This window comes from Methylobacterium sp. HMF5984 (genome assembly GCF_045033435.1).
Classification (GTDB): Bacteria; Pseudomonadota; Alphaproteobacteria; order Rhizobiales; family Beijerinckiaceae; genus Methylobacterium.
In genome coordinates, this window is record NZ_JBJFLN010000001.1 from 2,309,429 (window position 1) to 2,365,096 (window position 55,668).

The window sequence follows — 55,668 nt, forward strand, 5'->3', positions numbered from 1 at the left end:
TGCCAGCCCCGACCGAGCCGAGCGCCACGTCCTCCGAGGCCATTTGGGCCGCCAGGAACCCGAGCTCGCGATAGGGCGGATAGGGCCCCCACGCCTTGTCGCCGCCGTTGAGCAGGTCGAACAGGATCGCGCCGGGCACGATCGGCACCCGCATCCCGCCGACGGGAAAGCCGCGCCCGTTCTCGGCGAGCCACGCCACGACCCCCGCGGCGGCGTCCAGCCCGAAGGCCGAGCCGCCCGACAGCACCAGCGCGTCGATGCCCTCGACGGTGCGCTCGGGGTCGAGCAAATCGGTCTCGCGGGTGCCCGGCCCGCCGCCGCGGACGTCCACCGCCGCCGTGACCGGCCGGTCGAACACCAGCGCGGTGACGCCGCTGGCGACCCGTGCGTCCGCGGCGTGGCCGACCCGGATGCCGGCGATGTCGGTGATGGCGTTCCGCATGGATGGCAGCATGCCACGATCGCGCGCGGGCCGCACGGCTTGAGCGGCGATGCGGGCGGGTGCAGGATCGCGACGATGCCCCAGGACGTCGTCATCCGCCCCGTCGCCCGCGCCGACCACGCGCAGTGGCTCCCGCTCTGGGAGGGCTACAACCTGTTCTACGAGCGCATCGGCCCGGCGGCGATCCCGCCCGCGGTGACGCAGGCGAACTGGGAGCGGTTCTTCGACGCCTACGAGCCGATGCACGCGCTGGTGGCCGAACGCGACGGCCGGCTGATCGGCCTGACGCACTACCTCTACCACCGCACCACCACGGCCACCGCGCCGTTCTGCTACCTGCAGGATCTGTTCACGACGGCCGACGCCCGCGGGCGGGGCGTCGGCCGCGCGCTGATCGAGGCCGTCTACGTTGCGGCGCGCCGCGCCGGATCGCCCCGGGTCTACTGGCAGACGCACGAGACCAACGCGACGGCGATGCGGCTCTACGATCAGGTCGGCGACCGCTCGGGCTTCGTGGTCTACCGCAAGCCGCTCTGAGCCCTTCGTCCACCGCGACCCCGCGCCTGTGGACGCGCGGCGCGCCGGACGCATCGCGAAGGGTGCTCGCGTGTTAACGGGAGGCTCGCGATTTCCCGCGGCGTGCAACCGGAGCGACGATGGCGTTCGGCATCGAGATGGGGCTCGGGCTCGACGGGCAGGGCATCGGCCAGCCGGCCCGCCTCGACCTGGAGGAGCTGCTCGCGACGCGCCTGCTCGTCCAGGGCAATTCCGGCTCGGGCAAGTCGCACCTGCTGCGCCGCCTGCTGGAGCAGAGCGCCGGCCACGTGCAGCAGGTGGTGATCGACCCCGAAGGCGACTTCGTCACTCTCGCCGAGGCGCACGGCCACCTCGTGGTGGACGGAAGCCACGGGGAGGGCGACCTGCAGGCGATCGCCGCGCGGGTGCGCGGGCACCGCGTCTCGGTGGTGCTCGACCTCGAGAGCCTCGACATGGAGGCGCAGATGCGCGCCGCCGCCGCCTTCCTCGGCGGGCTGTTCGAGGCCGAGCGGGCGCATTGGTATCCCTGCCTCGTCGTGGTCGACGAGGCACAGATCTTCGCGCCGGCCGCCGCCGGCGACGTCTCCGACGAGGCCCGCAAGATCGCGCTCGGTGCGATGACCAACCTGATGTGCCGCGGGCGCAAGCGGGGCTTGGCCGGCATCATCGCGACGCAGCGGCTGGCCAAGCTCGCCAAGAACGTCGCGGCCGAGGCCACCAACTTCCTGATGGGGCGCACCTTCCTCGACATCGACATGGCGCGGGCCGCCGACCTGCTCGGCCTCGACCGGCGCGGCGCGGAGCGTTTCCGCGACCTGGCGCGGGGCGAGTTCGTGGCGCTCGGGCCGGCGCTGAGCCGCCGTCCGCTGGCCCTCCGCATCGGTCCGGTCACCACCTCGTCGCGCGCGGCCTCGCCGACCCTGATCCCGCTGCCGCAGGCGGCGGACGCGGACCTGCGCGCCCAGATCCTGGCGCCGGCCGAAGCCGGCTTCGCCTACCCGACGCGGGCGTCGCGGGCGCCGGCGACGCCGCGCGTCAGCCCCGCCGACCTGATGCGGGAGCTCGCTGCCCACCGTCCGGAGCCGGCCGCCGCCCCGCCCGTGCTCGACGAGGCCGAGAACCGGGCCGGCTGCGAGGCGATCCTGCGCGGGCTGGTCGCCGAGCCCGAGGCCGGGCGCCAGTCCGTCGCCGTGGTCTACCAGGACTTCCTGGTCCGCTGCCGGATGCGCGGCCTCGACGGCGAGCGCGTCGGGCTCCAGGCCTTCCGCCGCTCCCTGAGCGTGGCACGGGCCGGGATCGATGCGGCGCCCGCCGCGACCGACGGGGACGAACGCTGGACGCAGGCGCAGGAGGCCGCCGCCGGGATGCCGGAGGAGGTCCAGGGCCTGTTCCTGCTGCTGGCGCGGGCGGCGCTCGCGGGCGAGCCCTGTCCCGGCGATGCTGCGCTGGCCCGGGCCATCGGCAGCCGCTCGCCCGGCCGCGCTCGGCGCCTGCTCGGCTACATGGAAAGCCGCAACGCCATCGTCGGCCGCGTGGACTTCTCGAAGAATCGCATCATCGCCCTGCCGGCGCTCGGCTGCGAGACCGCACCGGGCGACCCGAAGGCGGACGTAGCCGAGCCGGCGGCGGCGGACGCCCCCGATCCCGGGGCTAGCTGGGGGCTGTTCGCGGCGGAGTGAGGGTTTTGCCGCGAACGCGAGACGCTTGGGGTCAGCCTGCGCTGAGCCGCATCAGCTCCGCGATCAGGGTCCTCGACGACTCCGCGACGCTCAGCCCGTCGGTGACCAAGGTCATGTCGGGGTCGAGCGGCGCCTCGTAGGGCGCCGAGATCCCCGTGAAGTTCGGGATCGCGCCGGCCCGCGCCCTGTCGTACAGGCCCTTCGGGTCGCGCGCCTCGCACACCGCCAGTGAGGTGTCGATGAAGACCTCCAGGAACGGGATGTCGCCCGCGATCTGCCGCGCCGTCGCGCGCTCGGCGCGGAACGGCGAGATCAGCGACACGATCACCACCAGTCCCGCCTCCGCCATCAGGCGCGCGGTCTCGGCCGCCCGCCGGATGTTCTCGGCGCGGTCGGCCGCGGTGAACCCGAGGTCCCGGTTGAGGCCGTGGCGCAGGTTGTCGCCGTCGAGCACCATGGCGTGCCGCCCCGCCTCGGTGAGCGAGCGGTCGACGGCGTTGGCGATGCTCGACTTGCCCGCCCCCGACAGCCCGGTGAACCAGGCGATGGCCGGGCGCTGGCTCAGGCTGCGCCAGCGCGTCTCGCGGGGCTGAAGGGTCTGCCAGGTCAGGTTGTCGGCGCGGTGCGACGGGTCGGGCAACGGCACAATCCTCGGGCCAGCTCTCGCATCCCCCCGCCCCCTCGGGGATCCGCTCGCGCGATGCCTAGCCGGAACCGCGTCGGAACGGAACCCGTTGATCACGCTCGCGTGAACGATGGCTCCGCCACCGGGGCGGCCTTGGGGATCGCCCTCGGCCGACCCTCGTCGTCGATCGCGACGAAGGTGAAGGTCGCCGACGTCACCTTCTCGCGCACCTGCGTCCGGAAGCGCCGCGCCCAGGCCTCGACCTCGATCTTCATCGAGGTGCGCCCGACATGCCCGATCCGGGTGTAGACGCAGAGCACGTCGCCGATCCGCACCGGGCGGATGAAGGTCATGGCGTCCAGGGCCACGGTGACCACGCGGCCCTCGGCCCGGTCGACCCCGGCGATGCCGCCGGCCTGGTCCATCTGCGACAGCACCCAGCCGCCGAAGATGTCGCCGTTGGCGTTGGTGTCGGCCGGCATCGCGATGGTGCGCACCGTCAGATCGCCCTGCGGTTCCTCGGCGCTGTCCCGGTCCATGCGGTCCTGTTCCTTGGCGCGAAGCGCACCGACGCGCTCGGGGCGCGGCGCCGATTATGCGCGAACGCCGCGATGTCGAAAGGGGTCAGGGCATCAGGCCGGCGAGTTTCAGGCCGGCCGCCAAGAAGACGGCGGCGGCGCAGACCAGGCATTCGAGCGGGATCGATTGCCAGAGGTCGCGCGCGACCACCTCGCGCGTCGCGATATCGTCCATGGGGCGTTCCTCCCGGGCGGACCGATCTGATGCCGGCCGTCCCGAACGCGAGACCCTACACCGGATCGCGCGCGAACGCAGCCCGTTTGCCCAAGTCATGAAAAAACCCAACGGCCCCAAGGGCCGCCGGGTTCAGACTTCGACGCAGGCTCGCCGTGCGATCAGTAGAAGAACCGACGACGCGGGCCGTAGAAGCGGCGGCCGTAATACGGACGACGGTAGAACGGACGCGGGCCGTAGAAGCGGCGGCCGTAATACGGGCGGCGGTAGAACGGACGCGGCCCGAACCGGCGACGGTAGAAGTACTGGGCCTTCTCGGCGACCGCGGGGGCGGCTTCCGTCTGAAGGGCGAGGCCGGGGCCGACCGGAGCGGCGGACGCGCCCTGCGGGGCGGCGGCCGCGAAGCCCAGGACGAGCAGGGCGGCCAGCAGAAATTTCCTCATCGCGGATCTCAACTCTTTCGTGGATGGGAGACGTACGAGCGGGGCTTGAGCCCGAGCCGTCGAAACGCACGAACCGCGAAAAGCGTTTCGTCGCGAAAGCCGACTTTCGGTTGTGATCAGGCGATCTGCGTCGTCATGTCGACGACCTTCGCGGTCTCGCTCTGACGGACCAGCGCGATGCCGTGCTCGCAATCCTCGCGGCGAACGTAGCCCTCGCCCGAATCGGCGACGACGTTGCCGTTCTGCGCCCGCAGGCGCCAGCGCCAATGGCCCGGCGCATCGCGGTAGATCTCGAATCGCATCGGGGCTGCTCCTGTCTCGATGCCGTCGAGATGGGGCGCGGGACGACCGCCGGCAATGCTCCCGCGCAGGCGGCAGGACACCGGATACGAAAAAGCAGAAGGCCGCCCCGGGCATCCGGGGCGGCATTCTCGATCAGGTCAGGAAGCGAGCTGGCTCAGGAGCGCGGGCTGCGGTCGAGCCAGCCGATGGCACGGCCCTCGCCGCCGCCGTTGCCGCCGCCGCCGCCGCCGCTGCGCGGACGGTTGTTGGCGGGCTGGCGCGGACGATCGCCGGCGGTGCGCTCGGGGCGCGGGCCGTTGCTCGGGCGCTCGCCCTGCGGGCGGGCGTTGCGGGTGTCGGGCTGGCGGCCGCCGTCGGGACGACCCGGGCCGCGGCCGGCCTCGGCGGTGCGGTTGCCGCCGCCGAACGGGCGGCCCTGGCCGGGACGACCGCCGGGCGCCTGGCCCGGCCGGCCACCGGGACGCTGGCCCGGACGGCCGCCGCCGGGGCGCTGGCCGCGGGTGTCGGGACGGCGCTCCTCGGCCTGGGCGATCTCGGCCGCCTCCTGGCGCGAAGGCGGGGTGAAGCCCTCGGGGAAGGGGGCGACGGGGATGCGCTGGCGGGTGATGCGCTCGATGTCGCGCAGGTACGCCTTCTCCTCGTCGTTGCAGAACGAGATCGCGAGCCCGTCCGCGCCGGCGCGCGCGGTGCGGCCGATGCGGTGGACGTAGCTCTCGGGCACGTTCGGCAGGTCGAAGTTGACGACGTGGCTCACCGCCTCGACGTCGATGCCGCGCGCGGCGATGTCGGTCGCCACCAGCACGCGGCACTGCCCGTCCTTGAAGGCGGCCAGCGCGCGCTCGCGCTGCGGCTGGGACTTGTTGCCGTGGATGGCGGAGGCCGCGGTGCCGACCTTCTCGAGGCCGCGCACGACGCGGTCGGCGCCGTGCTTGGTCCGGGTGAATACCAGCACGCGCTCGATCTTCGGATCGCGCAGGATGTGGGCGAGCAGCGCCTGCTTGGCGCCGGTATGGGCGAAGATCACCTGCTGCTCGACGCGCTCGGCGGTGGTGGCCACCGGCGTGACGGCGACCTGGACCGGATCGCGCAGGTACTGGTCGGCAAGGCCGGCGATGTTCTTCGGCATGGTCGCCGAGAAGAACAAGCTCTGGCGCTTGGCCGGCAGCATCTTCACGATGCGCTTGAGCGCATGGATGAAGCCGAGGTCGAGCATCTGGTCGGCCTCGTCGAGGACGAGGATCTCGACGCCTTCCAGCGTCAGCGAGCGGCGGTCGACGAGGTCGATCAGCCGGCCCGGGGTGGCGACGAGGATGTCGACGCCCGGCGCCAGCGCCCGCTCCTGGCGGCCGATGGTGACGCCGCCGAACACGACGGTGTTGGTCAGCGGCAGGTGCCGGCCGTAATCGGAGAAGCTCTCGGCGATCTGGTTGGCGAGCTCGCGGGTCGGCGAGAGCACCAGCACCCGGCAGCCGCGACGCGGCGCATGGCGCTTCTCGAGGCTCAGGCGGTGCAGGATCGGCAGGGCGAAGGCGGCGGTCTTGCCGGTGCCGGTCTGGGCGATGCCGCAGAGGTCGCGGCCTTCCATCGCCGGGCGGATCGCCTGCGACTGGATCGGGGTGGGGGTGTGGTAGCCGGCCTCTTCGAGCGCCTTCAGCACGGGCTGGGCGAGGCCGAAATCGGTGAACTGGGTCAAGGTGTTACTTCTCAGGCAGCCGGATCGCGAGCGCGGGCCCGGCTCGTGTCGAGCGGCGCCGCCAAGTACGGAGAGAGGTGCGATCCGTAGAGCAGGAGGCTGCCCGCGTGATGGGGCGGCCCGGGTGCATGCACGTTATGAAGAGAGGGGCCGGACATTCGGAGAGGCGCGATCCGCGCCGTCCCTCGTATCCGTCACGCAGCCCTCTCAAGCGGACCCGTCTGTCGGCCGCTGACGCTGCCCTCGGGCTATGCGCCTTCGCGGTTGCGAAGTCAACGGCCGGTCAACCGTCGCCGCATTGCGGGATGGACGCGGCGCCACGGCCGGTGCAGCGTCCGCCGATGCCGTCCCGTCTCCCCGCCCGCCCGCTCGCCCGAGCCATCCCGCACCGGAGCGGATCGGTCCCGTTCCGCGGGCACCGGGCCGTCCGGCCGCCCGGCGGTCGCGGATGATCGCCCACCACACCGCGATCTACGTCGGCTCCCGCGGCTTCGCCGCAGCGATCAACCTCGGTTCGGTCGCGGTGTTCACGCGTCTCGCGCCGCCGGAGAGCTACGGCACCTACCTCTACATCCTGTCCTGGTCGCTGGTGCTCTACGGAGCCACCTGCCAATGGCCGAAATTCGCGTTCTTCGCCCTGTACGACGAGGCGAGCGAGGGCGCGCAGGTCGGCACGGTCCTGCGCATCCTGCTGTGCACGCTGGCGCTGGCGGCGATCGGAAGCGCGCTCGCGGTGGCGCTCCACGTCGTGTCGCCGCGGATCGCGGCGGCGATCGTCGCGCTCGCCTTCGGCACGACCCTGTTCGAGGGCGCCACCGAGATCGCGCGCACACGGCTGCAGGCCGTCGCGGTGGCGATGTCGGTCGTCCTGCGCGGAATCCTGATCCTCGGCCTCGGCAGCGCGGTACTGATGGTGTCGGGCGACGCCGTCCATCTCGCGCTGGCCGTGGCGACCGCCTACGCGCTGTCGTCGATCCCGGCCGCCGCGACGGTGGTCCCGCTGATGCCGGGCCGCGGCAGCCGGGCGGAGGCGCTGCGCCTCATCGCCTACGGCTGGCCGCTGGTGCTGTCCTTCGGCATCGCGGCTCTGGCCCAGGTGGTCGACCGGCTGATCATCGTGAAGACCGTCGGACCGGAGCATCTCGGCGCCTACGGCGCGATCGCCGACTTCCTGAAGCAGAGCTTCGTCGTGTTCGGCGAGGCGCTGGCCCTCTCGCTGATCTCGATCGCCAAGCGCGAGGCGCGCGCCGGGGGGATGCCGGCGGCGACCGCGGTGCTGTGCGACGCCGCCCGCGCGATGGCGCTGGTCGCGGCCTTCGGCGCCGCGTTCTACCTCAACTTCGACGGGGTCGTCGTCTCGGTCCTGCTCGGGCCGGACTATCGCGACCAGGCGCGGGCGCTGGCCCCGGTGCTGATCCTGGCCAGCGTGCTGATGATGTTCCGCGCCTACTATTTCGGGCAGATCATCTACTTCACGCAGTCGAGCCGCCTCGAGGCCGTGGCCTCGACGGCGACCCTGGTGACGGTGAGCGTGCTCTCGCTGGCGCTGATCCCGCATCTCGGCGTCGCCGGCGCGGCGATCGCCTTCGCGGCGGGTCAGGCCGCGGCCTGCCTCGTGTTCATCCTCGGGGCGAACCGGCACGGGTCCGGCCTGCCGGCGATGCCGCTTCCGCTGGCCGACATCGCCGGCATCGCGGCGATCGCCGTGGCGACCGGCCTCGTCCCGGCGGCCCTCGCCTGGCTCCCGGGCGGGGAGGGCGCCCCGGCGCAGATCCTGCGCTTCGCCGTGCTGGCCCTCGGCTTCCTCGCCGCCGCGTGGCGCTACGACGTGGTCGGCATCGCCGGCGTGGTGCGGCGGCGCCTGCATCGGGTCGCCGGATGAGGGCGGGTGCGACGGCCAGGATGCCGGGCGGGCTGTACGCCGCCCTGCGCCCGCTCGATCCGGCAGCGCCCGGCGTCGGGGCCTGGCGCGCGCTCGGCGCGAAGGCCTGCGTCGCCAACCCGTTCTACGAGGCCGACTACGCGCTGCCGGCGGCCGGGGCCTTCGGCGACGGCGTTCGGCTCCTGATCGTCGCCGACCGCCCGCCGGACGAGCCCGGCGCGCGATGGCTCGCCCTGTGGCCGTTCCGGATCTCGCGCATCCGCTGGGGCCTGCCGCTGCCGGTCCTGATCGGCTGGACGCACGGTTTCTGCCCCTTGGGCATGCCGCTGCTCGACGCCGCCGAGCCCGACCGCGCCCTCGCCGGGCTGCTCGATGCGCCCAGGGCGCTCGGGCTGCCGCCGCGGCTGCTGCTGCTCAACGCGCCGGCGGATGGCCGCTTCGCAGATCTGCTGGCGGCGCGGACGGGGCGGCGCGATGCCGCCTACTGGGCGCATGCCCGCGGCTCCCTCGACCTCGCCGGCCTGACGCCGGAGGCGCGCACGGGCTATCTCGGCCACGTCAGCGGCAGGAGCCGGCGCAAGCTGCGGCTCGCGCGCGAGCGCCTGGAGGCCGGCGGTGCGGTGGTGCTCGAGACGATCGCCGATCCGGCCGCGCTGATCGATGCGCTCGACGACTACGTCGCCCTCGAGACCGCCGGCTGGAAGGGCCGGGCCGGGACCGCCCTCGGCCAGCGCCCGGCCGAGGCCGCGTTCCTGCGCGGAATGGTCGCCGGGTTCGGCGCCCAGGGCCGGATCCGGATCCTGCGCCTGCGCCGCGATCGCCGCACGCTCGCCGCCGCGATCCTTCCGCGAAGCGGTCACGAGGATTTCGTCCTGAAGATCTCCTACGACGAGGCGGAGGCCGCCGCCGCGCCGGGCGTCCAGCTCGTCCATCGCCTCACCGAGGCCGCGCTGCGGGACGGCGCGATCGCGCGGATCGATTCCTGCGCCGCCCCGGACTACCGCCTCGCCGAGATGTTCTGGACCGGGCGCCGGGCGATCGCGCACCGGTTGGTCGAGGCCTCGCCCGACCCGCTCTTCCCGCTCGCGGCCGCGCTGGAGCGTGGCCGCGAGCGCTATGCCAAGTGGCGGGCCCGTTAGAGCGTTGCGGCGGCGGCGCATTGCCGCCAGGGTCGTGCGGTCCAGTTTGCCACGGCAAGAGACTCGAAGCTCGACCGGGAGGATCCGATTTCCAACGCCCCTGCCGCCCGCGCCGCCGATCCGTCCGAGAAGCCGGATCGCCACGCCCCGAAGCCGCCCGAGCTGATGTCGCCCTGGCGCACGGATGCGCGCGTCGCGCTCCAGGCCGAGGCCCGCGCCTTCGCCCGCGACGTGGTGATGCCGCTCGCCGACGCGCTCGACCCGCAGAAGGCCGAGATGCCGCGCTCGCTCATCGCCGCGATGGCCGAGAAGGGCTGGTTCGGCCTGACGATCCCGGCCGAGCACGGCGGCATGGGGCTCGGGGTGTTCGAGTACTGCCTCGTCTCGGAGGAACTCGCGCGGGCGTGGCTCTCGGTCGGCAGCATCCTGGCGCGGGGGCAGGGGCTCGGCACGCAGGTGCTCGACGACGCCCGCCGCGCCGACCTGCTGGCGCGGTCGGCGCGGGGCGAATGGATCGGCGGCATCGCCCTCTCCGAGCCGGGAGCCGGCTCGGACCTGGCCGGCGTGCAGACGCGGGCGGTGCGCGAGGGCGACCATTGGGTGCTGACCGGGACCAAGCGCTGGGCGGGCTTCGCGCGCGCGGCCGACTTCATCGAGGTTCTGGCCCGGACCCGCGATCCGGAGCCCGGCGAATCGCGCTCGGCCGGGCTCGAGCCGTTCCTGGTGGTCAAGCCGCCGGGCGAGTTCCCCGAGGGCATGACCGGGCACGTCATCGACAAGATCGGCTATCACGGCTTCCTGACGTTCCAGCTCGAGCTCGACGGGGTGCGCGTCCCCGAGAGCGACCGCCTCACCGGCCTCTACGGCGACGGCGGCGCGGACGCGGATTCCGGCGGCTTCGCCTCGGTGCAGCGCGGCCTCAACATCGCCCGCGTCCACACCGCGGCCCGCGCCGTCGGCGTCGCGCGCGCGGCGGTCGAGGACACCCAGGCCTACCTTCAGGAGCGCGTGCAGTTCGGCCACCCGATCGGCGACTTCCAGGCGCTGCGCTTCGCGCTCGCCGACATGGCGGCCGAGGTGGCGCAGGCGCGCGCCTTCTGGTGCCAGGTCGCCCATCTCCTCGACCAGGGCGAGGCGGCCGAGAGCGAGTCCGCCATGGTGAAGCTGCTGGCCACCGAGATGGCGGTGCGCGTCACCAACCAGGCGATGCAGCTCCACGGCGGCAACGGCTACACCACCGAGCGGCGGGTCGAGCGCTATTGGCGCGACGCGCGGCTGACGACGATCTTCGAGGGCACCAGCGAGATCCAGCGCCGCATCATCAGCGACCGGATGCTGCCGAAGGCCTGACGCCCGCACGGCGACCGCCCGCCCCCGCACGCGTGTGCGAGGCGCGACCGTCGGCGAGGCGGCCTGCCGGACGCGCTTGCGGCGGGCGGACGCCCTTTTGTGCGCGGGGACGACAACATCGAACTCGCCGACGCCGACGGCTCCGTCGGCGTCCGGGCGTCCAGGGGTGCGTTCCGGGGCCTCGTCGAGGATCGGCCGCGAGACGTTTCGCAACGATGCGGTGGTGCAGGGGCCCCGGCGCGGTGCCGGCCATCGCGGACCGCGATCGATCGGGCGCGCCTGTCATGAATGCCGGCTCGGGACATTCTCGCCCCTGCAATCGTTTGCGGGACGACGCTCGCGCGTGACCTGAAACCCGCCGCGCGCTGCCGCTCACCCTCAGGGTTGGGCTGCCGGTGCCCGCTCGCCGGCGCGGGCCCGGGCCAGGGTCCGGCCGAGGCGCTGGGCCATCTGGTCGCGCAGGGCCTCGGCGACCTCGATGTCGACGAGCCGCCAGGTCCAGCCGCGCAGGCGCAGGCGCACCCGCAGCTGCTGCGCCCGCGGCGCGTCCGGCGGGATCGCGATCACGGCGGTGCGGAAGCCGCGCATCTCCGAGGCGATCCAGAACGGAAACACCCGCCCGATGCGATCCAGCCTGAGCCCGGACGGCTTCACCCCGTCGGGACGCGGGATGTCGAGGCTCTGCGGCCAGCCGTCGTCGAGCAGGTCGAGCACGGTCTCGGGCGTCACCATCGATTCCGCGAGCGCCAGCGCCACGCCGACCGCCGCCTCGTTGAGGCGCTGGCGATCCTTGGCATCGAGGGTCGGATCGTTATCCGACGCCGAGCGCAGGGCGGCGGTGGTCTGCCGGACCAGCGACAGCCGCAGCGTGCGAAAGTTGGCATGCTGCTGGACGAACGCGACGTCGTGCGCCCTCACCGCCCGCGCGAAGTCGTAGAGCGTCCAGAGCGGCGTCAGGGTGAAGGCGAACCAGCCGAGCACCGCGACGAGGGGAAACACCCACCAGCGCATCGCCCAGCCTATCGCCCGGCCGCCGCGCTCACGCGCCGACCGACCACGCGTGCAGCGGCGCGAAGGCCGCGACGACGCCCTCGTAGACCGGCCGCTTGAACGGCACGATCAGCCCCGGCAGCTCCGCGAACGGCACCCAGCGCCACGCGTCGAACTCGGCCTTGTGGGCACCGCCGCCGGGATGTTCGACGTCGATCGCGTCGTCGTCCCCGAGGAACCCGAAGGCGAACCAGCGCTGCGTCTGCCCGCGGTAGCGGCCGCGCCAGGCCTGCTTTCGCACATCGGGCGGCAAATCGTAGGACAGCCAATCCGGCGCCTCGGCGAGCAGCCGGACCGAGGCCGCGCCGACGTTGGTCTCCTCGTGAAGCTCGCGCAGGGCTGCGGCCTGCGGCGCCTCGCCGTCGTCGATCCCGCCCTGCGGCATCTGCCAGGCGAGGTCGCCCGCGACGTGCTCGGGGCCGGCCTCCGGTTTGCGGCGACCGACGAAGACGAGCCCGGCGCGGTTGATCAGGGTGACCCCGACGCAGGGGCGATAGGGCAGGCTCTCGCCCGGATCGCGGGATTCGGTGTCGCTCTTCATCGGCCGCGACCATAGGGAGGGCCAACCGGCGCGGCAACGTCGGGAAACACGATATCGGCAGCGCCCGATCGCGGCAACCGCCGGGCTCAGTCCGCCTTCGTCACCCGCACCGCCTTCGCGCCGCGGAGCGCGACGCTCGCCGGCACGAGGCGGATGCCGCGGCCCTCGAGCTCGCGGCTCCAGCGCGCGATGCGCTCGATCGTCATCGGCTGGGCGCTGCCCGAGGCGAGGGCGAAGCCGTTGGCGCGGGCCTGCGCTTCGAGCCGGGCGAGCTCGCGATCGATCGCCTCCGGGCGCGGCACCGCGTCGAGGACGATCTCGGCGCGGGCCGCCGGCACCTTGGTCTTGCCGAGCAGGTCCGCGGGCACGCCGCGCGCGTTGGTGCCGTCGTCGAGGAAGCCGAGCCCGCGGGTGGCGATGTCGCGCAGGACCGGCTCGAACGCGACTGCGTCGGCCATGAACTTGGCTCCCATGAAGTTCGTGACGCCGACATAGCCCGAGAACCGGCTCATCACCCAGGCGAGGCGGTCGGCGTTCTCGGATCCCTTGGCGGCGGTGAGCAGGCCCTGCGGGCCGGGATCGCTGTCGGGGTAGTCGAACGGCTCCATCGGCGCTTGGAGCAGGATCTCGTGGCCGAAGGCGCGGGCCCGCGCCGCGCTGCGCTCGGCATCGGCGCCGTAGGGGGAGAAGGCGAGGCTGACGGCGGGCGGCAGCTTGACGATCGCGCTCGCGGTGGCGGCCTGGCCGACGCCGAGGCCGGTGAGCAGGATCGCGATGCGCGGCCCGCTACCGGGCTCCTCGGAGCGTGCGTAGACGTCGAGCGGGCGGATGCGGCCGTCGCCGAGCTTGGGCAGGACGCCGTGGCGGCCACGCTCGGTCAGGCGCGGGTCGGGGGCGGGCGCGAGCTTGGGCGCATCGGCCTGGGGCACGCGGATCACCACCGCCTCGGCCGGCGCGGCCGACCCGCCGGCCCGCACCACGGTGACGCCGGAGGCCGACTCGACCTCGACGGCGCTGCTCTGGAGCTTCGATGCCGGCGCCGGCTCGTTCGCGGCGGCGGCCTCCGGCGACGGGGGACGCCCGGCGGCGGGCATCGTCTCGCGGACGACGATGGCGACCTGGACCCGCGGCTCGCCCGCCTTCGGGTCGCCGAGCAGGAGCACGAGGCCGAGCACCGCCACGCCGAGGCCGCCGAGACCGGCCGCGACGGCGCGTGGAGACCGGCCGAGGGTCGCGAGGCGCGCGCGCAGGCGTGCCAGCGCGGCCTTCGGGCCGGGGGCGGGGACGTCGACCCCGAGGGGACGCGTCAGGATATCGTCGGACGAGTCGGTCACTGGCCCTCGGAACTGGCGGGGCCGCCGGAGAATCGCCGGTCGCGGCAAGGCAGCCCCGCCGTCATTGCCGGCCGCCATGGTTAATTTTTCGTAAGAGCGGCCTTCGGTCCTAGAGCCTGTTCCGTGATCACCGGATCACGGAACAGGCTCGCTCTCGTTGTGTGGTCGCGCTCTCGTCACGCGAGCCGGCATCCGCCGCGCTCGAAACGGCTCGCAACGCACGCACGGGCGCCATGCGAAGAACCCCGCCCGGCACGCGCCGGACGGGGTTCTCGCCGTGTCGTCGATCCCGGACGGGATCAGTTCGGCATCGTCGGTTTCTGGGCGTTCGCGGCGCCCTTCTGGATGCCGTGCAGGAAGTCGACGGCGGCGGTGAGCTGCTTGTCCTTGGCGGGATCCGGCGGGACGTAGGCCGACGAGCCGCCGCGCTCCTCGACGTCCTTCTGCTTGAGGTGGCCCTTCAGGCCGGCCTCGCCCTTGGTCTCGTCCTTGCCCTTGAGCTCGTCCGGGACCTCCTGCAGCACCTCGACGTCGGGCTCGATGCCCTTGGCCTGGATCGAGCGGCCGGACGGCGTGTAGTAGCGCGCCGTGGTGAGGCGCAGCGCGCCCGAGCCGCCGAGCGGGATGATCGACTGCACCGAGCCCTTGCCGAACGAGCGCGTGCCGAGGATGGTCGCGCGCTTGTGATCCTGCAGGGCGCCGGCGACGATCTCGGAGGCCGAGGCCGCGCCGCCGTTGACGAGCACCACCACCGGCTTGCCCTTGGTGATGTCGCCGGCCTTGGCCGAGAAGCGCTGGGTCTCGTCCGGGTTGCGGCCGCGGGTCGAGACGATCTCGCCGCGGTCGAGGAACGCGTCGGAGACCATCACCGCCTGGTCGAGCAGGCCGCCCGGGTTGTTGCGCAGGTCGATCACGTAGCCCTTGATCTTGTCCTGCCCGATGTCGGTCGAGAGCTTGTCCACGGCAGCCTTGAGGCCGTCGTAGGTCTGCTCGTTGAACTGCGTCAGGCGGATGTAGCCGATGTCGGCCCCTTCGACGCGCGAGCGCACGGGCTTGATCTTGATCACGTCGCGGTTGAGCGTGACCTCGATCGGGTCCTTGGCCTCCTTGCGGGTGATCTTGAGCTTCACCGGCGAGTTCACCGGGCCGCGCATCTTGTCGACCGCCTGGTTCAGGGTCAGGCCCTGGACCTGGTCGTCGTCGATCTGAGTGATGATGTCGTTCGAGAGCAGGCCCGCCTTCGAGGCCGGGGTGTCGTCGATCGGGGTCACGACCTTGATCAGGCCGTCCTCCATCGTGACCTCGATGCCGAGCCCGCCGAACTCGCCGCGGGTCGTGGTCTGCATGTCGCGGAACGCCTTGGCGTCCATGTAGCTCGAATGCGGGTCGAGCGAGGTCAGCATGCCGTTGACGGCCGCCTCGATCATCTTCGCCTCGTCCGGCTTCTCGACGTAATCGGTGCGGACCTTCTCGAACACGTCGCCGAACAGGCTGAGCTGGCGGTAGGTCTCGGCGGAGGCCGCCACGGCGCGCGGACCCGACAGGAAGTCCGTCTGCGTCGCGACCATCGACGTGCCTGCTCCCAGGAACGCGCCGAGCATGATGAGGGACGTCTTGCGCATTATCCGCGAACCTTCTCGCTGGGGCTTTTCGCCCACCAAGGCTCCGGATCGATGGAGCCGCCGTCCTTCTTGAATTCCACGTACAGGATCGGATCGCTGCCGTCGCCGCTCATCACCGGCTGGACCGCACTTCCCTCGCCCATGTTACCGACCGGCTCGCCCGCGAGCACGAATTGGCCGACCTCGACCGAGATCTGGTCCATCCCGGCCAGCAGAAGATAGTAGCCATCGCCGGCGTTGATGATCAAGAGTCGTCCGTACGACCGGAACGGCCCGGCGAACTGCACCCAGCCGTCGGCGGGAGAGGACACCACGGCCTTCGCGCGGGTGGCGAGCGAAATGCCGCGCGTCATCCCGCCGTTGCCGTCGGGCTGGTTGAAGCCGCGCAGCAGGCGGCCGCTGACCGGGCGCGGCACGTCCCCCCGGGCGTCGACGAACTTCACCTTCGGGGCGAGCTTGGCGGGGTCGCGGATGCCGGCTGCGGCGAAACGCTCCTGCGTCGCCTTCGCCTCGCGCTGCTCGGCCGCCTTGGCCTCGTCGGCGGAGCGCTTGGCGGTGGCGACCTCGCCCTCGATGCGGTCGAGGAGGTCCTTCAGGCTCCGGGCCTCCTTGGCGAGGTCGGCCGCACGGGTCCGCTCGGCGGCGAGCCCGGTCTCGACCTCCGCCTGCCGGGTCCTCCGCGCGGCGACGAGGGCCGCGAGGCGCTGCTGCTCGCGCGCCCAGCCGGCGAGGTCGTTCTGCAGGCCCTGCCGGTCGGCGGCGATGAGGCCGCGCAGGCGCACGAGCTCGGCGAGGTCGGCGGCCAGCGTGTCCACCTCGCCGCGCATCTCGGGCACGATCGCCCCGAGCAGCATCGAGGTGCGGATCACCGCCAGAACGTCTTCCGGGTTGACCAGCACCGCCGGCGGCGGGCGCCGGCCCATGCGCTGGAGCGCCGCCAGGATCTCGGCGATCACCCCGCGGCGGGCCTCGAGCGAGTGGCGGATGGCGGCCTCGCTGCCCGACAGCGTCTTGAGGCGCTCCTCCAGGCGGCTCATCCGGTCCTCGGTGGCCTGGGACTGCCGGCCGGCATCGAGGAGCGCCGCGTCGAGCTTGGCCCGGTCGCCGCCGATGCTGGCGATCTCGGACTCGAACTGCGCCTTGGCGCCCACGCTCGCGGCGAGCGCATCCTGCACCCGCTTGAGGTTGTCCGCGCGGCGGTCGCGCTCGTCGATGGCGCGCTGGATGCGCTCGGCCTCGGTGACGGGCGCCGCCGCGTCCTGGGCCCGCGGACGGGCCGCGGGCAGGGCGGCGAGGGCCGCGGCGAGGGCGCCCGTGGCGACCAGCCTCGTGAGGACCAGCGTCATGGCGTGCGTTTGCCGGCTCCGTTCATCAGCGCAGGTCTCATCCAGCATTGCGGCGCACGCGAGGCATTCACCCGTCGGGATCGCCGCGATGATACGGGTGGCCCGCCAGGATCGTGAGGGCGCGGTAGAGCTGCTCGAGCGCCAGCACGCGCACGATGCCGTGAGGCAGCGTCGCGGCACCGAAGGACAGGGTGAGGTCGGCCCGGGCCCGGACGGCGGCATCGAGCCCGTCGGCCCCGCCGATGGCGACCACCAGGGCCGGGCGCCCGGCATCGCGCCAGTCGCGGATGCGCTCGGCGACGCGCTCGCTCGGCAGGTCGGCGCGGCCGCGCTCGTCGTAGGCGACGAGGACGCCGCCGGCCGGCACCTGGGCGAGCAGCCCGGACGCCTCCTCGGCGCAGCGGTCGGGGGCACGCCGCGCACGGCTCTCGACCATCTCGGCGATGTCGCAGGCGGGGAAGCCGAGGCCGCGACCGAGCTGGGCCGCGCGCTCGCGGTAGCGCGCGGTCAGGTCCCGCTCGGGCCCGTTCTTGAGGCGCCCGATCGCGGCGACGAGGAGGCGCAACGGGTCGGCGTTCAGTCGGCGGAGACGCCCGAGGGGCGGTCGGAGCCCCACATCTTCTCGAGGTTGTAGAAGCCGCGCACCTCGGGCCTGAAGATGTGGACGAGGATATCGCCGGCATCGATCAGCACCCAGTCGCAGGCCGGCATGCCCTCGACGCGGGCGGTGCCGAAGGACTTAGCCTTCATCTCCTGCGTGATGTGGTCGGCGATCGAGCCGACGTGACGCTGCGACCGTCCGGAGGCGATGATCATCGTGTCGGCGATCGAGGTCTTGCCGGCGAGATCGATGGCGATCGTCTCCTCGGCCTTCATCTCGTCGAGGCACCCGAGCACGAGCGTCCTCAGGTCTTCGACCCTGGCCAGGGCGGCGGTCTCGGAACCCTGGGTTCCCGTGTGGAGCGACTCGGACAGCGTCCTGATTCCTCGGATATCGGCAGTGGCGACGCGCGCCTGCGTTGAACCGACGACTTTGGCCGGTTCCGGGCGGTAATTCAAGGTTCCCCGGTGCCGCTCCGCGCATCGCGGATCTGCGTCGAGGAGAGATGCGAGCGCGGGCCGTGCAGGAACACCCAGGCCGGGGGCGCCATGCCCGGCAGGGCGGAGGCGTCCGATTCCGGGATGCGGGCGGCGGAGAACCGTCGGGCGGCCCGCGCGCCCGGCGCGCTGAGGGTGTGGCCGGGGCGGTCGATCACCGCGACCGGCATCAGGCCCATGATCTCGGCCGAGCCCTTCCAGCGATGGAAGCTCGCCAGCGAATCGGCCCCCATGATCCAGACGAAGCGGATGCCCGGCCGCCGCCGCACCAGCCAGCGCAGGGTGTCGCGGGTGAAGCGGGCGCCGATCGCCGCCTCGAACCCGGTCACCGCGATCCGCGGATCGCCCTTCGCCACCGCGGCGGCCTGCGCGCAGCGCTCGGAGAGCGGCGCGATCGGCCGCCCGCGCTTCAGCGGGTTTCCGGGCGTGACCAGCCACCACACCCGGTCGAGGCGCAGGCGGCGCAGCGCCATGGTGCCGACATGCAGGTGGCCGGCATGCGCCGGGTTGAACGAGCCACCGTACAGGCCGATCCGCATCCCCGGCGACGCGGGCGGCAGCGCGCCCTCACGCAACGGCGCGGATCACGGCAGGCGAGACCGCGCCGCTCACGGGCGCGTCTGGCCGCTGCCGTGGACCCGGTACTTGAAGGTGGTGAGCTGCTCCACGCCGACCGGGCCGCGGGCATGCATGCGGCCGGTGGCGATGCCGATCTCGGCGCCGAAGCCGAACTCGCCGCCATCGGCGAACTGGGTCGAGGCGTTGTGCACCACGATCGCGGAATCGACCTCGGCGAGGAAGCGGACGGCCTCGTCGCCGTCCTCGGTGACGATCGCGTCGGTGTGGTGCGAGCCGTAGGTCTCGATGTGCTCGATCGCCGCCTCGAGCCCGTCGACGACGCGGACCGAGATGATCGCGTCGAGGTACTCGGTGCGCCAGTCGGCCTCGGTCGCCGCCGTGACGCGACCGTCCACCGCCTGCACGTCGGCGTCGCCGCGCACCGCGCAGCCGGCGTCGAGCAGGGCGGCGACGAGGGGGGCGAGATGGGTGCCGGCGCAGGCGCGGTCGACCAGCAGCGTCTCGGTGGCGCCGCAGATGCCGGTGCGCCGCATCTTGCTGTTGAGCAGGATGGTCCGGGCCATGCCGAGGTCGGCGGCGGCCGCGACGTAGACGTGGCAGATGCCGTCGAGGTGGGCGAAGACCGGGACCCGCGCCTCGGCGTGGACGCGCTCGACCAGGCCGCGCCCGCCGCGGGGCACGATCACGTCGATGCAGCCGTCGAGGCCGGCGAGCATCGCGCCGACCGCGGCGCGGTCCTTCGTCGGCACGATCTGGATCGCGTCCGCGGGCAGGCCGGTGGCCTCGAGCCCGGCCCGCATCGCCTCGGCGATGGCCATGGCGCTGCGGTGGCTGTCCGAGCCGGCCCGCAGGATCGCGGCGTTGCCGGCCTTGAGGCAGAGCGCGCCGGCATCGGCGGTGACGTTCGGGCGGCTCTCGAAGATCACGCCGACGACGCCGAGCGGCACGGCGATGCGCTCGATCAGCAGCCCGTTCGGGCGCTCGAAGGCCGCGACCTGGCGCCCGACGGGGTCGGCCAGCGCACCGATCTTCTCGACCGCGTCGGCGATCGCCGCGAGGCGGCCCTCGTCGAGGGTCAGCCGGTCGATCAGCGCCTGGCTCTGCCCGGCGGCCTTCGCGGCGGCGACGTCGCGGGCGTTCTCGCGCAGGATGACGGCGCGGTCGGCGCGCAGGCGCTCGGCAATGGCTCGCAACGCCACGTCCTTGGTCTCGGCCGAGGCCAGCGCCAGCTTGCGGCCGGCGGCGCGGGCGCGCCGGCCGATGCCGTTCATCTGCTCGGCGAGGTCGTCGGCCGACGCGAAGCCGGATCGCATGTTCAGGACTGGCACGGGCATCATCCCAGGTCGGCGGCCTTCCCCGAGCCGCCTACGAAGCTGCGACTTATCTGCATCCTCGGGCAGCACGAAACAAGCGCCGCGGCAAAGATCGGAACGTTTCGAAAGCGCTCGTATCCAGTCATGGACGCTGCGCGATCGGTTCTAGAACATCGCCAAGTCGTCGCGATGCACCATCCAGGCGCGTCCCGGGTAGGTGAGCAGGTCGGCGATCTGCGTGCTCGGGCGCCCCTGGATCAGCGCCGCCTCCGTGCTGTCGTAGCCGACGAGGCCGCGGCCCAGCACCCGCCCGGCGCGGTCGCGGATCAGCACGGCGTCGCCTCGGCCGAAGCTGCCCTCGACGCCGCAGACGCCGACCGGCAGCAGGCTCGCCCCACCGTCGAGCGCGCGCGCCGCGCCGTCGTCGATCACCAGGGTGCCGCGCGGCTCGAGCGACCCGGCGATCCAGGTTTTCCGCGCTGCGGTGGGCGTGGAACCGGACAGGAACCAGGTGCAGCGGCCGCCCGCGACGACGCTGCGGAGCGGGTTCTTCTCGCGCCCGTCGGCGATGATCAGGTGGGTCCCGCCCGACACCGCGATCTTGGCGGCCTCGACCTTGGTCCGCATGCCGCCCCGCGACAGCTCCGAGGCGGGACCGCCGGCCATCGCCTCGATCTCGGGCGTGATCCGCTCGACCACGGCCAGGTGGCGCGCGTCCGGGTCGGCATTCGGGGGGGCGGTGTAGAGGCCGTCGATGTCGGAGAACAGCACCAGCACGTCGGCCCCGATCATCGTGGCGACGCGGGCGGCGAGCCGGTCGTTGTCGCCGTAGCGGATCTCGGAGGTCGCCACCGTGTCGTTCTCGTTGACCACCGGAACCGCGCGCATCTCCAGGAGCTTGAGCACGGTCGCTCGCGCGTTGAGGTAGCGGCGGCGCTCCTCGGTGTCCTGCGGCGTCACCAGGATCTGCCCGGCGACGATGCCGTGGTGGCCCAGCGCCTCGGCCCAGTGCCGCGCCAGCGCGATCTGCCCGACCGAGGCCGCGCCCTGGCTCTCCTCCAGCCGCAGGGCCCCCGGCGCGAAGCCGAGCACGGTGCGCCCGAGCGCGATGCTGCCCGAGGACACCACCAGCACGTCGACCCCGCGGGCATGCAGGTCGGCGATGTCCTCGGCGAGCGCCGCGAGCCAGGCGTGCCGCAGCCGGCCGCGGGCGCGGTCCACCAGCAGGGCCGAGCCGACCTTGATGACGACGCGGCGGAATTGATCGAGGGAGGGGGTCATGACGCCGGGACGTAAGCTGGGACGAGGTCGGTGTGGACGAAGTCGTCACCCTTGAACAGGAGGGGCGCATCGTGGGCTTTGGAGACGGCGTAGGATTGGCAGTCGCCGAAGTTCAACCGCGCCGGATGCCCTTGTCCCTTCCCGAAGCGCTGGAAGGCATCGGATGCCATGCGGTACCTCTGGAACGTGAAGGCGACCGGCTGCACCGTGGTCCGCAGGATCAGGACCTCCAAAAAATCCTCGGCAAAACCCGGCATCAGCGAGCCCAGCACGATCCTGGCCTCGAGCAACGTCGGGGTTCCGATGATCGCCCGATTCTTGGCGACCAGCGTGTCGAAACGCTCGCCTTCAGGGTCTTCCATCGCAATCGCGACGATCGCCGAGGTGTCGAGCGCGATCATACCGGCAGGCCGTACTCGTCGTAGAGGTAATCATGATCGGTGGGGACGTTCGCGATGCGATGTGCCCGCGCCTCGCGGACCAGCGCTCGGATCACGTCCCGTTCGGCACGTTGCGTCGGTGTCAGGTCATCGTTGACCGTCGCGACGCGGCGGTCGAGCTCTTGCAACGCCGTGACCACCGCCTCGTCGACCGTGGTGCCGGCGCGCTCCGCGAGTTCATGCGCAAGAGCGAAGGCTTCGTCGTTTAGGACGATCAGCGCTTCCGTCATCGAAACCTCCGCAGGTTCAACAACCTCGGGCGATGCTAACCGACCCGATCACCCCCGTCATCACGGCTGCCAGGCCGCCTCGGGCACCCGATCGGCCTCGGCGGCGGCATCCATTTCGCCCTGGAGCGCACGCAGCGCCTCCGGCACGCCCTGGCCCGAGGCCGAGGACAGGACGAGCGGCTTGCGCTTGGCGGCGCGCTTCAGGCGGGCGACCTGCTCCTTCAGGGTGTCGGCGTCGATCGCGTCGGCCTTGGAAAGCGCCACGATCTCGGGCTTGCCGGCGAGGTCCTCGCCGTAGGCCTCCAGCTCGTGCCGGACCATCTTGTAGGCCTTGCCGGCATGCTCGCAGGTGGCGTCGACGAGGTGCAGCAGCACCCGGCAGCGCTCGACATGGGCCAGGAACCGGTCGCCGAGTCCGACGCCCTCGTGCGCGCCCTCGATCAGCCCGGGGATGTCGGCGAGCACGAACTCGCGGGCATCCGAGCGCACGACGCCGAGCCCCGGATGCAGGGTGGTGAAGGGATAGTCGGCGATCTTCGGCTTGGCCGAGGTCACGGTGGCCAGGAAGGTCGACTTGCCGGCGTTCGGCAGCCCGACGAGGCCGGCATCCGCGATGAGCTTGAGGCGCAGCCAGATCCACTGCTCGGTGCCTTCCAGACCCGGATTGGCGTGCTTCGGGGCGCGGTTGGTCGAGGTGGTGAAGTAGGCGTTGCCGAAGCCGCCGTTGCCGCCCTTGGCGAGCCGGACCCGCTGGCCGACCTGGGTCATGTCGGCGATCAGGTGCTCGCCGTCGACCGCCAGGATCTGGGTTCCGGCCGGCACCTTCAGCACCACGTCGGCGCCGTTGGCGCCGTGGCGGTTCGAGCCCATGCCGTGCTCGCCCTTCCGCGCCTTGAAGTGCTGCTGGTAGCGATAGTCGATCAGCGTGTTCAGGCCCTCGACGCACTCGACCCAGACGTCGCCGCCGCGCCCGCCGTCGCCGCCGTTGGGGCCGCCGAACTCGATGAACTTCTCGCGCCGGAACGCGACGCATCCCGCGCCCCCGTCGCCGGAACGGACATAGACCTTGGCTTCGTCGAGGAATTTCACGGTGTCGCTCGTCTTCATGTCGGGGCGCGGGCCACCGGCCCGCCCCGTCTCGTTCACGCCGCGGCGATGCGGCCCTGTCCATCGGCGTCGCGCACGCTGCGCAGCTCCGCCGCGAACCCCGTCGCTTCGGCCTTGGGCCGAGACGGCGAGGGATCGATTCCGATCGATCCGTCCGGCGACGTCAAGGGCGCCGGGCCGATCGCTTCGTCAGGCTGCCCGGTCGCAGCCGGAGACCCCGAACCGGGCCGACCACGCGGCGCGGTCGAGCCGGAAGCGATCGGATGTCAGGTCGCAGCCGCGGACGGGGACATAATCCGTCGCCGTTCCCGTGCGGACGAAGCCGACCTTCTCCAGCACCCCGCGCGACGCCGGGTTCTCCACCCGCGCATCCGCCGACAGCACCGAGCCGCCGGCATAGGCGAAGTAGGCGTGAACCATCGCCTCGGCGGCCTCGGTGGCGAGGCCGCGGCCCCAGAAGGGCCGGCCGAGCCAGTAGCCGAGGCGGGCCCCCTCCGTCGCCGCGTCGGCGCGGATAGCGACGAACCCGACGAGGCCGTCCGGGTCGGACCGGAGCGAGACCGCCATCGCCAGGCCCTCGCCGGCGGCGTTGCAGCGCCGCGCCTCCAGCACGAAGGTCTCGGTCTCCATCCGGTCGATCGGGTGGCGGATCCGCGCGGTCATCTCGGCCACCGACCGGTCGCCCGCGAGCCGCACGATCGCGTCCACGTCCTTGGCGCGCGGCCAGCGCAGCCACAGGCTGCGGGTCTCGATCCGGAAGACGTCGTCGCGGGTCAGATCGGGGAACATCGTTCGGGCTCCTCCGCCGCGATCCTCCGTAGCGGAGGACCGTTGCGCTGAGACGACGAAAGGGAGGATGGCGCCCCATCCTCCCCCGCGTCTTCCGTTCGACCCCCCGGCCTCGTGGCCAGGATGCGAGAAACAGATCCGCCGGTTCGGTGTGGGACACCGGCGGGGCCTGCTTCGCCTGTTCGAGGCGCCCGCCGTCTACTCTGCCGCTTGCGCGAGCGGCACCACCGCCACGAAGGCGCGGCCGCGCTTGGTCTGGAACTCCACGCGACCCTCGGTCAGCGCGAACAGGGTGTGATCCTTGCCCATGCCGACATTGGTGCCGGGGTGCCACTTGGTGCCGCGCTGGCGCACGATGATGTTGCCCGGAATTACGGCTTCCGAGCCGAACTTCTTCACGCCGAGGCGCTGGCCGGCCGAGTCGCGGCCGTTGCGGGACGAGCCGCCTGCTTTTTTGTGTGCCATGGTTCAGTCTTTCGAATGACGTGGGATCGGAACGTGCGGATCGCGTGGGGGCGGGGTCGCCCTTACGCGCTCTTCGAACCGGCCGAGAGGCCGGTGATGCGCACGACCGTGTGGTGCTGGCGGTGGCCGCGCTTGCGCCGCGAGTTCTGCCGGCGGCGCTTCTTGAAGGCGATGACCTTCTTGTCGCGACCGTGGGAGACGATCTCGCCGGTGACGCTGAAGCCCGACAGGAGCGGCGCGCCGACCTGGGTCGCGTCGCCGTCGGTGAACAGCAGGACCTCGCCGAAGGTCACGGCGGAACCTTCGTCGCCTTCGAGGCTGGCGATGGTGATGGTGTCGTTCTCGGCAACGCGATACTGCTTGCCGCCCGTCTTGATGACTGCGAACATCGTCTCTCTCGTGGTTCGAACGGCCTCCGGGACGCGCCCTGGACCGACTTCTTATGCATTCGTCGCGATCCGCCCGAAGGGCCGCCGCAACGCGAAACGCACGGCCTTCTGCGAGGAAGCCGCGCGTTGTGCCCGGTGGATAGGGGATCGGCACGCGATCTGTCAAGGATTTGCGGGGGCGAATGCTTGCCCGCATCGGCCTCGAAGAACGCGCGCCGCGAGCGCTTCCGAGCCGAGGTGGCCGACGCCGGGCGGGAGCGGCGCCCCTCGGGCGTCAGCGCATCGCCTGGATGATCGCCGGGCTGATGATCACCACGAACAGCACCGGCAGGAAGAACAGGATCATCGGCACGGTCAGCTTCGGCGGCAGCGAGGCCGCTTTCTTCTCGGCCTCGTTCATGCGCTGGTCGCGGCTCTCCTGCGCGAGCACGCGCAGCGCCTGGCCGATGGGGGTGCCGTAGCGCTCGGCCTGGATCAGCGCCGTGACGACGGCCTTCACCGGCTCGAGGCCGACGCGCATCGCGAGGTTCTCGTAGGCCTGCCGGCGATCGGGCAGGAACGACATCTCGGCGGTCATCAGGGCGAGTTCCTCCGCCAGCACCACCGAGGTGGCGGCGATCTCGGTGCTCACCTTCCGGAAGGCGTGCTCGATTGCCATGCCCGATTCGACGCAGATCAGCGTCAGGTCGAGGGCATCGGGCCAGGCGAGCTTGATCTCGGCCTTGCGCTTGTTCGACTTGTTGACGAGGTAGAGTTCCGGCGCCTTGATGCCTCCGTAGGCGCAGGCGATGACGATGCCGAGGCGCATCAGGTAGGGCTGGTCCAGCGCCTCCAGCACGAACAGGTAGAACAGCGAGCCCAGCGTCGCCGAGATCGGCATGACGAGGCGGAAGAACAGGAACGTCGTCTCGGATTGCTGGCCGCGATAGCCGGCCATCAGGAGCTTGCGCTTGGCCGTGTCGGTGCCGAGCCAGCGGCGCAGGTCGAACCGCTCGACGACCTGCTTCATGTAGGCCTTGGGCTCGATCCGCAGCGTCGCCTTGGTGTTGAGGCGCTCGCGTTCCCGCCGCCGGATGATCTCGCGCTCGTCGCTGACGAGCTTCATCCGCTTGCCGAGGTTGTCGCTCTCGAGGAACGGCTGCGCCACGGCGAAGGCCGTCGCCGCCACGGCGACCGCGGTCAGCGCGATGCCCATGGTGCGCGGGTCGAAGACCTTATCGGCGATGAGGTCGATCATGGCGATGGGCTTCCGCGAAAGGGCCGTCGGGCTTCGGGTGACGACCGGATGTGATCGAGCCCGGCGCGGCGCGATCCGGGCTGCCGGACGGCGCGGGCCGCAGGCGGGCTCAGATGTCGAACGCGATCATCTTCTTGATGGTGAGGATGCCGATGCTCATCCAGATCGCCGAGCCCAGCAGCGCGAGCTTGCCGAAATTGGTGGTCCAGAGGATCGAGATGTAATCCGGGCTGGTGAAGTACGTGATGCCCGCGACGAAGAACGGAAGCGCGGCGATGATGCCGGCGGAGGACTTGGCCTCCATGCTCATCGCCTGGACCTTGCCGGCCATCTTGCGACGCTCGCGCAGCACCCGCGACAGGTTGGAGAGCGCCTCGGAGAGGTTGCCGCCCGATTGCTGCTGGATGTTGATCACGATCGCGAAGAAGTTCACCTCCTGCACCGGGACCCGCTCGTAGAGCCGCGAGACCGCCTCGCCGAGCGACAGGCCCAACGCCTGGGTCTCGATGACGACCCGGAACTCCGAGCGCACCGGCTCCTCGGCCTCGCGGGAGACCATGCGGAAGCAGTCGCTGACGGGGATGCCGGTTCGGATGCCGCGCACCACCACGTCGACGGCGTTGGGCAGCTCCTTCGTGAAGTTCGCGATGCGGCGCTTGCGCAGGTGGCGCAGCAGCAACATCGGCACGCCGAGGCCGCCGACGAAGGTCCCCCCCAGCCCGGCGATCGGGCTCGCGGTGATCATGAGCACCAGCAGGCCGACCACCACCGCGAGGCCCGCGGAGATCATCCAGTAGGTCCGCTCCGACCACGCCAGGCCGGCCCGCGCGATCTTGAGCTCGAGGGTCACCTTGGCGGCGCCCTTGGCCTTGGCCTCGATCTCGCCGAGCGTCTTCGCGACCTGCTCGCGCCGGTTCACGGTGACGCCGCGGATCGCGTTGCCGGCGGCCGAGGCGCTGATCGTCCTGAGGCGCTGCGTCGCCCGCCGCTCGCCCATCAGCAGCGGCATCAGGAAGACGTAGCCGAGGGCGAGCGTGGTCACGAAGACCAGCCCGACGGCGAGCGGGACGTTCGCGGCGGCGTTCACAGCGCACCCGACGCCTCGGCGGCGGCGTCGAGCGCCTCGCCGAGTTGCCGCTCCAGCCCGTAGTAGCGCGCCCGCTCCCAGAATTTCGGCCGGCCGACGCCGGTGGAGCGATGGCGCCCGATCAGCTTGCCATTGGCATCCTCGCCGACGATGTCGAACAGGAAGACGTCCTGGGTGGTGATGACGTCGCCCTCCATCCCGAGCACCTCGGTGATGTGGGTGATGCGGCGCGAGCCGTCGCGCAGGCGGGTGGCCTGCACCACGACGTCGATCGAGCCGCAGATCATCTCGCGCAGCGTCTTGGAGGGCAGGGTGAAGCCGCCCATCGAGATCATCGACTCGATGCGCGACAGGCACTCGCGCGGGGAGTTGGCGTGCAGCGTTCCCATCGAGCCGTCGTGGCCGGTGTTCATCGCCTGCAGCAGGTCGAACGCCTCCGGCCCGCGCACCTCGCCGACGATGATCCGCTCCGGCCGCATGCGCAGGCAATTCTTGACGAGGTCGCGCATGGTGACCTGGCCTTGGCCCTCCATGTTGGGCGGGCGCGTCTCCAGGCGCACCACGTGCGGCTGCTGAAGCTGCAGCTCCGCCGCGTCCTCGCAGGTGATGACGCGCTCGTCGTGCTCGATGAAGGCGGTGAGGCAGTTCAGCAGGGTGGTCTTGCCCGAGCCGGTGCCGCCGGAGATGACGATGTTGCAGCGCGACCGGCCGATGATCTTCAGGATCTCCGCCCCCTCCGGCGAGATCGCGCCGAAGCGCACGAGCTGGTCGAGGGTGAGCTTGTCCTTCTTGAACTTTCGGATGGTCAGGGCTGGGCCGTCGATGGCCAGCGGCGGCGCGATGACGTTGACGCGGGAGCCGTCCGGAAGGCGCGCGTCGCAGATCGGCGAGGCGTCGTCGACCCGGCGCCCGACCTGGCTGACGATGCGCTGGCAGATGTTCATCAGCTGCTGGTTGTCGCGGAAGCGCACGTTGGTGAGCTGGATCTTGCCGTTCACCTCGATGAAGGCGCGGTTGGCGCCGTTGATCATGATGTCGGCGATGTCGTCGCGGGCGAGCAGCGGCTCCAGCGGGCCGTAGCCGAGCACGTCGTTGCAGATGTCGTCGAGCAGCTCCTCCTGCTCGGCGATCGACAGCACGATGTTCTTGAGGCCGATGATCTCCGAGACGATGTCGCGGATTTCCTCGCGCGCCGCATCGGGCTCGAGGCGCGAGAGCTGCGCGAGGTCGATCGCCTCGATCAGCGCGCCGAAGATCATGCTCTTGGTGCGGTAGTAATCCTCCGAGCGCGGGTTGTCCTGCGCCACCACGGCGGGCGACGCATCCATGCGCTTGCCGGCCACGTTCTCCTGCACCAGCACCGGCGCGGTCGCGCGCAGGGCGGCCGGCGGCGGTGCTGCAGCCGGCGCCGCCGCGGTACCCTGCCTCCTACCGAACATGGGACGAATCCTCGGATCGCGTCGGAAAGGACGGGCGCGCAGGCGTCCGCGCGCATCTGGCTGCGAGGCGCGCGTGGGCCGCATCGCCCGCCGGGGAGGGCACGGCGGCCCGCGAGAGCATCGGCATCAGGACGCCTTCCGGCGCGCGAGCTTCGCGAGGAGCGGCTCGAGCAGGTTGGGACGGGCGCGCTTCGCCTCCGGCCGTCCCAGCATCGCCGCGGCGAGGTCGGCGAAGATCTCGGCGGCCTTCGAGCCGGCCTGCACCTCCGCGATCATCTGGCCGTTGTTGGCGGCGGTGCCGAACAGTGCCGGGTCGAACGGGATGCTGGCGACGAGCGGCGATTCCAGCGCCTTGGTGAAATCCGCCGCGCCGATCTCGGGACGCTTGGGCACCCCGACGCCGTTCAGGATCACCCGGGGCCGCGCATCGTTGGGCCGGCCCTGCTGCAGCGCGCCGAGCAGGTTCTTGGCGTTGCGCAGGCTGGCGAGATCGGGGCCGGCGACGATCAGGATCTCGTCGGCCCCGGTCAGCACCCGCTTCGACCAGGCGCACCACTGGTGCGGCACGTCGAGGACGATGCAGGGCACGGCCGCACGCAGGTGGTCGATCAGCGCGTCGAAGGCCGGCTCGGACAGGTCGATGGTGCGGTCGAGGCTCGCCGGCGCCGAGAGCAGGCTGAGCTGGTCGCTGCACTTCGAGAGCAGGCGCTCGACCAGCGCCGAATCGAGGCGCTCGGGCGCGAACACCGCCTCGGCGACGCCCTGGGGCGGATCCTGGTTGAAGTTGAGCGAAGCGGTGCCGAAGGCGATGTCGAGGTCGGCGATCACCGTCTGCGCGCCCTGGCCGCGGGCGATCGACCAGGCGAGGTTGTGGGCGACCGTCGAGGCGCCGATGCCGCCCTTGACGCCGTAGACCGCGATGGTCCGCCCGACCGGCTTGACCCCGGGGGCGGCGAACAGGTCCGAGAGCGAGGCGATCAGCGTCAGCGGCTCGACCGGCGCCATCAGGTAGTCGCTGACGCCGCGCTGGATGAACTGGCGATACAGCGTCACGTCGTTGACGTGCCCGATGACGAGCACCCGGGTGCCGGCGTCGCAGACCTCGGCGAGGGCGTCGAGGCATTCCATCGGCCGGGATTTCGGACCCTGCGTCTCGATGATGATGACGTTGGGGGTCGGCGCGTGGCGGTAGGCTTCGACCGCGGCCGCGCCGCCCCCCATCTGGACCTTGAGGTGGGCCTTCTGCATGCGCCGGTCCGTCCCGGCGCTCTCGATCATCGCAGCGGTCTCCGCGACCTCGCAGAACGCCTGGATCGTGATCCGGGGCACCGGGGCGATCATCCGCTCAGATGTCTCGGGGTGGTCCGCCATGACGAGGCCTTCGGGTTCGGGAGCTTGAGTCTGGGGTCTAGGTCTTAAGTCTTAACGTTTGGGTCTCTGGGTCGGCGGAGCCGGGGCGTGGCGCCGCGCGGCGGCTCACTCGCTGACCGAGGACTTCACGCTCGTCTTGCCATCCTGGCGCCAGGCGGTTGACGGATCCTTGCCCTCGCGAAGCTGGCCGATGTCCTTGACCCGGCGGATCGTGTCGATGCGGCCCTCGGGACGCCCGCGCACCAGGTCGACCGGGTCGGCGACCTGGGCGGCGATCGTCGCCTGGGTGGAGCAGCCGAGGTTCCACGACGGCTGATTACGGAAGTTCGCGATCGGGCTGCTCTCGCCGAGGTCCTGGGGCCACAGCCCGCACTTGTCGGCGACGCGCGCCTCCATGCGGTGGAAGCTGAGGCGGATCGGGCTGGCGAGGCCGGGATCGGCGACCGGGTAGCCGGAGACCACGATCTCGCGGGCCGGCACGCCGCCCTCGGCGCCGAGCCGGCGGATGGCGGCGGCGGTGCGCTCGACGCCGGCGCCGACGGAAGGGGCCACCCCGCGCGGCAGGTCGATCACGAGGCTGCCGCGGCCGTAGCGGCGATATTCCAGCAGGAACGCGTCGATGTCGGCGGCCTGCCGCGGGTCGAGGTGCCCGACCCCGGTGACGAACACGTCGAGGACGCGGCTGCCGTCGGCGAGCACGATCGGATGGCGGGCGCGATAGTCGGCGGGCGCGATCGAGCCGGTGACGGCACGGTCGGAATGGCAGGCGCCGAGCGAGCCGCCGACGGAGGCGGCGAGCATGGCGAGGGCCAGGGTGCGTCGGGCGGGGGAGGGCAGGCCGGGCAACGTCATCGGTTCGGTCCTGGGGCGGGGCGACGCCGGGGCGGAGGAGGGAAGTCGCGCGGGGCGGGGCACCGCGGGGCGAGGATCAGTCGGTGATGAAGCCGACGCGGCCGCGATAGCCGCGCCCGAGCGGAGCGGTGCCGGCGGTGCCGTAGACCCGGTTGATCTGCCCGAGCAGGATGGCCTGGCCGTCGGTGGCGTCGACGAAGGCGTCGTCGGGGCGCGTCACCTGCCGGGGCTCCATCGCCTTGGCGATGTAGGGGGTGACCATGATCATCAGCTCGGTCTCCTGCCGCTGGTAGTCGCGCGAGCGGAACAGGGCACCGAGGATCGGCAGGTTGACGAGGCCGGGCAGGCCGTTGATCGCCGCCTTGCTCTTCTGCTGGATCAGGCCCGCGGTCATCATCGTGGCGCCCGAGGCGAGCTCGACCGTCGTCTCGGACTTGCGCACCGTCAGGCCCGGAACGGCCGAGGTCGTGTTGCCGCTGACGAACGAGTAGGAGTTCTGCGGGTCGATCTCGCTCACCGACGTGCCGACGCGCACGGAGATGCGGTTCTCGGCCATCACCACCGGCGTGAAGTTGAGGGTGACGCCGTAGGGCTTGAAGGAGATGCCGACGACGCAGGTCGGCTGGGTCCCCGCGACGAGGCTCGGCGTGCAGCTCTGGCTCGACGGGACCGGCAGCTCGCCGCCGGCGGTGAAGTTCGCCGACTCGCCCGAGATCGCGGTGAGCGTCGGCTCGGCGAGAACGCGCGAGACGCCGGCCTGCTCGAACGCACGCAGCGTCGCCGTGATGCTCGCGCCGCCGGTGCCGTTGATCGTGCCCGAGAGCAGGTTCCCGGCCGGGAACTGGCCGCCCGAGAGCGAGAGCGGCGTCACGTTGGCGAGGTTGAGCCCCGACCAGCTGCCGCTGAGGTTGATCCCGAACTGCTTGAGGACGGTGCGCGCGACCTCGACCACGGTGACGCGCAGCATCACCTGGTCCTTGTTGCGGATCGTCAGGTTGTTGATCACCGCGCCGCGGGCTCCGGCGCCGCCACCGCCGGCGGCGCCGCCGGACACGCCGACGAAGGCGTTGGCGATGTCGATCGCCTGCTGCGCCTCGGACGAGGAGCCGACCGAGCCGGACAGCAGGATCGAATCGCCGGTGACGCGCACGTCGAAGCGGCCGCCGGGAATGCTCTGGCCCAGGAGCTGGCGCAGCGCCCCGAGCTTGAGGTCGCGCGCCACCGTCACGTCGAGCGCCGCGATCTGGTGGCCTTCCGCGTCGAGGATGAAGATCGAGGTCGCGCCGTCGGCCATGCCGATGACGAAGACCTTGCGGGTCGAGCGCACCACCGCGTTGGCCACCGCCGGGTTGGCCACGAACACCTCCTTGGCGTCGCGCGGCAGGTCGACGATCACGGAGCGGCCCGCGGTCAGCTCGATCTTGCGGGTCGTGCTCGCCTCCGCCTGCCCGACGGACAGGACCGGGGCGGGCCCGAGCACCGCGCGCTCCTGCGCCGCCGACGGAGCAGTGCCGAAGGCCGTCAGCAGGGCGAGCAGGCCGGCGAGCGGGCTCGCCAGAGGATGGGTGAGGGGGCTCGCGGGATGGCCGGCGAGCGTCGGTCCGGAATCCGTCATCGGCTGCACCTCGTCGTGCGGTTCGGGCATCGGGGGGCTCACCGGGTCTGCTGCCGGCTGACGCCGAAGCGCATCACCGTCAGGGCCGCCTCCTGAGGCGCGGCCTCGGCTTCCGGCGGGCGGCCGGAATCGGCCAGGCTGCGCAGGGCGAGGGAGAGGGAGCCGACCTTCTGGGCCAGCGTGATCTTCTCGGCCTGGTTGGGGGTCAGGGCGAGGGTCGCGGTCTCGCCGGTGACGACGTTGGTGCCGTTCTTCTCCTGGATCAGCTGGCCGACCGCGAGCACGCGCACGTCGGTGAGGATGGTCTGGGAGACCTGCACGTCGCTGCCGGTCGCCTTGGAATTGTCCTCGTCGCGGAAGGTGCGAATCACGTCCACCCGGTCGTTGGGCAGGATGAAGCCGCCGGCCGAGTTGGTGCCGCGGCTGTCGGTGACGATCGCGACGGCGCGCATCCCGGAGGGCAGGATCGCGGCCATGAAGCCGCTGTCGGGCCGCACGAGCTTCTGCGGGCGGATCGGCTCGCCGGCCAGGAAGGCCGAGCGGATCGTGGCGCCGGCCGTCTCCTCCAGCGCCTTCGGCACGTCCTTGCGGGTGATGTAGCCGGGGGTCAGCGCGTCGTCGGGCCATTTCTGCCAGCGCAGGTCGGCGACCTGGAGCACCTGACCCATGGGCAGCTCGGCGGCCGCGACCAGCACCTCGGTCGTCGGCGGCGCGGGCGCCTCGACCCTGACGACGGGCGGGGGCGGCGGATCGCCGCCGCTCATCAGGAAAGCCGCTCCTCCGCCCGCGACGAGGGCGATGGCGAGGACGGCAAGACGCGCTGGTTTCATCGTCGGGCCAAAGCATGGAACGGCAGGGTTGCCGCCCGTTGACCGACGTTAGGGCCGAATTCCTCAAATTAGGGTTAAGAAGGCATAACCATCGCGTTTCGTCCGCTGTCCGAGGACGGTCTGACCGGACGGCACGGTGAATGACGCGGTTCCGGCCGCCTAACGCGGTCGTCCGCCCGTCGCGCCGATCTTCATCGTCAGTCGGTGCCGCTGGCAGCTCGGTTCGGGGCTCAGCCGCCGAGGGCGCGGGTCCAGACCAGTGTCTCGGGCAGGATCACCAGCGCGGAGGCCGCGAGCGCGATCCCGTAGGGAATGCCGGTCTTCGCGTCGTGTAGGTGCAGCGCGAAGGGCAGGCGGGCGACGACGGAGGGCAGGGGATGGCTGCGCGCCAGGAGGATCGCCAGCGTCAGCGCCCCACCAAGGATCGAGGCGACGAGCAGGTAGTCGAGAAGCTGGTCGAACCCGATCCAGAGCGCGGTCGAAGCCGCGAGCTTGGCGTCGCCGCCGCCGATCTTGCCCAGCGAGAACAGGGTGAAGGTGACGGCGAGCACCAGCGCGCCGGCCGCGAGATGCATCCCGATCTCGGGAAGGCTGAACAGGCCGGTGGCGGCGACCACGCAGAAGCCGGCGATGAGGGCCAGCGAGATCCGGTTCGGGATCAGCATGGTGAGAAGGTCGCTCGCCGCGGCGTAGGCCATGAAGAACGGGAAGACGATCAGGAGGCCGAAGCTCGCCAGACCGGTGCTAGCCATCACGCTTGCCATGACCGTTGCCATCATCCTTGCGATCGCGGTCGATTCGACCGTCGATGGGGTGTCCAAGTCGCGAGTGTCGGGCGCGGGCGTGAAGAAACCGCAAATTCCGACCGAGGTCGCGCCCGGACGCACGGGCCCGAGATCGCGGACGACGCGAAGCCGATCCCGCAGGGGCGGGATCGGCTTTGGCCCGCGGCGGGGCAGGGCATGCGCGCCCGCGAGGGACGCACCGCACCCCGACTTACGGCCCGTGTCCGCCGTGACGGTCCGTCGGCCCGAGCCCCGATCCCCTGGCCGCCTCCCGTGGGAGGGCCGGGAGACCGGGACGTTGCCGCCGACTGCGCCGTTTCCGATGGACGCCAAGCCTAACCGTTAGCGAGCTGGTTCGAGACGCCGTTGAAGGTATTCTTGAGCTTGGAGCCCATGGTGGTCAGCGCGCCGATGATGACCACGGCGACGAGGGCGGCGATCATGCCGTATTCGATCGCGGTGGCGCCGGACTCGTCCGATGCGAAGTTCTTGAACATGGTCTTCATGGCTGCAATCCTTGGTCGAAACACTTGCGAGGTAACCGTCGAAGATCTGTTGTTTCGATCGGCGGCAGATGGAGGATGCCGAACCCGCCTTGCCATTCGGTTAAGTCAGTCCGCGAAAGCGCTAAATCGAGGCACGACCGCCCGCATGGTGAAGAAAGCGTCAAGTCTTCGGCGCTCCGCCACGGCACCGGCTTAGCGGTTCCTTCACCAATAAGGTGTTGCCTGGAGGCGAACGGGATGCGCGCCTCGGCGCGTCGCACCGCTCTGCAGGCACCACGCCCGCGCGACGCGCCTCCAGCGTATTGATGAGTCTCAGCAGCCGATGCGCCTCACCCAGCCCCACCGCCCGTCCCGTGCCCGCTCGGCCAAGCGCCTGCCGGGCGTCGCCCTCACCGCCGCGCTCGCCTTCGCGACGGCCCCCGCGCTGCGGGCGGAAACCCTGCCCGTCGTCACGGTGATGGTCGACAACGCCAAGGTCATGCGCCTGCCCGAGCGCACGCAGACGGTGATCGTCGGAAACCCGATCATCGCCGACGTCACGCTGCAGAAGAACGGCGTGCTGGTGCTGACCGGCAAGAGCTTCGGCGCAACCAACCTGATCGCCCTCGACGCCGCCGGCGCGATGCTGGCCGAGACAACGATCCGGGTGGAAGCCTCGCAGGCTTCGGTGATCACCATCCAGCGCGGCGCCGAGGAGCGGAACTCGTATTCCTGCACGCCGTACTGCCAGCCTTCGGTGCAGCTCGGCGATTCGACCAAGTATTTCGGCGACGTCAGCGGCCAGGCCGAGACCCGCCGCAACCTCGCCACCGCCGGGTCGACGAGCCCCGGGCGCTGACATTCCTGCCCGACCGCGGGCCGATTTCTAGCCGCGACCGGGCAGCACCGCCTCCAGCGCCGCCAGGACGCGGCACAGGTCGACCTTGTTGACAAAGACGTGCGGGCTGATCCGCAGGCGGCCGAGCCGGGCGCTGACGAATACGTTCCGCCTCCGCAGCTGCGCGACGAGATCCTCGGCGTCGGCACCCGGCACCGTGACGCCCAGGATGTGCGGGCTGCGCAGCGCGCGCGGCGGGACCGCGAGGCCGAGGGCCTGAACGCCTTCGGCGAGGCGGTCGGTCAAGTCCCGGAGCCGGCCTTCGATCGCCGCCACGCCCCAGCCCGCTACGAGTTCCAGGCCCGTGGCCGCCATCGGCAGGCCGACCGGATCGTGGCATTCGCCGCGGTCGTAGCGGCGTGCGCCCACGACCGGCGGGCGGTTCCCGGCATGCTCGGAGAGGGGCCGTCCCTCCCGCCGATGCGGTGCGGCGTAGAGGAAGGCGAGGCTGTAGGGGCCGAGCACCCACTTGTAGGTCGGGAAGGCCAGGAAATCGGGCTTCAACCGAGCCACGTCGATCGGCATCGCGCCGACCGCCTGGGTCGCGTCCACCACCAGGGCGGCGCCGGCCGCGCGGACGGCCGGGGCGAGACGGTCGAGGTCGATGATTGTCCCGTCCGCCCAGTGCAGCGGCGTGACGGTCGCGACCGCGAGCGGCGGCGCACCGGGGCGGGCGATCGCTTCGAGGAGCGCCGCCGTCCAGTCGCCGTCGCCCGGGCGCGGCACCGCCTCGACCACCATGCCGGCCTCCGCGGCGAGGCGGTCGAAGGCCAGGCAGAGCGACGGAAACTCCTCGGCGACGCGCAGGATGCGCCCGCCCGGCACCGGTGCGATCGCCCGCGCCGCGATCGCGATGGCGTCGGCGACCGAGCCGACGACGGCGACGGCGTCCGCCGGAGCGCCGATCAGGGCCGCCGCCGCGCAGCGCGCCCGCTCGGTCCAGGGCGGCACCTCGGAGCGTGGATGGGCCCAGGGCAGGCTCTTCACCCGCATGCCGGCCTCGCCCGCCTCGCGCACGCTGCGCGGAAGCGGCGTCCAGGCGGCGGCATCGAGGTAGGCGACCTCCGCCGGCACCTCGAACAGGTGCCGCTGGCAGGCGAAGGGCGAAGCCATGGGCGCGCTCGTCGACGGGTCGCCGCTCAGGCGGCGCGGCGGCGCTCGGGATAGAGGCCGAGCAGGCCCTCGGCGTCGGCCGGCGCGATGCCGCGCTCGGTGATCAGGCCGGTGACGAGGCGGCCGGGGGTGACGTCGAAGGCCGGGTTGGCGACCGGGCTGCCCGGCGAGACCACCTGGATCGTGGCGAAGCCGCCATCCTCGAGCCGCCCGGTGAGATGGGTGACCTCGCGCGCGTCGCGCTCCTCGATCGGGATCTCGGCGACGCCGTCCTGCAGGGTCCAGTCGATCGTCGAGAACGGGAGCGCCACGTAGAACGGGATGCCGTTGTCGTGGGCGGCGAGGGCCTTCAGGTAGGTGCCGATCTTGTTGCAGACGTCGCCCGACGCGGTGGTGCGGTCCGAGCCGACGATGCAGAGATCGACCTGCCCGTGCTGCATCAGGTGGCCGCCGGCGTTGTCGGCGACGACGGTGTGCGGCACCCCGTGGCCGTTGAGCTCGAACGCGGTCAGCGCCGCGCCCTGGTTGCGGGGCCGGGTCTCGTCGACGATCACGTGGACCGGCACGCCGGCCTCGTGCGCGACGTAGATCGGCGCCAGCGCCGTGCCCCAGTCGACGGTGGCGAGCCAGCCGGCGTTGCAATGGGTCAGGACGTTGACCGTCCGGCCAGTCCGCCGCGCGATCTCGGCGATCAGGCCGACGCCGTGGTTGCCGATGGCGCGGCAGCTCGCCACGTCCTCCTCGGCGATGCGGCCGGCCTCGGCGAAGGCGCGGGCGAATCGCTCGGGCGCCTGGACCTGGCGCAGGTTCCCCGCGACCCGGTCGAGCGCCCAGCGCAGGTTGATCGCCGTCGGGCGGGTCGCGGCCAGCGCCGCCACCGCGTGGTCGAGGCCGGCATTCGAAGCATCCTCGCGCATCGCGAAGGCCAGGCCGTAGGCGGCGGTCACGCCGATCAGCGGCGCGCCGCGCACCACCATGGTGCGGATCGCGCGCGCGGCGTCGTCGAGGCTCGCCAGCCGCTGCAGCTCGAAGGCGAAGGGCAGGCGGGTCTGGTCGATCACCTGGACGCTGACGCCGTCCGCGTCGGGGAAGATAGTCCTGTAGGGTCGGCCGTCGATCTTCATGATGACGGTCTGCCATATCGAAACGCGTTTTGCACCACCGCGCGCGCGTTCCGCGGGATCCCGAAGGTCAGGTCGGGTCGCGCCCGATCGCCGCGCCGGTGAGCATCGCGACGAGGTCGGCCTGGCGGGCGGTGCCGGTCTTGGCGAAGATCGCCTTCAGCTGCGTGCGGATGGTCGCCGACGAGACGCCGTGCACGTCGGCCAGCGTGCCGACCGTGTGCCCGTTCGTCAGCCCGCGGGCGACGCGCGCTTCGGCGGGGGTGAGGTCGAACAATCCCTGCATCAGCTCCGCCGGAAGGGCCCGGCCCTGCCGGAGATCCGCCACGACGAGGATCGTCGCCGCGGCGGCGAACACGTCGCGGGCGGCCCCGCGCACCGGCACGAGGTGGGCGATCATCGCACCGCGATCGGCCCGCGCCGCGATCGGGATGGAGGCGACGGTGTTCGGGTCGCCGGCCTGCACCGGCGCCGCGAGCGCGCGGACGAGGAGGCCGTCCGCGCGCGGGTCCGTCAGGTGGACGCGATCGGACCGATCCTGGGCGACGGAGGGCACGAGGCCGGCGAACAGGCCGTTGGCGGCGATCACCCGGTTCCCCGGTGACAGGACCGCGGCCGGCAGGCCGAGCAGGTCGAGGGCCGAGACGACGCTGCGGGCCTGCGCCAGCCCGAGGCGGGCGGCGATCAGCCCGGCGCGGGCAAGGTGCGCGCGCAGGGGATCGAGGGCGCGCACGGTCTCCGGCGTGAACGGCCCCGCCGCGAAGGCCCGTTCCCAGGAGAAGATCACGGCATCCTCCCCCACCGTCGGGATGGCGACGCCGGTGCACCAGCCGAGGCCGCGGGCCCGCAGGAACCCGTACATCGGGTCCGCGTCCATCTCCGCATGGGTGAACAGGTCGAGGTCGTGGACGAAGCCCGAATGGCCGAGCGCCAGCGCGCGGCCCGGGCGCGGGTTCACCGCCATCAGGCCGGTGGCGATCGCCTCCGGCAGGTGCGTCAGGAGGGCGCCGGTGGCGCGCCACCGGGGGCCGTGCCGCCCCTCGGCGAGGATGATGGCCCCGATGGACCCCGTCGCGGCGGCGATCCGGTCGAGCACCTCCGGCCAGATCTCGGGCACGACGGCGGCTTCGTAGATCAGGTCGACCAGGGCGTCGAACTCGGCGGGGGCAAGCATCGTCGGTCTTCCCAGGCGGCCCGGAAGCCCGGCCGGGGGGAAAGGGAAGCGTTTCCGATCCGGGCCGTCCTCGCAAGGGCAAAGCCCGGGACGTGAAGGATTTTTCAACCTTAAATGCGCGTTAACGTAAGGCGCCTAGCCTCCGGGGCAGAGTCTCCTTTCGCGTCCGGTCCCGCATGCGCTCGCTTCGCCGCTCCGCGTCGCCCTACGATACCTTCGTCGACACGCTGCGCCCGTTCCTGGCGCGGCGGCTGACGGAACTCGGTGGGCTCGTCCTGTTCACGGGCGCGATCGCGCTGACGGTCGCCCTCGCGACGTGGTCGATCGACGACCCGAGCCTCAACCACGCCACCGACCACGTCGCGCACAACGTGCTCGGCCAGCCCGGGGCGGTGGTCTCGGATCTCGCCATGCAGATCCTCGGGCTCGGTGCGCTCGCCTTCGTGCTGCCGCCGGCGCTGTGGGGCGTCCGGCTGATGCGCGAGCGCGACCTGCCGAACGGCGGCATGCGCATCGCCCTGTGGATCATCGGCTTCTGCGCCGCGAGCGCGGTGGCCAGCGCCCTGCCGCCGACCGCCCGCTGGCCGCTGCCGACCGGGCTCGGCGGGGTCGCCGGCGACGCGCTAATGTCGGCCGCGCGCACCATCGTCGGCGCGATCTCGCAGGCCGGCGCGGCCCTCGTCGGCTTCGTCTACGCCGGCGTCGCGATCCTCAGCCTGACGGCCGCGTGCCGGGTCGCCCCCGGCCTCGACGAGGCGGAGGACGACGTGGCCCCCGCGATGGCGCGGGCCGACCGCCCGCGCCGCACCCATCCGGACGCGGCGCAGGATCGTCGATACGACGACCGCGACGAATCCGACGAGCCGGGTCTCGGGATCGTGGGGTTCGGCACCGTGCTCCAGGCGGCGATGCGCGGTCGCGCGGCCCTGGCCGAACGCTGGGAGATGTGGCGGGCGCAACGCGCCGGCCTCGGCGCGCTCAGCTATGCCGGCGCCTCGCCGGCCCTGGCCGCCCGCCGCGCCTTCTCCGACGAGGACCTGCCCTGGGCGAGCCAGCTCCCCAACGGCGGCCGCGCGGCCGAGCCGCGCCGCGAGCCGGTGTTCGAGCCGCGCGCCGACCAGGCCACGGCTCCGGCCGCGCCCCACGCCGCGCCTGCGCCGCAGGGCCGGCGCCCGCTGCCCGTCGTCCACGACGACGAGGATTTTGAGGGCGAGGATTTCAGGGGCGAAGATTTCAGGGGCGAGGACGAGCCGACCCCCGTGCCGGCGGAGGCCGCGGCCTCCCGCGTCTCCGCACCGGTGGCGCCGGTGGCGCCCGCGCGCCGCCCGGCGCCGGCCAGCGGCCGGGACGATTACCGCCATCCCGCGCTCGACCTCCTGGCCGAGCCGCGCGGCCCGTCGCAGGCGAGCCTGGTCTCGGCCGACGCGCTGGAGCAGAACGCGACGCTGCTGGAAGCCACGCTCGGCGATTTCGGCGTGCGCGGCGACATCCTCGCGGTGCGCCCCGGCCCGGTCGTGACCCTCTACGAGCTCGAGCCGGCGCCCGGCACCAAGTCCTCCCGCGTCATCTCGCTCGCCGACGACATCGCCCGCTCGATGTCGGCGGTCTCGGCCCGCGTCGCGGTCGTGCCCGGCCGCAACGCCATCGGCATCGAGCTGCCGAACGCGCGGCGCGAGACCGTGTACCTGCGCGAGCTCCTGGCCTCGGCCGACTTCGTCGAGACCAAGCACAAGCTCGCGCTGTGCTTGGGCAAGAACATCGGCGGCGAGCCGATCATCGCCGATCTCGCCCGCATGCCGCACCTGCTGGTGGCCGGCACCACCGGCTCGGGCAAGTCGGTGGCGATCAACACCATGATCCTCTCGCTCCTCTACCGGATGAAGCCGGAGGAGTGCCGCCTGATCATGGTCGACCCGAAGATGCTGGAGCTGTCGGTCTACGACGGCATCCCGCACCTGCTCTCCCCCGTCGTCACCGACCCGAAGAAGGCGGTCATCGCCCTCAAGTGGGCGGTGCGCGAGATGGAGGAGCGCTACAAGAAGATGTCCAAGGTCGGCGTGCGCAACATCGACGGGTTCAATGCCCGGCTCGAGGAGGCGCGCCTGCGCGGCGAGGTGCTGACCCGCACCGTCCAGACCGGCTTCGACCGGCAGACCGGCGAGGCCGTCTACGAGAACGAGGAGATGGACCTCTCCCCGCTGCCCTACATCGTGATCGTGGTCGACGAGATGGCCGACCTGATGATGGTGGCCGGCAAGGACATCGAGGGGGCGATCCAGCGCCTGGCGCAGATGGCGCGCGCGGCGGGCATCCACCTGATCATGGCGACGCAGCGTCCGTCGGTGGACGTGATCACCGGGACGATCAAGGCGAACTTCCCGACCCGGATCAGCTTCCAGGTGACGAGCAAGATCGACTCGCGCACGATCCTGGGCGAGATGGGCGCCGAGCAGCTCTTGGGCCAGGGCGACATGCTGTTCATGGCCGGCGGCGGGCGCACGACCCGGGTGCACGGGCCGTTCTGCTCGGATTCGGAGGTCGAGAGCGTGGTCGCCCACCTCAAGCGCCAGGGCCGCCCGGCCTACCTCGAGGCGGTCACCGCCGACGACGGGTCGGAGGATGCCCCCAAGGGGGCCGCCCAGGGCGCCGGCAGGGGCGGCGACGAGCTGGAGCTCGACGGCGCCGTGTTCGACCAGGGCTCGTTCGGCGAGGCCGGCGGCGACCTCTACGACCAGGCGGTGCAGGTGGTGCTTCGCGACAAGAAGGCGTCGACCAGCTACATCCAGCGTCGTCTGCAGATCGGCTACAACCGCGCCGCCTCGATCATGGAGCGCATGGAACAGGAAGGCATCGTCGGCGGCGCCAACCATGCCGGCAAGCGCGAGATCCTGGTCGAGGCCGAAGGCTGAGGCATTCGGAAGGCGGGTGCGTCCGGAAGGCTGAGGCGTCCGGCACCCGCCGCCGATCCCGGCCGCGATCGGATCGTCGTGGCGGGCATTCCCGGCCGAGCCGGCACTGTCCACAGCAGAGTGCGACCGATCGCGGCGGAGTCGGCCGGGATCAGGAACCGCACCGTCTGAGGCCGGTTCCTCCGATCCGGGCGCCAATCTGCCTCCGGCATCGGCAACCGTGCCGCATATTTCATCGTAGACGCGGGATCTCATGCTTTCCTACGCGGACAACCGCGGGTTTTCGCTCGCTCCGGACCTGTCATCCCTGCACGCGGCGCCGCTCCGGCTGCCACGGGACGATGCCGACCATCCGCTGGCGGTGGCGTTCCGGGACTTCATCCGGGCGCAGCCCTTCCCGTGCGTCGGCGCGAAGTCGGCGCTGTCGCGGGGGCGGATGAAGATCGTGGTCGCCCGCGACATCACCTCCGGCTGGGACGACACGCGCATCTACCCGGCGCTGCTCGCCTTCATCGCGCGCTACCGCGCCCAGCCCGACCTGTTCCAGAGCTTCGCCATCGTGTTCGAAGGGCCGGGCGACCTGTCCGAGCAGGCCTTCGAGGAGAACCTGTGGGCGCGGGCCCAGTCGCTCTCCGACAAGGACGGCTTCCTCGGCCAGGCCTACGACCGGCGCGTCTCGGCCGACCCGGAGGACGCGCACTTCTCCCTCAGCTTCGGCGGCGAGGCGTTCTTCATCGTCGGCCTGCATCCGGGCGCGAGCCGGCCGGCCAGGCGCTTCACGTCGCCGGTCCTGGTCTTCAACCTGCACGATCAGTTCGAGCGGCTGCGCGCCGAAGGGCGCTACGAGAAGCTGCGCGAGAACATCCTGGCGCGCGACGCGGCGTTCGCCGGCTCGATCAACCCGATGCTGTCTCGGCACGGCGAGATCTCCGAAGCGCGCCAGTACAGCGGCCGCGCGGTCGACGCCGACTGGGCCTGCCCGTTCAGCGGGCGCACGAAGGGCGGCTCCGATGTCTGAGCCGCATCCGTCCTGCGGCCGTCACACCATCGCGCCGCGCTCGGGGACGGCCTTCACCCTCGACAAGGGCCAGTTCCTGGTGGTCACCGACCCGCAGGGCGAGCAGGTCGCCGACATGCTGGCCTTCCGCCGCGACGACCTCGACGAGGTGATCTCGTCGGGCCGGACGCTGGACTATGCCAGCCGGATCTACCTGACCACGGGCGACCCGCTCTACTCGAACCGCTCCAACGTGATGCTCCGCATCGTCGCGGACACGGTCGGCCGGCACGACTTCCTGCTGACGCCGTGCTCTGCCGACACCTTCCGCATCATCTACGGCGACGCCGAGCCGCACCGCGGCTGCTTCGGCAACCTCGCGGCCGCCCTCGAGCCCTTCGGGATCGGGCCGGACCGGATCCCGGTGGCGTTCAACGTCTTCATGAACGTGACCGTGGACGGGAATACCGGCGCGCTGAAGGTCGAGCCGCCCCTGAGCCGCGCCGGAGATAGGATCGTGTTCGAGGCGATGCAGGACCTGGTGATCGGACTCACCGCCTGCTCGGCGCTGCAATCCAACAACTTCGCTTTCAAGCCGATCCAGTACGAAATCGTGCCGTCCTGGCCCCCGGCGTCCTGACGCCGGGCGGGAACCGTGCGCGCCATCGTGCGTCGCCCTCCGGCGGTCAAGCTCGGCCGCCGGAGGGCTTCGCCATGACCATCTCGATCTCGCACCTGCAGCCGGCCATCGCCATCCTGGCCGGGATCCTGATCCTGATCGCGCCGCGGCTGCTGAACTACATCGTCGCGATCTACCTGATCGCCGTCGGGGTGATTGGCCTCGGCCTGTTCCGCGGTCTATCGTGACGCCGTCAGGCCCGCTCGCGGCTGACAATGAACGCGGAGCGTCACATGCCGGGTGACCCGGCGCGCGGACGTTCATCTTGCGTTGCAACACGGGATGGTCCAACCCGCACCGATGGGCCCGAGGGGCCGGCAAACCCTTCGACGCCGGCTTCCTTTGACGCAAGATCCTTTTGACGCAAGATCCTTTTGACGCAAGACCCTTGGACGCGAGTCCTCTTGCACGACGGACGGAATCGATATGACGAGCGGCACCGCGAAGTGGGTCTACACCTTCGGCGACGGCAAGGCCGAGGGCAAATCGCAGATGCGCGACCTGCTCGGCGGCAAGGGCGCGAACCTCGCCGAGATGTCCAATCTCGGCCTGCCGGTGCCCCCCGGCTTCACCATCACCACCGAGGTCTGCACCGCCTACTACGAGAACGGCCAGACCTACCCGGCCGAGCTGAAGGCGCAGGTCGCCACCGCCCTCGAGCAGGTCGGCGCGATCACCGGCAAGACCTTCGGCGATGCGGCGAACCCGCTCCTCGTCTCGGTGCGCTCGGGCGCCCGCGCCTCGATGCCGGGCATGATGGACACGGTGCTCAACCTCGGCCTCAACGACGCGACCGTCGCCGCGCTCGCCGAGAGCTCGGGCGACCCGCGCTTCGCCTACGATTCCTACCGCCGCTTCATCACCATGTACTCGAACGTGGTGCTGGGCGTTGAGCACCACGCCTTCGAGGAGGCGCTGGAGCACTACAAGGAGGGCAAGGGCTTCGATCTCGACACCGAGCTCGGTGCCGACGACTGGAAGCACCTCATCGAGAAGTACAAGGCGATCGTCGTCGAGGAGCACGGCTCGCCGTTCCCGCAGGGCGCCGAGGACCAGCTCTGGGGCGCCATCGGCGCAGTGTTCGATTCGTGGATGATCCCGCGGGCGAAGAAGTACCGCGAGCTGAACGCCATCCCCGAGAGCTGGGGCACCGCCGTCAACGTCCAGGCCATGGTGTTCGGCAACATGGGCGACACCTCGGCCACCGGCGTCGCCTTCACCCGCAACCCGTCCACCGGCGAGCGCGCGCTCTACGGCGAGTTCCTGATCAACGCGCAGGGCGAGGACGTCGTCGCCGGCATCCGCACCCCGCAGGACATCACCGAGAAGGCCCGGCTCGAGGCCAAGTCCGAGAAGCCGTCGATGGAGCGGGCGATGCCCGAATCCTACGCCGAGCTGACGCGGATCTACGGCATCCTCGAGACCCATTACCGCGACATGCAGGACATGGAGTTCACCATCGAGAGCGGGAAGCTCTGGATGCTCCAGACCCGCAACGGCAAGCGCACCGCCAAGGCGGCGCTCCGCATCGCCGTGGATCTGGCCGGCGAGGGCCTGATCACGCAGGAGGAGGCGATCGCCCGGATCGAGCCCGGCGCGCTCGACCAGCTCCTGCACCCGACGATCGACCCGAAGGCCGAGCGGAAGGTGATCGCGCAGGGGCTGCCGGCCTCGCCGGGCGCCGCCACCGGCGAGATCGTGTTCAACTCCGAGGACGCCGAGACCCTGCGCAAGGCCGAGCGCAAGTGCATCCTCGTGCGCATCGAGACCTCGCCCGAGGACATCCACGGGATGCACGCCTCCGAGGGCATCCTGACCACGCGCGGCGGCATGACCTCCCACGCGGCCGTCGTCGCCCGCGGCATGGGCAAGCCCTGCGTGTCGGGCGTCGGCTCGATCCGGATCGACTACAAGGCGCAGACCCTCACGGTCGGCGGCGTGACGCTGAAGGCCGGCGACCGCATCACCATCGACGGCTCGACGGGGCAGGTGCTGCAGGGCGAGGTGACGATGCTGGCGCCCGAGCTGTCGGGCGACTTCGCCACCCTGATGGGCTGGGCCGACGCGTACCGCACCATGAAGGTGCGCGCCAACGCCGACACGCCGACCGACGCCCGCACCGCCCGCGACTTCGGCGCCGAGGGCATCGGCCTGTGCCGCACCGAGCACATGTTCTTCGAGGGCGACCGCATCATCGCGGTGCGCGAGATGATCCTGGCCGACGACGCGGAGGGGCGCCGCGCGGCGCTCGCCAAGATCCTGCCCTACCAGCGCCAGGACTTCGTCGAGCTGTTCACCATCATGTCGGGCCTGCCCGTCACGATCCGCCTGCTCGACCCGCCGCTGCACGAGTTCCTTCCGCATTCCGACGCCGAGGTGAAGGAGGTGATGGACGCCACCGGCATCGCGGAGGACCGGATCCGCCACCGGATGCGCGAGCTCTCCGAGTTCAACCCGATGCTCGGCTTCCGCGGCTGCCGCCTCGCCATCGCCTTCCCGGAGATCGCGGAGATGCAGGCCCGCGCCATCTTCGAGGCGGCCGTCCAGGCGGCGCAGGAGACCGGCGCGCCGGTCACCCCCGAGGTGATGGTGCCGCTGGTGTTCTCCCGCGCCGAGTTCGACATCGTGAAGGCCCGCATCGACGCGACCGCCAAGGCGGTGTCGGAGGAGACCGGCAAGGCGATCGGCTATCAGGTCGGCACCATGATCGAGCTGCCGCGCGCGGCGCTCAAGGCCAACGAGATCGCGGCGACGGCGGAGTTCTTCTCCTTCGGCACCAACGACCTGACGCAGACGGCGCTCGGCATCTCGCGCGACGACGCGGCGACCTTCCTCGGGCCCTACACCCAGAAGGGCATCCTGGCCGCCGACCCGTTCGTGACCATCGACCAGGAGGGCGTCGGCGAGCTGGTGCGGATCGGCGTCGAGCGCGGCCGCTCGGTCCGCCCCGACATCAAGCTCGGCATCTGCGGCGAGCACGGCGGCGACCCGGCCTCGATCGGCTTCTGCCAGGAGGTCGGCCTCGACTACGTGTCGTGCTCGCCCTACCGCGTGCCGATCGCCCGCCTCGCCGCCGCGCAGGCCGCCCTGGGCAAGGTCTCGGCGAAGGAAGGCTAGGCACCCGCAAGCGCCGATCCGCGGATTTCGGCGCCGGGTCCTTTTGCTGGGCGGCCCAGCGTCATCATAACGCGCGGAAGCGGAACCGCGTTCTCCCTCCCCCCGTTGCGGGGGAGGGAAGGCGCGCGGAGGCCTTGAGCCGATAGGTCGATACGGTCGCGTGAACAGGTGAGGAAGCCCACCTCGGCGCGCCTGGCGATCCCGCGTTAACCACGCACAAAAAACCTGCAAAAATAACGGAACCGGGCCGGCGAACCTCTGCCGTAGGGCCGCGTTGGATGCTAGTGGCGAACCGAATGCGCGTGAGCGATCGACGGTTCGACCGGGCGTCAGTCATCCGCGGGAACGCCGGCCATGAACGACTCGTCCTCGTCACAGCTCTACCTCGGGGAAAACCCCTGTGCCGTGCGGATTCCGAAGGTCTTCGCGCGGGCGTATCTCTGGCTCGTCGGTGCGGGAACGCTCCTCGGCGTGCTGGTCTTCGCCGTGGCGTCCCAGAGCAGCCTCGACGCGGCGCGCATCGCCGGATCGGACGCCGGGTACGCGGCGACCCTAGTTTCCGCGATGACGGTCAGCCAGGGCCGCCGCCTGCCCTGACGGCAGCGCCCACGAACCTTACGACATCCTTCAGTGACCGCCGGGAACGGCCCGGGTCGCCGAGCCCGTGAAGCGCGCGGCCGTGAGGTCGTCGCCGGGGCTGCGGCGGCCGAAGCGCGTCGTCACCGTGTCGGGCGACGCGCCGACGACCGCCTCCGGCGCCGCGTCCGTACGGGCGCGCGTCTGCGCCACGCGGACCGGGGCGATGCGGCTTGCCGGATGAGCGGCGCCGGACTCGGTCGAGACCGCGGCGAACAGGGCGCGCAGCTGCGCCTTCGCATCGGCGTCGGCCGGGACCAGGGCGTCCACCGGGCGCGCCGCCGCGGGCCGCTCGGTGACGGCGGCGAGGCTCGAGCCCAGGCTGGCCATGCCGACGTTGCCGAGGCCGGCGAACTGCGCCGGGCGCGGCGGCGGCAGAGGCATCGCGAGCGCGGCGGCCGCGACGGCGGTGAATTCGGCGGGCCGGCGCGGCGGCAGCGGCGCCGTCACGTTGGAGATCAGCGCCGCGTCGATCGCGTCCTCCGGCTTCGAGGCCGGCGGCTCGGCGGTGAGCAGGGCCCTGGCGTCGCGCCCGTCGCGGCGCAGCATCGCCTCGCGCAGCGCGCCGTCGGCGGCCGGCGCCGCCGGGGCGGCGTAGGCAAGGGCCGCGCGGGTGCCGATGCCGTCTTCCGGGTCGGCGCTCGCCACCGCGACCACCGGCTTCGGCTTCCTGCGCGCCACCGCGACCGGCGCCGGGGCCGGATCGCTGCGGCTGCCGAACAGGCCGGCGAGGAACCCGACGAGGCTCGGGCCCTCCTCCTCGTCGGCGGAGGCGATCTGCGAGGACACGCCGAGCACGGTGCCGCCGCGGGCCAGGATCTCGGCGCGGGCCTCCTCGTAGCGCGGGAACGGCCGGTTGTCGGACGCCAGGTGGACGGTCTTGCCGTCGGGGAACAGGCGGGCGAGCTGGTCGTGGCTCATCCGCGGCCACATCCGGACCGAGCCGACGTCGAGATGGACGAAGGGCGAGCCGGCATGCGGATACCAGCCGACGCCGCCGCGCTGCATCTGCAGCCCGACCGCGCGGATGTCGTCGATGGAGACGCCCGGCAGGTAGAAATCCATCGCCTTGCCGAGCATGTGCTGGCTGTACTCGGCCACCGCCTTCGAGCGGCGGCGCAGCATCGCGTTGGTGCCGGGCGAGCGATAGGCCGACACCACGTGGATCGGCTCCGAGGCGCCGACCTGCCGATAGGCCTCCCAGACCGTGTCGAACAGGCGCGGGTCCATCTTGGTCGGCTCGTCGATGCGCCAGTCGCGCAGGAGCCAGTTCAGCTGCTCCAGGGCCGCGCGGTCGTAGCGCCCATCGCGCTTGAACGTGATGGTCGCGCTCTCCTTGGTGTGGGTGTGGAAGATCGTGAGCGAGCGGGTGTCGCCGTTGGCGACCGCATCCTGGGTGCCGGTGGTTCCGGCCGCCAGCGCCAGCGCCATGCCGGAGAGTCCGAAGAGGATGCGCCGAAGACGCGAGGGCCGGGGCGTCGTCTGGCTCGGCGTCGGCACGATCGTCTCACCCCTCGGACGCGACCCGCGTTCGGCGCGGAACCATGGTGAACGCAAGGTTGCCGAAAACCGTGAAGACCCGGTTATCGGCGGCCCGAGCCGGACACACGCGATTCCCTTACGGCTAAGTCTGGACCGTGGCGAAATCGTGCCGGCAAGCGCGGCGGCACACGTCGCCGCGGCGGTCGCCCGACGGGTGATGCGAATGGGCCACGGGGCCGGTGCGGGGGCTCCTCACGGACCGCGACCGGCGGGCTGCGGTCACCACCAGCTGCGCGAGACCGGAGCCGGGTTCGGCGTCCACAGGCCGGGCTCGCCGAACTCGGGCGGCGGCGCTTCCGCGGTCGCCCGCACGGCGCGGCGCGGCAGGGCAACGTGGCGCGGCTTCGCCCGCGGCGGCGGCGGCGCCACGGCCTCGGCCGTCCGGCGCGTCGGCTCGGACGGCCGGACCGCCGGCGAGACCTTGGCGACCGCACCGCCGCCACCGCCGAGTCCGAGGGCCGCGCGCATCGGTGCATCGTAGCCGTAGAGGTCGGGCAGCGTGCGGTAGCTGCCGCCGTCGTCGACGGTGGCGGTGAAGTAGGCGAGGTGCACCGGCAGCTTGTGCTCCAGGCGGATGGTGCGCTCGCCCTTGCCGACGAGCTTCTTCAGGCGCTCCTCGGTCCAGTTCGGCAGCACCACGTCGGCGAAGCGGAACGGGTCGTCGACGCGGACGCAGCCGTGGCTGAGGGCCCGTTCCGAACGCGAGAACAGCGAGCGGTTCGGCGTGTCGTGCAGGTACACGGCATGCTGGTTGGGGAACATGAACTTGATGAAGCCGAGCGCGTTCTTCTCGCCCGGCGGCTGGCGCAGCGAGACGTGGCCGCCGCGGCGCACGATCTCGTAGCCGCCCCAGGTGCTGCCGCCGTAGCTCGCGATCTTCGGCAGCATCGTCTTCAGGATCGAGGGCGGCACGTACCACGACGGGTTCACCACCGCGTATTCCATCAGCCCCGAGAACAGGGGCGTGCGCGAATCCGGCTTGCCGACGATGACGCGGGCCTCGTCGCGCTGGCGTCCGTCGCGGAACACGCGCAGGCGGAATTCCGGCACGTTGACCAGCACGTAGTCGGGCCCGAGCTCGGTGCCGAGCCAGCGCCAGCGCTCCATGTTGACGATCAGCGCCGCGTCGTCGCCCACCGGCCGCACCGCACTCGCCTGCTTGGCGCCCTGCGCCAGCGCCACCACCGTCTGGACGTTGAGGACGCCGTTGCCGGGCAGGCCGCGGCCGCGCTGGAACTTGGCGACCGCCGCGGCGACGCCGGAATCGTAATCCTCCGGATCGCCCGGGGGGACGTCGAGGGTGCCGGCCTTCCGGCTCTCCAGATCGAAATGGGCGCGCAGCAGGGGCACGCGCGCATCGCGCATGCCGACGCGCAGGGCCGGACCGGGCGGCAGGCGCAGGGTGGTCGCCGGACCCGCATCGTCCGTCGCGGCCGGCGCGCGTGCCACCGAGAGGCGGCTCTTGAGGGCGAGATAGCCGGGGGAGCGCGGATTGTAGGCCTGGAGCAGGTCGCCGGCGGTGCCGCCTGCGCCGGCGAGGCTCGCCAGGACCGTGTCGGCGGCCGGCAGATCGAGGGTCGGCGTGATCAGCCGCGAGATCGCGGCCAGGTTGATCCGCCCGCCGCGCGCGTCGCGGGCATAGAGGGCGGCGGCGGCCGAGAGCTTCAGGTCGGCCTCCGCGACGGCGGCCAGATCCTCGGCCTTGGCGGGGCTTTCCGTCTTGCCGGCGGTGTCGGCTTTCCCCGCCTTCGGGAGCGCCGGCACCGGATAGGCGCGGGCGTCGAGGCCGTCCTCGGGCGCCGCCGCGAGGCGTGCGGCGACGGCCTTCGCCGCCGGCGTGTAGGCGCCGTCCACGATCCAGACCGGCTTGAAGGCGCCGAGCGCGTAGAACGCCTGGATCGCCTCGCGTTCCTTCGTCGTCAGGCGGGCGAGCAGCGGGGCAGGCGAGGCCAGGCGGTTGAACACGGCGGCCGCCTGCGGGTCGCTCGGCACGGTGGGCGCCGCGGCGACCGCCGGACGCTCCGGTCCGGGCGCCTCGGTCTGGGCCGGATCGGCCTTCGGCGGCTCGGACGGCGTCACCGCCTCGAGGCCGGTGGCCGGCGGCGGCAGGCTCGGATCCGAGACCGCGGCCGGATCGGATGCGGGCGCCTTATCGGCGGCGACGGCCTTGTCCGGGGTCGCGGTGGCAACGGCGGCGGCGGGCGGGATGTCGTCCAGGCCACCGCGCGCGAAGGCCGCCGTGGAAAGGGCGCCCTGCGCGACGGAGCCGGCCAACAGGACGGCCAGGGCTGCTTTGGCCGAGCGCGAGACGCCCATCTGCGAACCTCCTGGGGACCGACCTCGAGGTCGCCCACAACCTTATCAGTATCGGCGCAAGCCCGGTCGTGCGCAATCGCACCCCCTCCGCTCGCGCCGTCGCGTGCCTGCAAGTGCCTGATGCGCCGAGCCTATCGGTCAGGCGCCGGCCCTCGGGCCGGATCAGGCCGCGGCCTCTTCGGCCTTGTCGTCGCCGTCGAGCCCAAGATCCTTGAGCTTGCGATACAGGGTGGACCGGCCGATTCCGAGGCGGCGCGACACCTCCGACATCCGGCCGCGATAGAATTGCAGCGCGAAGCGGATGATCTCGGCCTCCAGCGCATCCATCGGCTTCATCTCGCCGGTGTCCTCGACCACCAGCGACATCGCGTGGGGGTCGCGCACCTCGACGCGGACGATCTCGCGCACCGGCTCGGGCGAATGGGCCGACAGCATCGGCTGCACGGGCGCCGCCGGGATGCGGACGTCGAAGCCCTCGACCTGGGCGGCGATCTGCGGGAACTCGGCCACCGTCAGCTCGTCGCCGTCGGCGAGCACCACCGCGCGGAACAGCGCGTTCTCGAGCTGGCGGACGTTGCCGGGCCAGCCGTATCGGGTCAGCAGCGCCATCGCCTCGGGGGTGATCGCGCGGACGCGCTTGCCTTCCTCGGCCGCGAACCGGGCGCAGAAGGAGCGCACCAGGTCGGGCACGTCCTCGCGCCGGGCGCGGAGCGGCGGCAGGGTCATCGGGAAGACGTTGAGACGATAGTACAGGTCCTCGCGGAAGCGGCCCTCCTTGACGAGGTCGAGCAGCGAGCGGTTCGTCGCCGAGACCAGGCGGATGTCGACGCGCACGCTGCGCTTGCCCCCGACCGGGTCGACCTCGCCCTCCTGCAGCGCGCGCAGCAGCTTCACCTGCGCATCGAGGGGCAGCTCGCCGATCTCGTCGAGGAACAGCGTCCCGCCGGACGCCTCCACGAACTTGCCGGCATGGCGCTCGGTGGCGCCGGTGAAGGCGCCCTTCTCGTGCCCGAACAGGGTCGATTCGACGAGATTGTCGGGGATCGCCCCGCAATTGACCGTGACGAAGGGCTTTCCGCGCCGCTCGCCCGATCCCTGGATCGCGCGCGCCAGCACCTCCTTGCCGACGCCGGATTCGCCCTCGATCAGCACCGGGATGTTGGATTTCGCGGCGCGTTCGGCGAGCCGGATCACCCGCTCCATGTCGGGCGACTTCGAGGTGAGGTCCTTGAAGCTGAGCGAGCCGGAGGCGCGGCGGCGCATGCGCCGGACCTCCTCCTCCAGGTGGTCGACCCGGAGCGCGTTCTTAATCGAGACCTGCAGCCGCTCGGCGCCGGCGGGCTTGACCACGAAGTCGACGGCGCCGGCGCGCATCGCGGTGACGACGGCGTCGATGGAGCCGTTGGCGGTCTGGACGATGACCGGGGTGTCGAGGCCGGATTTCCGCATCTCGGCAAGCACGCCGAGGCCGTCGAGGCCGCCGGGCATGACGAGGTCGAGCAGGACCACGTCGATCTCGGGCTGGGTCCGCAGCAGCGCGAGCGCGTCCGCACCGTTCTCCGCGAGCTTCGCCTCGAAGCCGAAGCGGCGCACCGTCGCCTCGGCGAGACGACGCTGAACGGGATCGTCGTCGACGATCAGGACCGTTGTCGCCATGCGGGCTTTTCCTCGCTGCCGCGGGTCGACCGCGGCGCCGGACCTCGCGGGACCCGGCACCCGGCACGACCGGCGGGTGTTTCGTTTCGAGCCGGAGCGTCGCCCAGATGCGTAAAGCACCGCTTAACGACGACGGGAGATTTGCCGCAGGCGCCGCTTGCATCGCCGGCGGCCGCCGAATTCGGTTGAACGCCGTCGATCGCGCTCGATATGAGGCGGGAAGGGCCCGTCGGGCCCCGCGCGGGCGACACGCCGGCAACGAACCGAGGATCCATGCGAGGAATCATGTCCGCCCGAGCCTTCGCCCCCGCAGGGTCGCCCCTCCGGAGCGCCGAGGGCGCCTCCGCGGCGCGTGCCGCGGCCCACGCGGTCGATCTCGGGCCGCTTCCCGAATGGGACCTCGCCGACCTGTATTCCGGCCTGGACGCGCCGGACTTCCGCCGCGACCTCGCGAAGGCGGAAGCGGATTGCCGTTCGTTCTCCGAGACCTACGCCGGGAAGATCGCGCAGCTCGCGAGCGAGCCCGACGCCTCGGGCGAGCTCGCCGCCGCGGTCGCGGCGTACGAGGCGATCGAGGAGCTGCTCGGCCGCCTGATGTCCTATGCCGGGCTGGTCTATTCCGGCGACACCACCGACGAGGCGCGGGCGAAGTTCTACGGCGACACCCGCGAGCGCCTCACCGACGCCTCCGGAAACCTGCTGTTCTTCGCGCTCGAGCTCAACCGGATCGAGGACGGGGTTCTCGACGCGGCGATGTCCGCCGGGCCGCTCGCCCGCTACGCCCCGTGGATCGAGGATCTGCGCCGCGAAAAGCCGTTCCAGCTCGAGGACCGGATCGAGAAGCTGTTCCTGGAGAAATCCGTCACCGCGAACGCGGCCTGGGACCGCCTGTTCAACGAGACCATCGCGGCCCTGCGCTTCCCCGTCCAGGGGGAGCGGCTGCCCCTGGAGCCGACGCTGAACAAGCTCCAGGACCCGGACGGCGAGGTCCGCCGGGAGGCGGCCGGGGCGCTGAGCGAGGTGTTCCGCGAGAACCTGCGGGTGTTCACGCTGATCACCAACACGCTGGCCAAGGACAAGGAGATCTCGGACCGCTGGCGCGGCTTCAAGGACGTGGCGGATGCCCGCCACCTCTCGAACCGCGTCGAGCCCGAGGTGGTCGCGGCGCTGGTCGATGCCGTTCGCGAGGCCTATCCGCGGCTCTCGCACCGCTACTACCGGCTGAAGGCCAAGTGGTTCGGCGTCGAGGCGCTGCCCTACTGGGACCGCAACGCGCCGCTGCCGAAGGTCGAGCAGCGCACCATCCCGTGGACCGAGGCGCGCGACACGGTGCTCGACGCCTACGGCGCGTTCTCGCCGAAGATGGCCGGCATCGCGCGGGACTTCTTCGACCGGCGCTGGATCGACGCGCCGACGCGGCCCGGCAAGGCGCCCGGCGCCTTCGCGCACCCGACGGTGCCTTCGGTCCACCCCTACGTGCTGGTCAACTACCAGGGCAAGCCGCGGGACGTGATGACCCTCGCGCACGAGCTCGGCCACGGCGTGCACCAGGTGCTGGCCGGCCACAACGGCGCGCTGATGGCGCCGACGCCGCTGACCCTGGCCGAGACCGCCAGCGTGTTCGGCGAGATGCTGACCTTCCGGCGCCTGCTCGCGGCGACGACCAACACGACCCAGCGCCGGGCGATGCTGGCCGCCAAGGTCGAGGACATGATCAACACGGTGGTGCGCCAGATCGCGTTCTACTCCTTCGAGCGCAAGGTCCACCTCGCGCGCGCCGAGGGCGAGCTCACCGCGGAGCAGATCAACGGCCTGTGGATGTCGGTGCAGGCCGAATCGCTCGGCCCGGCGATCACGCTCGATGCCGGATACGAGCCGTTCTGGGCCTACATCCCGCACTTCATCCACTCTCCGTTCTACGTCTACGCCTACGCCTTCGGCGACTGCCTGGTGAACTCGCTCTACGGGGTCTACGCGAAGGCGGAGGGCGGCTTCGTCGAGCGCTACTTCGCCCTGCTCTCGGCCGGCGGCTCGAAGCCCTACGGCGAGCTCCTGGCCCCGTTCGGCCTCGACGCCCGCGATCCCGGCTTCTGGCAGATCGGCCTCGGCATGATCGAGGGCATGATCGCGGAGCTGGAGGGGATGGAATCCGAGGCCTGAACGCCAGGGCCCTCCCGCGGTCGACACGCATGAAAAGACCCGCGACGGGGTGCCCCGTCGCGGGTCTTTTCGGTCTCGGTTCCGGCCGCGATCAGACGGCGGCGACGTCGACCCGGATGTTGCCGCGGATGGCGTGCGAGTACGGGCAGACCACGTCGGCGCGCTTCACGAGGTCGGCGGCCTTCTCGGCATCGATGCCCGGCAGGCTGGCCTTGAGGCTGACGGTGAGGCCGAAGCCGGTGCCGTCGTCGCGCTTGCCGATGCCGACCTCGGCGTCGACGCGGGCGTCCTCGGGCACCTTCACCTTGTCCTGGGCGGCGACGAACTTGATCGCGCCGAGGAAGCAGGCGGCGTAGCCGGCGGCAAAGAGCTGCTCGGGGTTGCTGCCCGGGCCGCCGTTGCCGCCGAGCTCCTTCGGGGTCGAGAGGCCGACGCCGAGACGGCTGTCGTCGGTCGCGGCGGATCCTTCGCGGCCGCCGGTGGCGTGGGCGTGGGCGGTGTAGAGAGCCTGCATCGTCGTCTCCTGTCGGCGTTGGGAATCATGCACCCGCTCGCGGGCGATCGATGACCCTTCATCCCACGAAACTAGGTTGCGCGCAACCGATGTCGCGCGTTCAGTAGATCTCGAACAGGCCGGCCGCGCCCATGCCGCCGCCCACGCACATCGTGACCACGCCGTACTTGGCGCCCCGGCGGCGCCCCTCGATCAGCAGGTGCCCGGTCATGCGCGCGCCGGACATGCCGTAGGGATGGCCGATCGCGATCGCGCCGCCGTCGACGTTGAGGCGCTCGTCGGGAATGCCGAGGCGGTCGCGGCAATACAGGACCTGGACCGCGAAGGCCTCGTTCAGCTCCCACAGGTCGATGTCGCCGACGGTGAGCCCGTGCTGCTCCAGAAGCTTGGGCACGGCGAAGACCGGGCCGATGCCCATCTCGTCGGGCGCGCACCCGGCCACCGCCATGCCGCGATAGGCGCCGAGCGGCTGCAGCCCGCGCCGCTCGGCCTCCCGCGCCTCCATCAGCACGCAGGCCGAGGCGCCGTCCGAGAGCTGGCTCGCGTTGCCGGCGGTGATGAACGCGCCCTCGGCGACGGCCTGCCCGTTGCGGAACACCGGCTTCAGGGCGGAAAGGTCCTCGAGCCGGGTCTGCGGCCGGTTGCCCTCGTCCTGCGAGAGCGTCACCGCGCGCTTCGTCACGGCACCGGTCGCCTTGTCGACGA

At 71.8% G+C, this 55,668-nt stretch carries 53 protein-coding genes (2 of these 53 only partly in view); 13 read left to right on the forward strand and 40 right to left on the reverse strand.

Annotated elements, in window-relative coordinates:
* Positions 1-442 carry the beginning of a P1 family peptidase gene (locus ACFZ8E_RS11145; protein WP_405044371.1) on the reverse strand. The gene continues 560 nt to the left of window position 1, outside the view, so the window shows 442 of its 1,002 coding nt (coding positions 1-442); its start codon is at positions 440-442; the stop codon falls past the left edge of the window.
* Between the two features lie 75 nt (positions 443-517).
* Here ACFZ8E_RS11145 and ACFZ8E_RS11150 point away from each other — a divergent pair, with 75 nt between their 5' ends.
* Both ACFZ8E_RS11150 and ACFZ8E_RS11155 read left to right on the forward strand, forming a co-directional pair.
* A complete protein-coding gene (locus tag ACFZ8E_RS11150) occupies positions 518-979 on the forward strand; it encodes a GNAT family N-acetyltransferase (RefSeq protein ID WP_405042787.1) in 462 nt (153 codons plus the stop codon).
* Positions 980-1,098: 119 nt separating this feature from the next.
* Positions 1,099-2,658 (forward strand): ATP-binding protein, encoded by a 1,560-nt coding sequence (locus ACFZ8E_RS11155; protein ID WP_243947719.1) that lies wholly within the window; start codon positions 1,099-1,101, stop codon positions 2,656-2,658.
* A 31-nt stretch (positions 2,659-2,689) separates the two neighbouring features.
* Here the strand turns inward: ACFZ8E_RS11155 and cysC are convergent, their stop codons facing one another.
* The 6 genes from cysC to ACFZ8E_RS11185 form a co-directional block, all read right to left on the reverse strand.
* The gene (gene cysC / locus ACFZ8E_RS11160) at positions 2,690-3,298 is read right to left on the reverse strand and encodes an adenylyl-sulfate kinase (RefSeq protein ID WP_243947729.1); all 609 of its coding nucleotides are present in this window, start codon (positions 3,296-3,298) and stop codon (positions 2,690-2,692) included.
* A 98-nt stretch (positions 3,299-3,396) separates the two neighbouring features.
* Positions 3,397-3,822 carry an acyl-CoA thioesterase gene (locus ACFZ8E_RS11165; protein ID WP_243934840.1) on the reverse strand — a complete coding sequence of 142 codons (426 nt, stop codon included), beginning with the start codon at positions 3,820-3,822 and terminating at the stop codon, positions 3,397-3,399.
* Positions 3,823-3,907: 85 nt separating this feature from the next.
* Positions 3,908-4,036, reverse strand: a complete 129-nt coding sequence (locus ACFZ8E_RS11170) for a hypothetical protein (protein ID WP_279593315.1) — start codon at positions 4,034-4,036, stop codon at positions 3,908-3,910.
* A 161-nt stretch (positions 4,037-4,197) separates the two neighbouring features.
* Positions 4,198-4,479, reverse strand: a complete 282-nt coding sequence (locus tag ACFZ8E_RS11175; RefSeq protein WP_147729335.1) for a hypothetical protein — start codon at positions 4,477-4,479, stop codon at positions 4,198-4,200.
* A gap of 116 nt (positions 4,480-4,595) precedes the next feature.
* Positions 4,596-4,781 carry a DUF1508 domain-containing protein gene (locus tag ACFZ8E_RS11180; RefSeq protein ID WP_243934839.1) on the reverse strand — a complete coding sequence of 62 codons (186 nt, stop codon included), beginning with the start codon at positions 4,779-4,781 and terminating at the stop codon, positions 4,596-4,598.
* A gap of 155 nt (positions 4,782-4,936) precedes the next feature.
* On the reverse strand, positions 4,937-6,475 hold the full coding sequence (locus ACFZ8E_RS11185) for a DEAD/DEAH box helicase (RefSeq protein WP_405042788.1): 1,539 nt from the start codon (positions 6,473-6,475) through the stop codon (positions 4,937-4,939).
* Between the two features lie 448 nt (positions 6,476-6,923).
* Here ACFZ8E_RS11185 and ACFZ8E_RS11190 point away from each other — a divergent pair, with 448 nt between their 5' ends.
* The 3 genes from ACFZ8E_RS11190 to ACFZ8E_RS11200 all read left to right on the forward strand — a co-directional run bounded on the left by ACFZ8E_RS11190 (position 6,924) and on the right by ACFZ8E_RS11200 (position 10,846).
* Entirely contained in the window at positions 6,924-8,357 is a 1,434-nt protein-coding gene (locus ACFZ8E_RS11190) for a lipopolysaccharide biosynthesis protein (protein ID WP_243987967.1), read from the forward strand.
* A 20-nt stretch (positions 8,358-8,377) separates the two neighbouring features.
* Complete coding sequence (locus ACFZ8E_RS11195) at positions 8,378-9,496, forward strand: GNAT family N-acetyltransferase (protein WP_405042789.1); 1,119 nt, start codon at positions 8,378-8,380, stop codon at positions 9,494-9,496.
* Between the two features lie 165 nt (positions 9,497-9,661).
* Positions 9,662-10,846 (forward strand): acyl-CoA dehydrogenase family protein, encoded by a 1,185-nt coding sequence (locus tag ACFZ8E_RS11200; protein ID WP_243934833.1) that lies wholly within the window; start codon positions 9,662-9,664, stop codon positions 10,844-10,846.
* A 378-nt stretch (positions 10,847-11,224) separates the two neighbouring features.
* Here ACFZ8E_RS11200 and ACFZ8E_RS11205 read toward each other — a convergent pair whose 3' ends face one another.
* From ACFZ8E_RS11205 to ACFZ8E_RS11325, 25 genes are all read right to left on the reverse strand, one after another.
* The gene (locus tag ACFZ8E_RS11205) at positions 11,225-11,857 is read right to left on the reverse strand and encodes a DUF2939 domain-containing protein (RefSeq protein ID WP_147728798.1); all 633 of its coding nucleotides are present in this window, start codon (positions 11,855-11,857) and stop codon (positions 11,225-11,227) included.
* A gap of 28 nt (positions 11,858-11,885) precedes the next feature.
* The gene (locus ACFZ8E_RS11210; protein ID WP_243934831.1) at positions 11,886-12,437 is read right to left on the reverse strand and encodes an RNA pyrophosphohydrolase; all 552 of its coding nucleotides are present in this window, start codon (positions 12,435-12,437) and stop codon (positions 11,886-11,888) included.
* 86 nt (positions 12,438-12,523) lie between these two features.
* Positions 12,524-13,771, reverse strand: coding sequence for a divergent polysaccharide deacetylase family protein (locus ACFZ8E_RS11215; RefSeq protein WP_147859786.1), 1,248 nt, complete (start codon positions 13,769-13,771; stop codon positions 12,524-12,526).
* Positions 13,772-14,070: 299 nt separating this feature from the next.
* Entirely contained in the window at positions 14,071-15,393 is a 1,323-nt protein-coding gene (locus tag ACFZ8E_RS11220; protein WP_147729525.1) for a S41 family peptidase, read from the reverse strand.
* A complete protein-coding gene (locus ACFZ8E_RS11225) occupies positions 15,393-16,739 on the reverse strand; it encodes a murein hydrolase activator EnvC family protein (RefSeq protein ID WP_405042790.1) in 1,347 nt (448 codons plus the stop codon). Before ACFZ8E_RS11225 ends, ACFZ8E_RS11220 begins: the two co-directional genes overlap by 1 nt.
* Positions 16,740-16,806: 67 nt before the next feature.
* Positions 16,807-17,304: a 23S rRNA (pseudouridine(1915)-N(3))-methyltransferase RlmH gene (gene rlmH / locus ACFZ8E_RS11230; protein WP_147842120.1), complete on the reverse strand. Its 498-nt coding sequence runs from the start codon at positions 17,302-17,304 to the stop codon at positions 16,807-16,809.
* An 11-nt stretch (positions 17,305-17,315) separates the two neighbouring features.
* A complete protein-coding gene (gene rsfS / locus ACFZ8E_RS11235; RefSeq protein WP_405044372.1) occupies positions 17,316-17,714 on the reverse strand; it encodes a ribosome silencing factor in 399 nt (132 codons plus the stop codon).
* An 80-nt stretch (positions 17,715-17,794) separates the two neighbouring features.
* Positions 17,795-18,412: a nicotinate-nucleotide adenylyltransferase gene (locus tag ACFZ8E_RS11240; RefSeq protein ID WP_279603602.1), complete on the reverse strand. Its 618-nt coding sequence runs from the start codon at positions 18,410-18,412 to the stop codon at positions 17,795-17,797.
* Between the two features lie 33 nt (positions 18,413-18,445).
* Positions 18,446-19,744 carry a glutamate-5-semialdehyde dehydrogenase gene (locus ACFZ8E_RS11245; protein WP_147726613.1) on the reverse strand — a complete coding sequence of 433 codons (1,299 nt, stop codon included), beginning with the start codon at positions 19,742-19,744 and terminating at the stop codon, positions 18,446-18,448.
* A gap of 150 nt (positions 19,745-19,894) precedes the next feature.
* Complete coding sequence (gene proB / locus ACFZ8E_RS11250; RefSeq protein WP_405042791.1) at positions 19,895-21,010, reverse strand: glutamate 5-kinase; 1,116 nt, start codon at positions 21,008-21,010, stop codon at positions 19,895-19,897.
* Positions 21,007-21,411 (reverse strand): type II toxin-antitoxin system VapC family toxin, encoded by a 405-nt coding sequence (locus ACFZ8E_RS11255; protein ID WP_405042792.1) that lies wholly within the window; start codon positions 21,409-21,411, stop codon positions 21,007-21,009. The genes proB and ACFZ8E_RS11255 overlap by 4 nt, the downstream gene beginning before the upstream one ends.
* The gene (locus ACFZ8E_RS11260) at positions 21,408-21,680 is read right to left on the reverse strand and encodes a type II toxin-antitoxin system VapB family antitoxin (protein WP_405042793.1); all 273 of its coding nucleotides are present in this window, start codon (positions 21,678-21,680) and stop codon (positions 21,408-21,410) included. The genes ACFZ8E_RS11255 and ACFZ8E_RS11260 overlap by 4 nt, the downstream gene beginning before the upstream one ends.
* A gap of 60 nt (positions 21,681-21,740) precedes the next feature.
* Positions 21,741-22,769 carry a GTPase ObgE gene (gene obgE, locus ACFZ8E_RS11265; protein ID WP_243934928.1) on the reverse strand — a complete coding sequence of 343 codons (1,029 nt, stop codon included), beginning with the start codon at positions 22,767-22,769 and terminating at the stop codon, positions 21,741-21,743.
* 207 nt (positions 22,770-22,976) lie between these two features.
* The gene (locus ACFZ8E_RS11270) at positions 22,977-23,576 is read right to left on the reverse strand and encodes a GNAT family N-acetyltransferase (RefSeq protein ID WP_405042794.1); all 600 of its coding nucleotides are present in this window, start codon (positions 23,574-23,576) and stop codon (positions 22,977-22,979) included.
* Positions 23,577-23,774: 198 nt separating this feature from the next.
* Positions 23,775-24,041: a 50S ribosomal protein L27 gene (rpmA, locus tag ACFZ8E_RS11275; protein WP_147726605.1), complete on the reverse strand. Its 267-nt coding sequence runs from the start codon at positions 24,039-24,041 to the stop codon at positions 23,775-23,777.
* Between the two features lie 62 nt (positions 24,042-24,103).
* Positions 24,104-24,430, reverse strand: a complete 327-nt coding sequence (gene rplU / locus ACFZ8E_RS11280) for a 50S ribosomal protein L21 (RefSeq protein ID WP_147726603.1) — start codon at positions 24,428-24,430, stop codon at positions 24,104-24,106.
* Positions 24,431-24,704: 274 nt separating this feature from the next.
* Positions 24,705-25,667 (reverse strand): type II secretion system F family protein, encoded by a 963-nt coding sequence (locus ACFZ8E_RS11285; RefSeq protein WP_147842125.1) that lies wholly within the window; start codon positions 25,665-25,667, stop codon positions 24,705-24,707.
* A 109-nt stretch (positions 25,668-25,776) separates the two neighbouring features.
* Positions 25,777-26,754 (reverse strand): type II secretion system F family protein, encoded by a 978-nt coding sequence (locus tag ACFZ8E_RS11290; RefSeq protein WP_243934821.1) that lies wholly within the window; start codon positions 26,752-26,754, stop codon positions 25,777-25,779.
* Positions 26,751-28,193: a CpaF family protein gene (locus tag ACFZ8E_RS11295; RefSeq protein ID WP_147726600.1), complete on the reverse strand. Its 1,443-nt coding sequence runs from the start codon at positions 28,191-28,193 to the stop codon at positions 26,751-26,753. The genes ACFZ8E_RS11290 and ACFZ8E_RS11295 overlap by 4 nt, the downstream gene beginning before the upstream one ends.
* Before the next feature lie 126 nt (positions 28,194-28,319).
* Positions 28,320-29,564: an AAA family ATPase gene (locus ACFZ8E_RS11300; protein ID WP_147726599.1), complete on the reverse strand. Its 1,245-nt coding sequence runs from the start codon at positions 29,562-29,564 to the stop codon at positions 28,320-28,322.
* Positions 29,565-29,669: 105 nt separating this feature from the next.
* The gene (locus tag ACFZ8E_RS11305; RefSeq protein WP_405042795.1) at positions 29,670-30,416 is read right to left on the reverse strand and encodes a CpaD family pilus assembly protein; all 747 of its coding nucleotides are present in this window, start codon (positions 30,414-30,416) and stop codon (positions 29,670-29,672) included.
* Between the two features lie 76 nt (positions 30,417-30,492).
* Positions 30,493-32,031: a type II and III secretion system protein family protein gene (locus ACFZ8E_RS11310; RefSeq protein WP_405044373.1), complete on the reverse strand. Its 1,539-nt coding sequence runs from the start codon at positions 32,029-32,031 to the stop codon at positions 30,493-30,495.
* Positions 32,032-32,069: 38 nt separating this feature from the next.
* Positions 32,070-32,861 carry a Flp pilus assembly protein CpaB gene (gene cpaB / locus ACFZ8E_RS11315; RefSeq protein WP_243947766.1) on the reverse strand — a complete coding sequence of 264 codons (792 nt, stop codon included), beginning with the start codon at positions 32,859-32,861 and terminating at the stop codon, positions 32,070-32,072.
* A 230-nt stretch (positions 32,862-33,091) separates the two neighbouring features.
* Entirely contained in the window at positions 33,092-33,613 is a 522-nt protein-coding gene (locus ACFZ8E_RS11320; RefSeq protein ID WP_405042796.1) for a prepilin peptidase, read from the reverse strand.
* 368 nt (positions 33,614-33,981) lie between these two features.
* Entirely contained in the window at positions 33,982-34,152 is a 171-nt protein-coding gene (locus ACFZ8E_RS11325) for a Flp family type IVb pilin (protein ID WP_243934818.1), read from the reverse strand.
* Between the two features lie 322 nt (positions 34,153-34,474).
* On the opposite strand from ACFZ8E_RS11325, the gene ACFZ8E_RS11330 reads away from it, so the two are divergent.
* Positions 34,475-34,990, forward strand: a complete 516-nt coding sequence (locus ACFZ8E_RS11330; protein ID WP_405042797.1) for a pilus assembly protein N-terminal domain-containing protein — start codon at positions 34,475-34,477, stop codon at positions 34,988-34,990.
* Positions 34,991-35,017: 27 nt separating this feature from the next.
* On the opposite strand, the gene ACFZ8E_RS11335 is transcribed toward ACFZ8E_RS11330, so the two are convergent.
* From ACFZ8E_RS11335 to ACFZ8E_RS11345, 3 genes are all read right to left on the reverse strand, one after another.
* On the reverse strand, positions 35,018-36,142 hold the full coding sequence (locus ACFZ8E_RS11335; protein ID WP_405042798.1) for an aminotransferase class V-fold PLP-dependent enzyme: 1,125 nt from the start codon (positions 36,140-36,142) through the stop codon (positions 35,018-35,020).
* 26 nt (positions 36,143-36,168) lie between these two features.
* The gene (mtnA, locus tag ACFZ8E_RS11340) at positions 36,169-37,266 is read right to left on the reverse strand and encodes an S-methyl-5-thioribose-1-phosphate isomerase (protein ID WP_243937587.1); all 1,098 of its coding nucleotides are present in this window, start codon (positions 37,264-37,266) and stop codon (positions 36,169-36,171) included.
* Positions 37,267-37,333: 67 nt separating this feature from the next.
* Positions 37,334-38,437, reverse strand: coding sequence for a helix-turn-helix transcriptional regulator (locus ACFZ8E_RS11345; protein ID WP_405042799.1), 1,104 nt, complete (start codon positions 38,435-38,437; stop codon positions 37,334-37,336).
* 176 nt (positions 38,438-38,613) lie between these two features.
* On the opposite strand from ACFZ8E_RS11345, the gene ACFZ8E_RS11350 reads away from it, so the two are divergent.
* The 6 genes from ACFZ8E_RS11350 (at position 38,614) to ACFZ8E_RS11375 (ending at position 46,736) form a co-directional block, all read left to right on the forward strand.
* Positions 38,614-41,346 carry a DNA translocase FtsK gene (locus ACFZ8E_RS11350; RefSeq protein ID WP_405042800.1) on the forward strand — a complete coding sequence of 911 codons (2,733 nt, stop codon included), beginning with the start codon at positions 38,614-38,616 and terminating at the stop codon, positions 41,344-41,346.
* A 253-nt stretch (positions 41,347-41,599) separates the two neighbouring features.
* Positions 41,600-42,364, forward strand: a complete 765-nt coding sequence (gene gntA, locus ACFZ8E_RS11355) for a guanitoxin biosynthesis heme-dependent pre-guanitoxin N-hydroxylase GntA (protein WP_243934157.1) — start codon at positions 41,600-41,602, stop codon at positions 42,362-42,364.
* On the forward strand, positions 42,357-42,983 hold the full coding sequence (locus ACFZ8E_RS11360) for a DUF1989 domain-containing protein (RefSeq protein WP_243934160.1): 627 nt from the start codon (positions 42,357-42,359) through the stop codon (positions 42,981-42,983). Before gntA ends, ACFZ8E_RS11360 begins: the two co-directional genes overlap by 8 nt.
* A gap of 74 nt (positions 42,984-43,057) precedes the next feature.
* Positions 43,058-43,210, forward strand: a complete 153-nt coding sequence (locus ACFZ8E_RS11365; RefSeq protein WP_147727954.1) for a DUF3096 domain-containing protein — start codon at positions 43,058-43,060, stop codon at positions 43,208-43,210.
* A 238-nt stretch (positions 43,211-43,448) separates the two neighbouring features.
* Positions 43,449-46,139, forward strand: a complete 2,691-nt coding sequence (gene ppdK, locus ACFZ8E_RS11370; protein WP_147727953.1) for a pyruvate, phosphate dikinase — start codon at positions 43,449-43,451, stop codon at positions 46,137-46,139.
* 354 nt (positions 46,140-46,493) lie between these two features.
* Complete coding sequence (locus tag ACFZ8E_RS11375) at positions 46,494-46,736, forward strand: hypothetical protein (protein ID WP_243948553.1); 243 nt, start codon at positions 46,494-46,496, stop codon at positions 46,734-46,736.
* Between the two features lie 30 nt (positions 46,737-46,766).
* On the opposite strand, the gene ACFZ8E_RS11380 is transcribed toward ACFZ8E_RS11375, so the two are convergent.
* The 3 genes from ACFZ8E_RS11380 to ACFZ8E_RS11390 form a co-directional block, all read right to left on the reverse strand.
* Entirely contained in the window at positions 46,767-48,206 is a 1,440-nt protein-coding gene (locus ACFZ8E_RS11380) for a DUF882 domain-containing protein (RefSeq protein WP_243948558.1), read from the reverse strand.
* 330 nt (positions 48,207-48,536) lie between these two features.
* Positions 48,537-50,633, reverse strand: a complete 2,097-nt coding sequence (locus ACFZ8E_RS11385; protein WP_405042801.1) for a L,D-transpeptidase family protein — start codon at positions 50,631-50,633, stop codon at positions 48,537-48,539.
* Positions 50,634-50,795: 162 nt separating this feature from the next.
* Positions 50,796-52,289: a sigma-54 dependent transcriptional regulator gene (locus tag ACFZ8E_RS11390; RefSeq protein ID WP_147726263.1), complete on the reverse strand. Its 1,494-nt coding sequence runs from the start codon at positions 52,287-52,289 to the stop codon at positions 50,796-50,798.
* A gap of 285 nt (positions 52,290-52,574) precedes the next feature.
* On the opposite strand from ACFZ8E_RS11390, the gene ACFZ8E_RS11395 reads away from it, so the two are divergent.
* Positions 52,575-54,449, forward strand: coding sequence for a M3 family oligoendopeptidase (locus ACFZ8E_RS11395; RefSeq protein ID WP_243948551.1), 1,875 nt, complete (start codon positions 52,575-52,577; stop codon positions 54,447-54,449).
* A gap of 91 nt (positions 54,450-54,540) precedes the next feature.
* Here the strand turns inward: ACFZ8E_RS11395 and ACFZ8E_RS11400 are convergent, their stop codons facing one another.
* Together ACFZ8E_RS11400 and ACFZ8E_RS11405 are read right to left on the reverse strand one after the other, a co-directional pair.
* Complete coding sequence (locus ACFZ8E_RS11400; protein WP_243948550.1) at positions 54,541-54,963, reverse strand: organic hydroperoxide resistance protein; 423 nt, start codon at positions 54,961-54,963, stop codon at positions 54,541-54,543.
* Between the two features lie 100 nt (positions 54,964-55,063).
* Positions 55,064-55,668 carry the end of an acetyl-CoA C-acyltransferase gene (locus ACFZ8E_RS11405; RefSeq protein ID WP_147842934.1) on the reverse strand. 610 nt of this gene lie beyond the right edge of the window, so only the last 605 of its 1,215 coding nucleotides appear in the window; its start codon lies off the right edge, out of view; the stop codon is at positions 55,064-55,066.

Coding starts and splice junctions, on each gene's coding strand:
- ACFZ8E_RS11150 (WP_405042787.1), top strand. CDS start 518: ATGCCCCAGGACGTCGTCATCCGCCCCGTCGCCCGCGCCGACCACGCG.
- ACFZ8E_RS11155 (WP_243947719.1), top strand. CDS start 1,099: ATGGCGTTCGGCATCGAGATGGGGCTCGGGCTCGACGGGCAGGGCATC.
- ACFZ8E_RS11165 (WP_243934840.1), bottom strand. CDS start 3,822: ATGGACCGGGACAGCGCCGAGGAACCGCAGGGCGATCTGACGGTGCGC.
- ACFZ8E_RS11170 (WP_279593315.1), bottom strand. CDS start 4,036: ATGGACGATATCGCGACGCGCGAGGTGGTCGCGCGCGACCTCTGGCAA.
- ACFZ8E_RS11175 (WP_147729335.1), bottom strand. CDS start 4,479: ATGAGGAAATTTCTGCTGGCCGCCCTGCTCGTCCTGGGCTTCGCGGCC.
- ACFZ8E_RS11180 (WP_243934839.1), bottom strand. CDS start 4,781: ATGCGATTCGAGATCTACCGCGATGCGCCGGGCCATTGGCGCTGGCGC.
- ACFZ8E_RS11190 (WP_243987967.1), top strand. CDS start 6,924: ATGATCGCCCACCACACCGCGATCTACGTCGGCTCCCGCGGCTTCGCC.
- ACFZ8E_RS11195 (WP_405042789.1), top strand. CDS start 8,378: ATGCCGGGCGGGCTGTACGCCGCCCTGCGCCCGCTCGATCCGGCAGCG.
- ACFZ8E_RS11200 (WP_243934833.1), top strand. CDS start 9,662: ATGTCGCCCTGGCGCACGGATGCGCGCGTCGCGCTCCAGGCCGAGGCC.
- ACFZ8E_RS11205 (WP_147728798.1), bottom strand. CDS start 11,857: ATGCGCTGGTGGGTGTTTCCCCTCGTCGCGGTGCTCGGCTGGTTCGCC.
- ACFZ8E_RS11210 (WP_243934831.1), bottom strand. CDS start 12,437: ATGAAGAGCGACACCGAATCCCGCGATCCGGGCGAGAGCCTGCCCTAT.
- ACFZ8E_RS11220 (WP_147729525.1), bottom strand. CDS start 15,393: ATGCGCAAGACGTCCCTCATCATGCTCGGCGCGTTCCTGGGAGCAGGC.
- ACFZ8E_RS11225 (WP_405042790.1), bottom strand. CDS start 16,739: ATGACGCTGGTCCTCACGAGGCTGGTCGCCACGGGCGCCCTCGCCGCG.
- proB (WP_405042791.1), bottom strand. CDS start 21,010: ATGACCCCCTCCCTCGATCAATTCCGCCGCGTCGTCATCAAGGTCGGC.
- ACFZ8E_RS11255 (WP_405042792.1), bottom strand. CDS start 21,411: ATGATCGCGCTCGACACCTCGGCGATCGTCGCGATTGCGATGGAAGAC.
- ACFZ8E_RS11260 (WP_405042793.1), bottom strand. CDS start 21,680: ATGACGGAAGCGCTGATCGTCCTAAACGACGAAGCCTTCGCTCTTGCG.
- ACFZ8E_RS11270 (WP_405042794.1), bottom strand. CDS start 23,576: ATGTTCCCCGATCTGACCCGCGACGACGTCTTCCGGATCGAGACCCGC.
- rpmA (WP_147726605.1), bottom strand. CDS start 24,041: ATGGCACACAAAAAAGCAGGCGGCTCGTCCCGCAACGGCCGCGACTCG.
- rplU (WP_147726603.1), bottom strand. CDS start 24,430: ATGTTCGCAGTCATCAAGACGGGCGGCAAGCAGTATCGCGTTGCCGAG.
- ACFZ8E_RS11285 (WP_147842125.1), bottom strand. CDS start 25,667: ATGATCGACCTCATCGCCGATAAGGTCTTCGACCCGCGCACCATGGGC.
- ACFZ8E_RS11295 (WP_147726600.1), bottom strand. CDS start 28,193: ATGTTCGGTAGGAGGCAGGGTACCGCGGCGGCGCCGGCTGCAGCACCG.
- ACFZ8E_RS11300 (WP_147726599.1), bottom strand. CDS start 29,564: ATGGCGGACCACCCCGAGACATCTGAGCGGATGATCGCCCCGGTGCCC.
- ACFZ8E_RS11305 (WP_405042795.1), bottom strand. CDS start 30,416: ATGACGTTGCCCGGCCTGCCCTCCCCCGCCCGACGCACCCTGGCCCTC.
- ACFZ8E_RS11310 (WP_405044373.1), bottom strand. CDS start 32,031: ATGACGGATTCCGGACCGACGCTCGCCGGCCATCCCGCGAGCCCCCTC.
- cpaB (WP_243947766.1), bottom strand. CDS start 32,861: ATGAAACCAGCGCGTCTTGCCGTCCTCGCCATCGCCCTCGTCGCGGGC.
- ACFZ8E_RS11320 (WP_405042796.1), bottom strand. CDS start 33,613: ATGGCTAGCACCGGTCTGGCGAGCTTCGGCCTCCTGATCGTCTTCCCG.
- ACFZ8E_RS11325 (WP_243934818.1), bottom strand. CDS start 34,152: ATGAAGACCATGTTCAAGAACTTCGCATCGGACGAGTCCGGCGCCACC.
- ACFZ8E_RS11330 (WP_405042797.1), top strand. CDS start 34,475: ATGCGCCTCACCCAGCCCCACCGCCCGTCCCGTGCCCGCTCGGCCAAG.
- ACFZ8E_RS11335 (WP_405042798.1), bottom strand. CDS start 36,142: ATGGCTTCGCCCTTCGCCTGCCAGCGGCACCTGTTCGAGGTGCCGGCG.
- mtnA (WP_243937587.1), bottom strand. CDS start 37,266: ATGAAGATCGACGGCCGACCCTACAGGACTATCTTCCCCGACGCGGAC.
- ACFZ8E_RS11345 (WP_405042799.1), bottom strand. CDS start 38,437: ATGCTTGCCCCCGCCGAGTTCGACGCCCTGGTCGACCTGATCTACGAA.
- ACFZ8E_RS11350 (WP_405042800.1), top strand. CDS start 38,614: ATGCGCTCGCTTCGCCGCTCCGCGTCGCCCTACGATACCTTCGTCGAC.
- gntA (WP_243934157.1), top strand. CDS start 41,600: ATGCTTTCCTACGCGGACAACCGCGGGTTTTCGCTCGCTCCGGACCTG.
- ACFZ8E_RS11360 (WP_243934160.1), top strand. CDS start 42,357: ATGTCTGAGCCGCATCCGTCCTGCGGCCGTCACACCATCGCGCCGCGC.
- ACFZ8E_RS11365 (WP_147727954.1), top strand. CDS start 43,058: ATGACCATCTCGATCTCGCACCTGCAGCCGGCCATCGCCATCCTGGCC.
- ppdK (WP_147727953.1), top strand. CDS start 43,449: ATGACGAGCGGCACCGCGAAGTGGGTCTACACCTTCGGCGACGGCAAG.
- ACFZ8E_RS11375 (WP_243948553.1), top strand. CDS start 46,494: ATGAACGACTCGTCCTCGTCACAGCTCTACCTCGGGGAAAACCCCTGT.
- ACFZ8E_RS11380 (WP_243948558.1), bottom strand. CDS start 48,206: ATGGCGCTGGCGCTGGCGGCCGGAACCACCGGCACCCAGGATGCGGTC.
- ACFZ8E_RS11385 (WP_405042801.1), bottom strand. CDS start 50,633: ATGGGCGTCTCGCGCTCGGCCAAAGCAGCCCTGGCCGTCCTGTTGGCC.
- ACFZ8E_RS11390 (WP_147726263.1), bottom strand. CDS start 52,289: ATGGCGACAACGGTCCTGATCGTCGACGACGATCCCGTTCAGCGTCGT.
- ACFZ8E_RS11395 (WP_243948551.1), top strand. CDS start 52,575: ATGTCCGCCCGAGCCTTCGCCCCCGCAGGGTCGCCCCTCCGGAGCGCC.
- ACFZ8E_RS11400 (WP_243948550.1), bottom strand. CDS start 54,963: ATGCAGGCTCTCTACACCGCCCACGCCCACGCCACCGGCGGCCGCGAA.